53 protein-coding genes and 1 tRNA gene (1 of these 54 cut by a window edge) are annotated in these 56,301 nt (G+C 69.9%); 10 read left to right on the top strand and 44 right to left on the bottom strand.

Annotated features, from left to right (window positions below):
* Window positions 1-196 precede the first annotated feature (196 nt).
* From thrB to ACHBTE_RS24950, 6 genes are all read right to left on the bottom strand, one after another.
* Window positions 197-1,114: a homoserine kinase gene (gene thrB / locus ACHBTE_RS24975; protein ID WP_394726306.1), complete on the bottom strand. Its 918-nt coding sequence runs from the start codon at window positions 1,112-1,114 to the stop codon at window positions 197-199.
* A gap of 336 nt (window positions 1,115-1,450) precedes the next feature.
* The gene (gene thrC, locus ACHBTE_RS24970; protein WP_394726305.1) at window positions 1,451-2,509 is read right to left on the bottom strand and encodes a threonine synthase; all 1,059 of its coding nucleotides are present in this window, start codon (window positions 2,507-2,509) and stop codon (window positions 1,451-1,453) included.
* A gap of 6 nt (window positions 2,510-2,515) precedes the next feature.
* Window positions 2,516-3,808 (bottom strand): homoserine dehydrogenase, encoded by a 1,293-nt coding sequence (locus ACHBTE_RS24965; RefSeq protein ID WP_394726304.1) that lies wholly within the window; start codon window positions 3,806-3,808, stop codon window positions 2,516-2,518.
* Window positions 3,809-4,042: 234 nt separating this feature from the next.
* Window positions 4,043-5,434, bottom strand: a complete 1,392-nt coding sequence (lysA, locus tag ACHBTE_RS24960; RefSeq protein ID WP_394726303.1) for a diaminopimelate decarboxylase — start codon at window positions 5,432-5,434, stop codon at window positions 4,043-4,045.
* 18 nt (window positions 5,435-5,452) lie between these two features.
* A complete protein-coding gene (nrtL, locus tag ACHBTE_RS24955) occupies window positions 5,453-6,841 on the bottom strand; it encodes an ArgS-related anticodon-binding protein NrtL (RefSeq protein ID WP_394726302.1) in 1,389 nt (462 codons plus the stop codon).
* Between the two features lie 547 nt (window positions 6,842-7,388).
* Entirely contained in the window at window positions 7,389-7,856 is a 468-nt protein-coding gene (locus ACHBTE_RS24950) for a response regulator (protein WP_394726339.1), read from the bottom strand.
* A gap of 201 nt (window positions 7,857-8,057) precedes the next feature.
* On the opposite strand from ACHBTE_RS24950, the gene ACHBTE_RS24945 reads away from it, so the two are divergent.
* A tRNA-Arg gene (locus ACHBTE_RS24945) sits at window positions 8,058-8,129 on the top strand.
* A 151-nt stretch (window positions 8,130-8,280) separates the two neighbouring features.
* Here the strand turns inward: ACHBTE_RS24945 and ACHBTE_RS24940 are convergent.
* Entirely contained in the window at window positions 8,281-9,021 is a 741-nt protein-coding gene (locus tag ACHBTE_RS24940) for a hypothetical protein (RefSeq protein ID WP_394726301.1), read from the bottom strand.
* Window positions 9,022-9,211: 190 nt separating this feature from the next.
* Here ACHBTE_RS24940 and ACHBTE_RS24935 point away from each other — a divergent pair, with 190 nt between their 5' ends.
* A complete protein-coding gene (locus tag ACHBTE_RS24935) occupies window positions 9,212-9,505 on the top strand; it encodes a hypothetical protein (protein ID WP_394726300.1) in 294 nt (97 codons plus the stop codon).
* Between the two features lie 100 nt (window positions 9,506-9,605).
* On the opposite strand, the gene ACHBTE_RS24930 is transcribed toward ACHBTE_RS24935, so the two are convergent.
* The 14 genes from ACHBTE_RS24930 to ACHBTE_RS24865 all read right to left on the bottom strand — a co-directional run bounded on the left by ACHBTE_RS24930 (window position 9,606) and on the right by ACHBTE_RS24865 (window position 20,040).
* Window positions 9,606-11,060, bottom strand: a complete 1,455-nt coding sequence (locus tag ACHBTE_RS24930) for a tyrosine-type recombinase/integrase (protein WP_394726299.1) — start codon at window positions 11,058-11,060, stop codon at window positions 9,606-9,608.
* On the bottom strand, window positions 11,057-11,269 hold the full coding sequence (locus ACHBTE_RS24925; protein WP_394726338.1) for a helix-turn-helix transcriptional regulator: 213 nt from the start codon (window positions 11,267-11,269) through the stop codon (window positions 11,057-11,059). The genes ACHBTE_RS24930 and ACHBTE_RS24925 overlap by 4 nt, the downstream gene beginning before the upstream one ends.
* Before the next feature lie 182 nt (window positions 11,270-11,451).
* Window positions 11,452-12,654, bottom strand: coding sequence for a DUF3631 domain-containing protein (locus ACHBTE_RS24920; protein WP_394726298.1), 1,203 nt, complete (start codon window positions 12,652-12,654; stop codon window positions 11,452-11,454).
* Entirely contained in the window at window positions 12,651-13,025 is a 375-nt protein-coding gene (locus ACHBTE_RS24915) for a hypothetical protein (protein WP_394726297.1), read from the bottom strand. The genes ACHBTE_RS24920 and ACHBTE_RS24915 overlap by 4 nt, the downstream gene beginning before the upstream one ends.
* Window positions 13,022-13,933 (bottom strand): bifunctional DNA primase/polymerase, encoded by a 912-nt coding sequence (locus tag ACHBTE_RS24910; RefSeq protein ID WP_394726296.1) that lies wholly within the window; start codon window positions 13,931-13,933, stop codon window positions 13,022-13,024. The genes ACHBTE_RS24915 and ACHBTE_RS24910 overlap by 4 nt, the downstream gene beginning before the upstream one ends.
* 86 nt (window positions 13,934-14,019) lie before the next feature.
* Window positions 14,020-14,454 (bottom strand): single-stranded DNA-binding protein, encoded by a 435-nt coding sequence (gene ssb / locus ACHBTE_RS24905; RefSeq protein ID WP_394726295.1) that lies wholly within the window; start codon window positions 14,452-14,454, stop codon window positions 14,020-14,022.
* Window positions 14,455-14,468: 14 nt separating this feature from the next.
* Window positions 14,469-14,777 carry a hypothetical protein gene (locus tag ACHBTE_RS24900; protein WP_394726294.1) on the bottom strand — a complete coding sequence of 103 codons (309 nt, stop codon included), beginning with the start codon at window positions 14,775-14,777 and terminating at the stop codon, window positions 14,469-14,471.
* Window positions 14,778-14,946: 169 nt separating this feature from the next.
* Window positions 14,947-16,965 carry a plasmid transfer protein TraB gene (traB, locus tag ACHBTE_RS24895; RefSeq protein ID WP_394726337.1) on the bottom strand — a complete coding sequence of 673 codons (2,019 nt, stop codon included), beginning with the start codon at window positions 16,963-16,965 and terminating at the stop codon, window positions 14,947-14,949.
* 57 nt (window positions 16,966-17,022) lie between these two features.
* Window positions 17,023-17,589, bottom strand: coding sequence for a plasmid transfer protein TraA (gene traA / locus ACHBTE_RS24890; RefSeq protein ID WP_394726293.1), 567 nt, complete (start codon window positions 17,587-17,589; stop codon window positions 17,023-17,025).
* A gap of 19 nt (window positions 17,590-17,608) precedes the next feature.
* On the bottom strand, window positions 17,609-18,106 hold the full coding sequence (locus ACHBTE_RS24885) for a hypothetical protein (protein ID WP_394726292.1): 498 nt from the start codon (window positions 18,104-18,106) through the stop codon (window positions 17,609-17,611).
* A 27-nt stretch (window positions 18,107-18,133) separates the two neighbouring features.
* On the bottom strand, window positions 18,134-18,517 hold the full coding sequence (locus ACHBTE_RS24880; RefSeq protein WP_394726291.1) for an RRQRL motif-containing zinc-binding protein: 384 nt from the start codon (window positions 18,515-18,517) through the stop codon (window positions 18,134-18,136).
* A gap of 16 nt (window positions 18,518-18,533) precedes the next feature.
* Window positions 18,534-19,424, bottom strand: a complete 891-nt coding sequence (locus tag ACHBTE_RS24875; RefSeq protein WP_394726290.1) for a DUF2637 domain-containing protein — start codon at window positions 19,422-19,424, stop codon at window positions 18,534-18,536.
* Window positions 19,421-19,753: a hypothetical protein gene (locus ACHBTE_RS24870; RefSeq protein WP_394726289.1), complete on the bottom strand. Its 333-nt coding sequence runs from the start codon at window positions 19,751-19,753 to the stop codon at window positions 19,421-19,423. Before ACHBTE_RS24870 ends, ACHBTE_RS24875 begins: the two co-directional genes overlap by 4 nt.
* A complete protein-coding gene (locus ACHBTE_RS24865) occupies window positions 19,750-20,040 on the bottom strand; it encodes a hypothetical protein (RefSeq protein WP_394726288.1) in 291 nt (96 codons plus the stop codon). Before ACHBTE_RS24865 ends, ACHBTE_RS24870 begins: the two co-directional genes overlap by 4 nt.
* A gap of 675 nt (window positions 20,041-20,715) precedes the next feature.
* Here ACHBTE_RS24865 and ACHBTE_RS24860 point away from each other — a divergent pair.
* The gene (locus tag ACHBTE_RS24860) at window positions 20,716-21,474 is read left to right on the top strand and encodes an XRE family transcriptional regulator (RefSeq protein ID WP_394726287.1); all 759 of its coding nucleotides are present in this window, start codon (window positions 20,716-20,718) and stop codon (window positions 21,472-21,474) included.
* A 4-nt stretch (window positions 21,475-21,478) separates the two neighbouring features.
* Window positions 21,479-21,952, top strand: coding sequence for an NUDIX domain-containing protein (locus ACHBTE_RS24855; protein WP_271665835.1), 474 nt, complete (start codon window positions 21,479-21,481; stop codon window positions 21,950-21,952).
* Here ACHBTE_RS24855 and ACHBTE_RS24850 read toward each other — a convergent pair.
* Window positions 21,940-22,506: an HD domain-containing protein gene (locus ACHBTE_RS24850; RefSeq protein WP_394726286.1), complete on the bottom strand. Its 567-nt coding sequence runs from the start codon at window positions 22,504-22,506 to the stop codon at window positions 21,940-21,942. The genes ACHBTE_RS24855 and ACHBTE_RS24850 overlap by 13 nt on opposite strands.
* 1 nt (window position 22,507) lies before the next feature.
* The gene (locus ACHBTE_RS24845) at window positions 22,508-22,969 is read right to left on the bottom strand and encodes a GntR family transcriptional regulator (RefSeq protein ID WP_394726285.1); all 462 of its coding nucleotides are present in this window, start codon (window positions 22,967-22,969) and stop codon (window positions 22,508-22,510) included.
* A gap of 409 nt (window positions 22,970-23,378) precedes the next feature.
* Here ACHBTE_RS24845 and ACHBTE_RS24840 point away from each other — a divergent pair, with 409 nt between their 5' ends.
* Window positions 23,379-24,626 (top strand): SLATT domain-containing protein, encoded by a 1,248-nt coding sequence (locus tag ACHBTE_RS24840; RefSeq protein ID WP_394726284.1) that lies wholly within the window; start codon window positions 23,379-23,381, stop codon window positions 24,624-24,626.
* 658 nt (window positions 24,627-25,284) lie between these two features.
* On the opposite strand, the gene ACHBTE_RS24835 is transcribed toward ACHBTE_RS24840, so the two are convergent.
* The gene (locus tag ACHBTE_RS24835; protein ID WP_394726283.1) at window positions 25,285-25,668 is read right to left on the bottom strand and encodes a DUF6083 domain-containing protein; all 384 of its coding nucleotides are present in this window, start codon (window positions 25,666-25,668) and stop codon (window positions 25,285-25,287) included.
* 511 nt (window positions 25,669-26,179) lie between these two features.
* Between ACHBTE_RS24835 and ACHBTE_RS24830 the strand changes: the two genes are divergently transcribed.
* Window positions 26,180-27,163, top strand: coding sequence for a hypothetical protein (locus ACHBTE_RS24830; protein ID WP_394726282.1), 984 nt, complete (start codon window positions 26,180-26,182; stop codon window positions 27,161-27,163).
* A gap of 91 nt (window positions 27,164-27,254) precedes the next feature.
* Here ACHBTE_RS24830 and ACHBTE_RS24825 read toward each other — a convergent pair whose 3' ends face one another.
* A complete protein-coding gene (locus ACHBTE_RS24825) occupies window positions 27,255-29,327 on the bottom strand; it encodes a BTAD domain-containing putative transcriptional regulator (protein WP_394726281.1) in 2,073 nt (690 codons plus the stop codon).
* Window positions 29,328-30,215: 888 nt separating this feature from the next.
* Here ACHBTE_RS24825 and ACHBTE_RS24820 point away from each other — a divergent pair.
* Window positions 30,216-31,730 carry an NDP-hexose 2,3-dehydratase family protein gene (locus tag ACHBTE_RS24820; protein WP_394726280.1) on the top strand — a complete coding sequence of 505 codons (1,515 nt, stop codon included), beginning with the start codon at window positions 30,216-30,218 and terminating at the stop codon, window positions 31,728-31,730.
* 104 nt (window positions 31,731-31,834) lie between these two features.
* Here ACHBTE_RS24820 and ACHBTE_RS24815 read toward each other — a convergent pair whose 3' ends face one another.
* Window positions 31,835-32,440 carry a dTDP-4-dehydrorhamnose 3,5-epimerase family protein gene (locus ACHBTE_RS24815; RefSeq protein WP_394726279.1) on the bottom strand — a complete coding sequence of 202 codons (606 nt, stop codon included), beginning with the start codon at window positions 32,438-32,440 and terminating at the stop codon, window positions 31,835-31,837.
* A gap of 237 nt (window positions 32,441-32,677) precedes the next feature.
* The gene (locus tag ACHBTE_RS24810; protein ID WP_394726278.1) at window positions 32,678-34,990 is read right to left on the bottom strand and encodes an ATP-binding cassette domain-containing protein; all 2,313 of its coding nucleotides are present in this window, start codon (window positions 34,988-34,990) and stop codon (window positions 32,678-32,680) included.
* A gap of 176 nt (window positions 34,991-35,166) precedes the next feature.
* Here ACHBTE_RS24810 and ACHBTE_RS24805 point away from each other — a divergent pair, with 176 nt between their 5' ends.
* Complete coding sequence (locus ACHBTE_RS24805) at window positions 35,167-36,027, top strand: class I SAM-dependent methyltransferase (protein ID WP_394726277.1); 861 nt, start codon at window positions 35,167-35,169, stop codon at window positions 36,025-36,027.
* 109 nt (window positions 36,028-36,136) lie between these two features.
* The gene (gene rfbB, locus ACHBTE_RS24800) at window positions 36,137-37,147 is read left to right on the top strand and encodes a dTDP-glucose 4,6-dehydratase (protein WP_394726276.1); all 1,011 of its coding nucleotides are present in this window, start codon (window positions 36,137-36,139) and stop codon (window positions 37,145-37,147) included.
* Window positions 37,148-37,213: 66 nt separating this feature from the next.
* Here rfbB and ACHBTE_RS24795 read toward each other — a convergent pair whose 3' ends face one another.
* The 6 genes from ACHBTE_RS24795 to rdmE form a co-directional block, all read right to left on the bottom strand.
* Window positions 37,214-38,488 carry a DUF418 domain-containing protein gene (locus ACHBTE_RS24795; protein WP_394726275.1) on the bottom strand — a complete coding sequence of 425 codons (1,275 nt, stop codon included), beginning with the start codon at window positions 38,486-38,488 and terminating at the stop codon, window positions 37,214-37,216.
* A gap of 61 nt (window positions 38,489-38,549) precedes the next feature.
* Complete coding sequence (locus ACHBTE_RS24790) at window positions 38,550-39,359, bottom strand: FkbM family methyltransferase (protein ID WP_394726274.1); 810 nt, start codon at window positions 39,357-39,359, stop codon at window positions 38,550-38,552.
* 76 nt (window positions 39,360-39,435) lie between these two features.
* On the bottom strand, window positions 39,436-40,719 hold the full coding sequence (locus tag ACHBTE_RS24785; RefSeq protein ID WP_394726273.1) for an activator-dependent family glycosyltransferase: 1,284 nt from the start codon (window positions 40,717-40,719) through the stop codon (window positions 39,436-39,438).
* Between the two features lie 27 nt (window positions 40,720-40,746).
* A complete protein-coding gene (locus ACHBTE_RS24780) occupies window positions 40,747-41,898 on the bottom strand; it encodes a P450-derived glycosyltransferase activator (protein WP_394726272.1) in 1,152 nt (383 codons plus the stop codon).
* 29 nt (window positions 41,899-41,927) lie between these two features.
* Window positions 41,928-42,734, bottom strand: a complete 807-nt coding sequence (locus ACHBTE_RS24775) for a phytanoyl-CoA dioxygenase family protein (protein WP_394726271.1) — start codon at window positions 42,732-42,734, stop codon at window positions 41,928-41,930.
* 22 nt (window positions 42,735-42,756) lie between these two features.
* On the bottom strand, window positions 42,757-44,364 hold the full coding sequence (gene rdmE, locus ACHBTE_RS24770) for an aklavinone 12-hydroxylase RdmE (RefSeq protein ID WP_394726270.1): 1,608 nt from the start codon (window positions 44,362-44,364) through the stop codon (window positions 42,757-42,759).
* A gap of 167 nt (window positions 44,365-44,531) precedes the next feature.
* Between rdmE and ACHBTE_RS24765 the strand changes: the two genes are divergently transcribed.
* The gene (locus ACHBTE_RS24765) at window positions 44,532-45,839 is read left to right on the top strand and encodes an activator-dependent family glycosyltransferase (RefSeq protein ID WP_394726269.1); all 1,308 of its coding nucleotides are present in this window, start codon (window positions 44,532-44,534) and stop codon (window positions 45,837-45,839) included.
* Window positions 45,840-46,014: 175 nt separating this feature from the next.
* On the opposite strand, the gene ACHBTE_RS24760 is transcribed toward ACHBTE_RS24765, so the two are convergent.
* The 11 genes from ACHBTE_RS24760 to ACHBTE_RS24710 form a co-directional block, all read right to left on the bottom strand.
* Complete coding sequence (locus ACHBTE_RS24760; RefSeq protein WP_394726336.1) at window positions 46,015-46,248, bottom strand: helix-turn-helix transcriptional regulator; 234 nt, start codon at window positions 46,246-46,248, stop codon at window positions 46,015-46,017.
* Window positions 46,249-46,438: 190 nt separating this feature from the next.
* Complete coding sequence (locus ACHBTE_RS24755) at window positions 46,439-47,293, bottom strand: ABC transporter permease (RefSeq protein WP_394726268.1); 855 nt, start codon at window positions 47,291-47,293, stop codon at window positions 46,439-46,441.
* A complete protein-coding gene (locus ACHBTE_RS24750; protein ID WP_394726335.1) occupies window positions 47,290-48,174 on the bottom strand; it encodes an ABC transporter ATP-binding protein in 885 nt (294 codons plus the stop codon). Before ACHBTE_RS24750 ends, ACHBTE_RS24755 begins: the two co-directional genes overlap by 4 nt.
* A gap of 217 nt (window positions 48,175-48,391) precedes the next feature.
* Window positions 48,392-49,672 carry a P450-derived glycosyltransferase activator gene (locus ACHBTE_RS24745; RefSeq protein ID WP_394726267.1) on the bottom strand — a complete coding sequence of 427 codons (1,281 nt, stop codon included), beginning with the start codon at window positions 49,670-49,672 and terminating at the stop codon, window positions 48,392-48,394.
* Between the two features lie 72 nt (window positions 49,673-49,744).
* Complete coding sequence (locus ACHBTE_RS24740) at window positions 49,745-50,518, bottom strand: SDR family NAD(P)-dependent oxidoreductase (RefSeq protein ID WP_394726266.1); 774 nt, start codon at window positions 50,516-50,518, stop codon at window positions 49,745-49,747.
* Window positions 50,511-51,848, bottom strand: a complete 1,338-nt coding sequence (locus ACHBTE_RS24735; protein ID WP_394726265.1) for an activator-dependent family glycosyltransferase — start codon at window positions 51,846-51,848, stop codon at window positions 50,511-50,513. Before ACHBTE_RS24735 ends, ACHBTE_RS24740 begins: the two co-directional genes overlap by 8 nt.
* Complete coding sequence (locus ACHBTE_RS24730) at window positions 51,848-52,801, bottom strand: aromatase/cyclase (protein WP_394726264.1); 954 nt, start codon at window positions 52,799-52,801, stop codon at window positions 51,848-51,850. Before ACHBTE_RS24730 ends, ACHBTE_RS24735 begins: the two co-directional genes overlap by 1 nt.
* 32 nt (window positions 52,802-52,833) lie before the next feature.
* On the bottom strand, window positions 52,834-53,619 hold the full coding sequence (locus ACHBTE_RS24725; RefSeq protein ID WP_394726263.1) for an SDR family NAD(P)-dependent oxidoreductase: 786 nt from the start codon (window positions 53,617-53,619) through the stop codon (window positions 52,834-52,836).
* A gap of 8 nt (window positions 53,620-53,627) precedes the next feature.
* Window positions 53,628-54,851: a ketosynthase chain-length factor gene (locus tag ACHBTE_RS24720; protein ID WP_394726262.1), complete on the bottom strand. Its 1,224-nt coding sequence runs from the start codon at window positions 54,849-54,851 to the stop codon at window positions 53,628-53,630.
* Window positions 54,848-56,128, bottom strand: coding sequence for a beta-ketoacyl-[acyl-carrier-protein] synthase family protein (locus tag ACHBTE_RS24715; protein ID WP_394726261.1), 1,281 nt, complete (start codon window positions 56,126-56,128; stop codon window positions 54,848-54,850). The genes ACHBTE_RS24720 and ACHBTE_RS24715 overlap by 4 nt, the downstream gene beginning before the upstream one ends.
* Window positions 56,128-56,301, bottom strand: partial view of an antibiotic biosynthesis monooxygenase family protein gene (locus tag ACHBTE_RS24710; protein ID WP_394726260.1) — the 3' portion only. The gene runs 177 nt beyond the window's last position; 174 of the gene's 351 nt are visible here — the last part of the coding sequence; its start codon lies beyond the right edge, outside the window — the gene reads right to left on this strand; it ends in the stop codon at window positions 56,128-56,130. The genes ACHBTE_RS24715 and ACHBTE_RS24710 overlap by 1 nt, the downstream gene beginning before the upstream one ends.

The raw sequence follows: 56,301 nt of genomic DNA, 5'->3' as shown, positions 1-56,301 counted from the left end.
TCGCTCAGTGCTCGCGTACGAGGTACTGCCCGCGTACGTCGTACGGAACACAGTGCGGCTTGGGAGGCTCCCGGAAGAAGGTCTGTCCCGGACGGGGACACGAAGCACCTCGCCATGGTGGGGTCGGGTGCAGACTTGAGGTTAACACTACCGGATCCAACAAACATTCCCCCTCTCGAAATCCGGCAACCGTGTCTCAGGTCGCAAGCGGCAGCACGCTCGCTCCCTGAGCATCCAGCTCGAGCCGGTTCGCGGCCCAGCCGTCGCCCGCCAGATGGGCCACCTTGTCGGCGCTCTCGGTGTCGGCCAGCGCCAGCACGGTGGGACCCGCGCCGGAGATGACCGCCGGGACTCCATCGGCCCGCAGCCGCTCCACCAGCGCCGCGCTCTCCGGCATCGCGGGGGCGCGGTACTCCTGGTGGAGCCGGTCCTCGGTGGCGGGCAGCAGCAGCTCGGGGCGCCTGGTCAGGGCCTCGACGAGCAGGGCGGCACGGCCCGCGTTGGTGGCGGCGTCGACGTGCGGCACGGTGCGCGGGAGCAGTCCGCGCGCGGTCTCGGTGAGGACCGGCTTTCCGGGCACGAAAACCACCGGAACGATGGAATCGGCCGGATCCATCCTGATGGCCCGCGCGGCGCCGCCCTCCATCCAGGAGAGAGTGAAGCCACCGAGCAGACAGGCCGCCACGTTGTCGGGGTGGCCCTCGATCTCGGTGGCGAGCTCCAGCAGCGCCGGATCGTCGAGCTTGGCCTCACCGCCTATCGTCACGGCTCGTGCGGCGACGATGCCGGCGCAGATGGCGGCCGAGGAGGAGCCGAGGCCACGGCCGTGCGGGATGCGGTTGGCGCAGACGATCTCCAGGCCGCGCGGCTGTCCGCCCAGCAGGTCGAAGGCGGTGCGCAGGGAACGTACGAGAAGGTGGTTCTCGTCGCGCGGCAGCGTCTCGCTGCCCTCACCCGCGATGTCGATGTGCAGCCCGGTGTCGGCCACCCGGACGACGACGTCGTCGTAGAGCCCCAGCGACAGGCCGAGGGCGTCGAAGCCCGGGCCGAGGTTGGCGCTGGTGGCGGGGACGCGCACCCGGACGGCGGCGGCGCGGAACGCTGGACCGGCCATCGCTCGATGACTCTCCTTGAGCTGCGTGATTGTCGAAGACATTCGATGACTTACGAGAACCCCTGGGGCCGCTGTACGGGCCACGGAGACGGCGCGGCACCGAGCCCCATGCGGAGGCATATGCGGCGGGCGGGTTCAGTACAGCCTATCGAAGACAGGTTCTGTGGCGACATAGGGCGCACAGGAGGCGCACGATGCGTGTCGTAAGCCCCCTATGCACCCCCCGTAGAGAACTTCCCCAGGTGGGCGCCCTCTTACTCGCCGACGCGAGCCCCGTACGACGGGGCGTGGCCCCGCTGCTGCGGCTGGGGCGTCGCTGCGACGGTTCGGTGCCGTTTACGCCAGACCGAGCCGCTCGGCCGCCGTCGGCGCGTCGACCGGGACGGTGACGGGCTGCGGGGCGCCGGCGACGGCCCAGTCGGGGTCCTTGAGGCCGTTGCCGGTGACGGTGCAGACGATGCGCTGGCCCGGGTCGACCAGGCCCAGCTCGGCGGCCTTCAGCAGACCGGCGACGGACGCGGCGGACGCGGGCTCGACGAAGACGCCCTCCTGCGCGGCCAACAGGCGGTAGGCGCGCAGGATTTCACGGTCCGTCACCTCGTCGATGAACCCGCCGGACTCGTCCCGCGCGGCGAGCGCGAACTGCCAGGACGCCGGGTTGCCGATGCGGATCGCGGTGGCGATGGTCGACGGGTCCTTGACGACCTCGCCGCGCACGATGGGCGCGGAGCCGGAGGCCTGGAAGCCCCACATGCGCGGGGTCCGCTGCGACACACCGTCGGCGGCGTACTCCTTGTACCCCTTCCAGTACGCGGTGATGTTGCCCGCGTTGCCCACCGGCAGGACGTGGATGTCGGGGGCGTCACCCAGCATGTCCACGATCTCGAAGGCCGCCGTCTTCTGCCCCTCGATACGCACCGGATTGACCGAATTGACCAGCGCCACGGGGTAGTTGTCGCTCAGGTCGCGGGCGAGCGTGAGGCAGTCGTCGAAGTTGCCGTCGACCTGGAGGATCTTCGCACCGTGCACGAGGGCCTGGCCCATCTTGCCGAGCGCGATCTTGCCCTGCGGGACGAGTACGGCCGACACCATGCCCGCGCGCACCGCGTAGGCGGCGGCGGAGGCGGAGGTGTTGCCGGTGGAGGCACAGATGACAGCCTTGGCCCCCTCCTCCTTCGCCCGGGTGATGGCCATCGTCATGCCGCGGTCCTTGAAGGACCCGGTCGGGTTGGCGCCCTCCACCTTGAGGTGGACCTCGCAGCCCGTGCGCTCGGAGAGCACCTGCGCGGGCACGAGCGGCGTGCCGCCCTCGCGGAGCGTCACGACCGGCGTGGTGTCGGAGACGGGCAGCCGGTCCCGGTACTCCTCGATGATTCCGCGCCACTGGTGGGTCATTGCTGGTTACTCTCCTTCAACCCGCATGATGCTGGCGACACCCCGCACGGTGTCGAGCTTGCGCAGCGCCTCGACGGTGCCGTTCAGGGCCGCGTCGGACGCACGGTGGGTGACGACGACAAGGGATGCCTCGCCGTCCTTGCCCTGCTGGCGAACCGTATCGATGGACACTCCGTGCTCCGAGAACACGGTCGCCACCTGAGCGAGAACACCCGGTTTGTCCGCCACGTCAAGGCTGATGTGGTAGCGGGTGACAACCTCACCCATCCCCGACACCGGCAGGGCGGCATACGCCGACTCGCCGGGCCCCGTTGCCCCGCTGAGCCGGTTGCGGCAGACGGCGACGAGGTCGCCGAGCACGGCGGACGCGGTGGGAGCACCGCCCGCGCCGGGGCCGTAGAACATGAGCTGACCGGAGGCGTCCGACTCCACGAACACGGCGTTGTACGCGCCGCGCACGGAGGCCAGCGGATGGGTCAGCGGGATCATCGCGGGGTGCACGCGCGCGGTGACGGACTCACCGTCCTGGGCCCGCTCACAGATGGCGAGCAGCTTGATGGTGCAGCCCATCTCCTTGGCGGAGGCGAAGTCGGCCGCGGTCACCTCGGTCATGCCCTCGCGGTAGACGTCGTCGAGGCGCACCCGCGTGTGGAAGGCGATACCGGCGAGGATGGCGGCCTTGGCGGCGGCGTCGAAGCCCTCGACATCGGCGGTGGGATCGGCCTCCGCGTACCCCAGGGCGGTGGCCTCGTCGAGGGCCTCCTGATAGCCGGCGCCCGTCGAGTCCATCTTGTCGAGGATGAAGTTGGTCGTCCCGTTGACGATGCCGAGCACGCGATTGACCTTGTCCCCCGCGAGGGACTCACGCAGCGGCCGGATCAGCGGGATGGCGCCGGCGACGGCGGCCTCGTAGTAGAGGTCACGGCCGTGCTGCTCGGCGGCGGCGTGCAGGGCGGCGCCGTCCTGGGCGAGGAGCGCCTTGTTGGCGGAGACGACGGAGGCGCCGTGCTCGAAGGCCGTGGTGATGAGGGTACGAGCAGGCTCGATCCCCCCGATGACCTCGACCACCACGTCGATGTCGCCGCGCTTGACGAGCGCGGTGGCGTCGCTGGTGACCAGCGCCGGGTCGATGCCCTCACGGACCTTGGAGGGCCGCCGTACGGCCACGCCCGCGAGCTCCACGGGAGCGCCGATCCGGGCGGCGAGGTCGTCGGCGTGCGTCGTCATGATGCGCGCCACCTCTGAGCCGACCACTCCACAGCCCAGCAGCGCCACCTTCAGCGGACGCGTACGCATCATCCGACCTCGTTTCCTCATACCGTCTACGGTTGCACCAGTCTCACTCACCGGACGGGAGTTTCTGCCCTTCGTCCGGATCGTGAGACATCTATTTCATTTGTACCGGGGTGGCAGACAGGAGATCTTGCACCCCGGACCTTCTAGGGTCTTCCAGGGTCCCCCGAGCCATGAGTCACCCAAAACCCGAGTCACCCGGCACTCGCTCCCGGAGTCACCCGACGCTCGCTCCCGGAGTCACCCCACGTCGAGACGCAGGAGGTCCTCCTCCGTCTCCCGCCGGACGATGACCCGGGACTCGCCCTCGTGGACGGCGACGACCGGCGGGCGCAGCACGTGGTTGTAGTTGCTGGCCATGGACCGGCAGTACGCACCCGTCGCCGGTACGGCGATGAGGTCACCCGGCGCCAGGTCGGCGGGCAGGAACGCGTCCTTCACGACGATGTCGCCACTCTCACAGTGCTTGCCGACGACACGCGCGAGCATCGGCGCCGCGTCGCTCGTCCGGGACACCAGGGCGACGCTGTACTCGGCGTCGTACAGCGCCGTACGGATGTTGTCGGACATGCCGCCGTCGACGGAGACGTACGTCCGCAGCCCGTCGAGCGGCTTGACGGTGCCGACCTCGTAGAGCGTGAAGGCGGTGGGGCCCACGATGGCCCGCCCCGGCTCGACGGAGATGCGAGGGGTGCGCAGGCGGGCCGCCTCGCACTCCCGCGTGACGATCTCGGTGAGCGCCTTGGCGATCTCGTGCGGCTCACGGGGATCGTCGTCGCTCGTGTAAGCGATGCCGAGGCCACCGCCGAGGTCGATCTCGGGCAGCTCGACCCCGTGCTCGTCACGGATGTCCTTGAGCAGCCCGACGACACGGTGCGCGGCGACCTCGAAGCCCGACATGTCGAAGATCTGCGAACCGATGTGGCTGTGGATCCCGATGAGCTCCAGCCCGTCGAGCCGCAGGGCCCGCCGCACGGCCTCGGCGGCCTGCCCCCCGGCGAGCGGGATACCGAACTTCTGGTCCTCGTGGGCGGTGGCGATGAACTCGTGCGTATGGGCCTCGACCCCGACGGTGATCCGGATCTGCACCCGCTGCCGCTTGCCGAGTTCCTGCGCGATGTGGGCGACGCGGACGATCTCCTGGAAGGAGTCGAGGACGATCCGCCCGACCCCGGCCTCGATGGCCCGGCGGATCTCCACCTCGGACTTGTTGTTGCCGTGGAAGGCGATGCGGTCGGCGGGCATGCCGGCGGAGAGGGCGGTGGCCAGCTCGCCCCCGGAGCACACGTCCAGGTTGAGCCCCTCCTCGTGCAGCCACCGCACGACGGCGCGGGAGAGGAACGCCTTCCCGGCGTAGAAGACGTCGGCGTCGGCCCCGAAGGCACCGCGCCAGGCACGGGCCCGGGCCCGGAAGTCGGCCTCGTCCAAAAAGTAGGCCGGGGTGCCGTGCTGTTCGGCGAGGGTCTTCACGTCGACACCGCCGACGGTGACCACGCCGTCGGCCCCGCGGGCCACGGTCTGGGCCCACACCTTGGGGTCGAGGGCGTTGAGGTCGGCGGGCGGCGCCGAGTAGTGCCCCTCGGGAAGGACGTCGGCGTGACGGGGCCCGGCGGGGTGTGCGGAACGGCTCATTGCTTCTCTTCGGCTCTCTCAGAGATGGTCGGGTGCGTCGATGCCGAGCAGGGACAGGCCACCGGCCAGCACCGTCCCGACGGCTTCGGCAAGAGCGAGCCGGGCACGGTGGGCGGCCGAGGGTTTCTCCCCACCTGACGGGAGGACACCGGACAACACGGGCAGAACGGCATCGGCGACGCTGACGAGGTGCCGGGCGAGACGGTCAGGAGCACGGTGCGCTGCCGCTTGGGCCAGCACACGGGGGTGATCCGCCAGCAGGGTTACTACTTCTTGCCATGGGGGGGTGGGGGATCCGTGGGGTGGGGTGGGGGATCCGTGGGGTGGGACCCTGGGTAGCGGGGTGACGGCTTCGGGCCGCACGTCCCCGGGGCCGGCGTCGAAGCCCAGGTCGGCGGGGCCGTGCGCTGCCGCCGGGGCCGGTGCCGCCGCATCGAGAGGGTGATCCGGGAGCGGGGTGCGGGCTTCGGGCCGAGGGTTCTTGGGTGGCGGGGTGACAGCTCCGGGCCGAGGCTCCTTGGGTGGCGGGGTGACGGCTTCGGGCCGGAGGCCCCCGGGTAGCGGGGTGACGGCTTCGGGCCCGAGGCCCCCAGGTAGCGCGGTGACAGCTTCGGGCCGCATGTCCCCGGGTTCGGCGCTGAACCCCAGGTCGGCGGCATTGCGGCTGAGGGCTCGGGTGCGGGCGTAGGCGTAACGGACGCGGAAGAGAGGGTTGCTCTCGCGCTGTACGAGGTGGTCGTCGCTGATGCGGGGCCGGTCGTGGGCGGCGGGGTGCAGCAGGGCCCAGCGGGCGGCGTCGCGGCCGAGCGGAACGGGGTCGGCGGGCGCCGGGACGGGACGCACGTTGACGTCGAGGGGCGCGGCGCCGCCGGAGACGCCGGGCTGCCCGGACGCATCGACGTGTACGCCGAGCGCGGCCTCCCACTCCGCCTCGGGCCGGGCCTCGCAGCTCGTACGGACGAGGGCGCCCTGTGCGCGCAGCAGCCGGGCGACGGCTTCCATGACGACGACGGCACGGATCTCGTGCGGACAGTGCAGCTGCACCAGCTGACCGGTGGGCCCGTCCGCGAACCCATAACGCGGCCCGCGCCGCAGGATCTCTGCGACAAGGGCGGTGGGCGCGGTCTCGCTGAGGCTGATGTTGAGGAACCCGGGCCCGGTGACGACGACGTCACGGACCCCGTCGCTGCCGGCGAGCCGCGCCTTGAGGATCTCGGCGACCTGCCGTGGCGGCTGTCCCGCCGGGCGGGCCAGCTGAAGCGCGATGTTGGTGGCGTAGTCGCCACAGCCACCTGGCCCGGGGGCGGTAACCACAGCCCGCTCCGGCACGGTGACCCGCAGCTCCCCGTCATCGACAGCACGACGCACCGCGCACAGCACGGTACGGGACAGCTCGACGGGGGTCACGGGACAAGCGTATGGGAGGAAGGGGGTGGGGATGCGAATGGGTTTGGGCGGGGTCCCGGGATGTGGACTGGGTGGTTGGGGGCGTGCCGGGGTGGGCTCGGCGCGGCGGGAGTGCCGGGCGCGCTTGGGCTGAGGGGCGGGGTTGGGGGCTGGTCCCTGGGGGCTGGGGCTACGGCGAGGACGGCAGCCGGCGGTCGGGGGTCTGGGCGTCGGGCCGGAGGCGGGGCTCGGAGGCGCGAAGCCGGGAGACTGATGACTGGGAGGCCGAGGGCTGGGCGGGCTGCCGACTGAGGGGCGGGCTTCGAGTGGCGGAGAGGTGTAGGAGGCGGCGCAGGCCGGGACGGCCGTCAGCCGCGGGGGACCGGGCCGGAGCTGACGCGACGAACAGGCACCAGATGTCGCCCGACGAGGACGACCGCCACCAGGGAGCAGCTACCCACACGGGCGGACCGACCCGGCGGCGGCCGAGCAACCAATGCCGTGCAGCCGACTCGCCTCGCCGCCGAGCCATGGCGTGGCCACCCGAACGATCAGCCGACCTGAACGGTCAACCGCCGTTACGACCGGTACGCCCGGCGATCTCCCCGGCTCCCCCGAGGCCACCTCCGCAGACGGCCTCATCCACCTCCCGGCCCTCCGCCCCCTCGCCCTCTTCCTGCACTTCCCTCCCCTTCCGCTCGATCAACTCCCGTACGAGGTTAATGAGTTCGGCGGGCTCGAAGGGCTTGGCGAGGAAGGCGTCGACACCGACGTCGAGGCCACTGTCGACCTCGTGCTGGGTACAGGCGCTGATGATGGCGAGGGGGAGATCACGAGTACGGGGATCGGAGCGCAGCCTGGCGGCCGTCCGGAGCCCGTCCAGTCGCGGCATGACCACATCCAGGGTGATCACATCGGGCCGCACCTGATGCACGACATCCAGACACTCGGCACCATCGGCCGCGGTCACCACCTCGAGCCCCTCGAGCTCGAGATTGACCCTGATCAGCTGCCGGATGACCTTGTTGTCGTCCACAACAAGAACCCGGCCGAACGCGCCTGGCACAACTCGAGAGTAGGTCGACACCCGCCACCGCGTCCGGGTTTTCCCCACTTCCACCCCTGCGAGCGAGCCACCCCAGCTCGCACCGGGTGCCGCGACCCGGAAACCGTTCATGAACACCCCACCAGAGCTGGTAGGGTTCTACCCGTCGCCGCCAAGCAAGGCGCCCGACACGCCCCCGTAGCTCAGGGGATAGAGCAACGGCCTCCGGAGCCGTGTGCGCAGGTTCGAATCCTGCCGGGGGCACTCGCCGAGGATCAGCAGGAATCAAGCGCTGACCAGGGCGGATGCCGACAGAAGAGAGCGGGAGCCAGTCTCACTGGGTCCCGCTCTTTCTCGTTGTTTCGCACTGATCGCGATAGACCTGCGATAGAGGGCGCAGCTTCCTGCTGGGCCTCTAGGGCTGCTCCTTCAAGCGCTCAACCTCGACCCAGTACGTGTTCCTCCTCCTCTCGTACTCGTAAAAGCTGCCTTGCGTCTCTTGCCCCACCCTCAGCAACTGGTGCTGCACCAGCTCCTTGGTGGCCTTCGTCCACGTGTCGGAGGACAGTCCGTAGCGATGACGCTTCTCCGCTGTGACGTACCGAGGCTTGTCCTTGCCGCCTAGCTCATTGAGAAGTACCAGGAGCAGCGCCACCGCCGTTGGCGATAGATCCAGGAGCCAGCCCTGGGTCCAGAACTCGATGGGCACACCGATATACCGACCTTGCTCTATGGGGCGGACGTACTCGCCGCCACTCCCAGCAGGACTCAAGAGCGTGATCGCGGGCGCACCGCCCCAACGCGGCTCCAGCTTGATGAACCCGTTGTCAGCAAGCCACTTGAGATTGCGCGACACGCGCCGTGCGCCAGTCCCTGGGTCGAGTGCCAGCATGCGAGCCCAAGACTTGGGAATGGGCGGAGCCTTGAGGTCGTAGGGCTTGCTCGTCGCCATCATGGTGATGCAGAGGTACAGAGCCAAGCGGACAGCGCCACCCTGACCCCCTTGGATCATCCGCGCAAGCGGCGGCGGAGTGTCTTGCCCGGCCGCCGCAATGACGAATGCCGGCGGGAACGGCACATTCCCCGATCGCTGCGACTTAGCCGCCGCCCCCCGCAGATGCGTGAGCGCTTCTTCGCGCCGGTCTCGCGTTTCCATGATCTTTTGCCTTCCTGCAGGAGAGACCGGGGTGTGGGGGTATCGGGGTCCCGGGGGTCCTGGTCGTTCTTCCTTATAAAAGCCCCGTCACCAGGGACAGGGCACGACAGCACAACGACCTTTTGACTACAGCAAGGCTGCCCAACAGAGCAAGCACTACGACTGAAGCACTCCAGCACAACGGCATCGTATGGCCTTTGACCTGCGGTTTTACTTCCTGGCAGAGTCACCATTGCAGCGTCCCAAGACTCCGCATCAATCGCCCTGCTGGGAGAGGACCGAACCCATGCCGAATCAAGACCCGTCGCTCCGTGGCGTCTGGGCAGCGATCATCATGATCGCTGCCCTGACGCTCGCCATCGCCACTACTGGCCTCTTCTGGACCACCGGAACTCAGCTGTCGGGTGCACTCGGAGCCGGCGGTGCCGTGTTCCTTGGCACCGCCACTCTAGGGCTGACAGTCCGAAAGTTCCTGACCGGCTGACAATGGTGCTCGTCTCGCACCCAAGCCCGTTCCACCGTCCAGCAGCCGCGGCGGGTGCTTGGTCACAAGGCATCAGGCACCCGTCCCCAGGTAGTGAGTCTCAACGGGAGAGTTCATCGTCTGGCCAGTCCAGTTCCTTTTCAATCTTCTTGTTCATGGCCTCCTCCTGGCCGTAGATGCACCCCTCGTAGACGCGGTGGATCACCTCGGGCGAGTTGCCGACCCGACGGGCGACCTCGGCCACGGGCACGCCGGCGTTCAGCCACGTCGTGATGCAGGTGTGCCGCAGGTCGTACGGCCGACCCCCGAGGATGGAAGCCTGAAGGTCCGGCGAGAGTGCGTACCCCCGAGCGTCCCGCCACACGCGCCAATAGGTGCTGCTGCCCACGAGACCGCCCCGCTCGTTCGTGAAGAGCCGCCCGTCCTTGGCCGTGCCGAACTCCTTCAGGTGGGCGCGGAGTATGGCCACGAGCGGCGGCGGAATCGGGACCGGCCGGTCTTCCTTGGCCTCCCTCGACTTCAGGCCGCGCTTGTCGTGGCGCTCTCCGCTGTCTGTCCACTGCTTGCCAGATACGGGGTGCGTGTCGTGGAGCGTCAGAACGCCCCACCCCTTCTCTGGGAGGAAGCAATCAGCCTTCCTGAGGCCCACAGCCTCACTCGGGCGGAGCCCCGCGAAGTACATGACCGCGTAGAAGCCCACCAGGCGCCGGCCCTTCTTGCGGTCCCATGTCCCGACGTACGAGACCGACGCGAGGAGTTGAGCAGCCTGCATCTTGTTCACGAGAACACGGGGGTCCACACGGTCCGATGAGGAACTCTTCACCTTCTTGATGGCGGTGAGTGGATTCTCCGTCAGCAGCTTGCGCTCGATGGCGTATTCAACCGCCGTGTTAAGCGCGCGCCGACGACGACGGGAGGTCTCCCCCGCCGCGGGTGTGCCGTCCAGTTTGAAGGAGATCCGATACTGAACATCACGGAGAATCTTCGGGTCTTCCAGCGAGGAAACGAGAAGCGATTTCTTGGAGATCCACCCGTAGGCGTCTTCAAGTTCCTCCGGCGGGTCAAGTTCAACGTTCTTGGGAATGACCGCCCACCGGAAGGCTAGGCGTAGCTCTTCCGGTGACGGCATCTTCTGTTCCTGCTCCACCAGGGCCAGCGTCACCGCGGCGAGCCCGTCGGCGATGCCCTCACGGGTCTTGGCCGCAGCGGTCGGCCAGCGCATCGCCATGTACTCGCGGCAGAACGCGAACCAGGGCAGTTCCGTACGGGCTTGCTCCGCACTGGCCTCGGCCCGTACCTCGGATTCAGGCAGACCGTCCGCGATGCGGAATGCCTCGCCACGGCGCATTGCCTGCCACAGTTCCGATCTACGGCTCTCCGCGAGCGCGACCGTGGCAAAGGTGGAGCTGCTTACCTTGCCACCGACTTTCCAACGGAGTTGGTGGGGGCGGGCCTTGCTCTGCGCCTTGGTCACCTTCCAAAGACGCACGTCGAAGGAAAACCCCTCTGGGGCCGGGCTGCTGTTCTGCCCGACCCCTTGGTTGTTGCGTGTCACGCGGCTTCCTCCAACGAGGTCAACCAACGGTCGAGTTCCGAACGACGAATCCGTACAGCGCCGTTCGGGAGCTTGATGGACTTCGGGCCCTTCTTGCATGCGCGCCAGCGGTAGAAGGTCGCTCGCGGGATCCCGACTTCTTCGATCACCTGCGAGATCGTGAGCATTTCGTCGCGCGGCCTGGCCACGGCGTCTCTCCTGTCCCGGATAGTTACGCCGTCCTTCCCGCAGGTCCGCTACATCCGCTACATCCGCTACATCGCAGGTCAGGGGCCTGTTTTCTGTAGCGGATGCGTGGCGTGTAGCGGATAGAACCGCCACACCGCCCCCAGGGTGTAGCGGATGTAGCGGCCCGGGAGGGCGGTGTAGCGGCTGGTAGGTGGTCGGTCTGCTACGCGTTGACGCTGGTCAGAAGCGGTTCAGCGTCCGGCGCGGCCGATGTAGCGGATGTAGCGGATTCCGGAAGGGGCGGAAGCGGCGGCGGGCAGTAGCGCATCCATGCGTCCCGCAGGTCAGCCGCGTAGTAGCCCTTGAGCAGTCCGGACGCGGTCCGCATGTTGCGAGCCTGAATCGGCTTGTTGTCCGCCCGCATGTACTCCTTGAGCATCCGCGAGAGCCGCCGGGAGTCCAGGGGCCTGCCGTTGAGGTCCCCCCAGGGGGCGTCTTCCAGGCTGTTGAGCCTGTCCAGGATGACGGCCGTGGGGGCGCGGTCGGCGCCGTTGAAGACGTGGTCACGCAGGTCGGTCAACAGGCGTACCCCGAGCGAGGTTTCGCTGTTGTCCTGCGCTGCGCGGACCAGCTCCACGCAGGCCAGGCGGGCGCGCTCCGGCCAGGCGCCCCCGGCGGCGTCGGCGACCGCGAGCAGGGGTTCCCACACGTCTGCCGGGCGGTCGGTGACTCCCTCCGGCATGGTGGGCCAGGCGCCGGCGATGCGGTCGCGGACGGTGTCGGCCCATGCGGCAAGCCGATCGCGCAAGGCATGGCCTTCGTGCTCGTTGAGGCGTTCGCGGTAGGGCTCAACTGTCTCGTTGGGCGCGCGCTTGCGCATGCGGATGATGACCGAGCGGGTCAGGATTGTGTCGGGCAGCGAGCCGAGTCCGGCCATGGCCACCGCGGCGTACGAGGGAAAGCCCTGCACAGTCTGGTTGGCGCCGTCTCCCACGCACCGGTACATGAGCCGCCCGCGCCGATGTCCGGCGTTCAGGAACCCGCGGAGCTGTTCGTTCTCTCCGGCCTTGGGCCCGAACACGGTGTCGATCTCGTCGAAGACGATCGTTGGGCGCTCACCGTCGATGCCGGAGACCGAGCGGAAGAGCGCCGATGCCGACGCAGCCACAGCAGCCATACTGTTGGGCACCAGGGTTTCCACGATCTCCAGCGCGCGGGACTTGCCGGATCCCGGCTCCGGCGAGAGGAACGCGATGCGCGGAGTGGAATCGAAGGAATCGAGCAGGTGAGCGTGGGCGTCCCAGAGGGTCACAGCCACATACGCGGCTTCGCTGGGGAAGATGTTGAAACGGCGGTGGAACGCTTCGACCTCATCGAGCAGGGCCGCGCCGTCGATGGGCGGCGTGGGCGTGTTGGTGCTGGTCATGCGGCGTTCCTCCTTTCCTGGGTGGTGCGGAGCGGGCAGGCGTCTCTGTGGGCTGTGTGATCGGCGATCAGGGCCAGCACCTTGCGGTGGCCGACGGCGCTGCGGTCACGGCCGCACAGGCACTTGGAGGTGGCGGTTGGGGTGGCACCGTACGGGGCGCGGATGTGGAGCCAGGCCACGGGGAAGCGTCCGTCACCGCGCGGCGGGGTGCTCGGGGGCTGCTCGGGGGGAAGGGCTGAAAGGACGCCCTGACGGGCGACCTTCTTTCGGCCGCAATCAGGAGCCACGGGCACCGCGGTGTTGGCGGAGTCCGGCCGATCGGCGGTGTCGGGACGGCTTTTCAGGCCCGCGCGGGCCGGGGCGGTGGTCATGCCGTCTCTCGCGGCCGGCAGGTGCGAATCGACCAGTCCAGGGCGCTGTGGATTGTGGTCCGGCACTCGCCCGAGGACAGTCCGGCCGCCTCGCCGGCCGCCTGAAAAGCCGTCTCGACCGCGTCCTGGGTGATCTCGCCCCAGGCCACGAAGCGCCCCAGGGCGCGGGCGCCCGCCAACAGCCGGTTGTTGCGCCCGCCCTCCGCCGTGCCCCTGACGGCGGCCGTCTCGCGCGCCAGGGCCACCTCAGCGCGGCGGGTGGCCTGGCCCGGGATGAGCAGTGGAGCGGGTGCCCGGTCGGGTGTGGCCGGGGTTTGGAGCAGGCTCAGAAGCCAGGCGGGCAGCGTGGCCACCGGGGCGCCATTGATGACCTCGTAGGCGCCCTGAGGCGTGCTGCCCGCGGCGACGATGTTCCCGCCCCACGCCCGGGTGTCCACGTTCGGCGCAACGGTGCGGGCGGTGTTGAACAGCCGGACGTCCGGCGGCACGTCGTAGTACAGGTGCAGTCCGCCGCTGGGCGTCCGCACCGTGTACGTGAGGGGGACTGGCTGTCCGGCGCGCTCGCAGAGCGCCGCAAAGGACGTCGCGCCGTCAGGCGCGTCCGAACTGCCCTTCCCGCTCTTCTCCTTGGGCACGTCCAGGTCGACGACGACCAGGCCGGACGGCCCGGTGGCGATGCCGACGTTGAACGCGCCCGCGGCCCACGCGGCGCGGATTCGGTCGGGGTCGGTGGTGGCGCGCTGTTCCCACTTCAGGTGTCCGCCGGTGCACTCGCCGGTCTGGGGGCAGGTGCGTTCGCCGTGCAGCGCAGAGCCCTTGGCGCCGGGGCGGAGCGGGTGGACGTACCACCCGCGGGCGGCTGCTTGCAGCGCTGCGGACAGCAGCGCGGGTCGTGCGTCATGCGTCATGCTGGAGGTCTCCGGTTCTGTCGAAGGGACGGGAGAGCCGGGGCGGTCGCGATTCTTTGGCGAGAGGGCGACCGCCCCGGGCGTATCTAGAACGGGGGCTTGGCGGTGTTGCCGTCGGTGTTCCACGGGTCGCCGGAGGCGTCCGGCTTGTCCACCGTCTTGCCGTTGATGGCGACGGTGGTGAAGCGCAGCGAGGCGCCGATGTCGTCGACTTCCACGGCGAGCATGGAGCGGTTCTCGCCCTGCTCGGTCTGCCAGTTGTGCTGCCGGATCCGGCCGGACAGCACCACGCGCGAGCCCTTCGTGAGGGACTCGGCGACGTGCTCGGCGAGCGAGCGCCAGGCGGCGCAACGGAAGAACGTGGACGTGCCGTCCTTCCACTGGCCGGAGTCCTTGTCGAAGGTGCGCGGGGTGGATGCGACGGTGAACTTGGCGAGCGCCTGGCCGGAGTCGGTGAACTTCAGCTCCGGATCGGCGGTCAGGTTGCCGATGATCGTGACCGAGGTCTCTCCGAGCGACATGCTGTCTCCCTGGTTCAATGCTTGGAGCGGGTGAGTTTGAGGGTGATTCCGCCGACGCCGATCGGTCCGGCGGCGCCGGCGATGACGGTGGCGGTGTGAGCGACGGCGTCCAGCAGCGCGCACAGAGCGACGACCAGTCCCCAAGTGCCGAGTGCGGCGGCGCCGACAACGGCGAAGGGGATCAGGGCGCGCTGCCACGGAATGCCGTGGTGGGTGCTGCCCTGGACAACGATGACGACCGGGGCGCCGGTGGCTTCGGCGCGGCGGTAGGCGTCGGCGGGTATGTGCGGGGCGAGGATCCCCGGCGGGTCACGGTGGGGCATCGGGCTCCCTTCGGAAGGTCCGCGGGCCCGCCCCACAGACGCGGGCGGGCCCGTGCGAGTGGGTGTTACGAGCAGGTGTTAGGCAGCGTGAACGGCCGCTGTTAGGGCGGGTAACACGCGTGCCTGCCTAGGGGTTTGGGTGTTAGACCGCCGTAACGCGTTACGGCGGTCAGGCGGCCGTTAGGGCGGGGACGATGCGCCACCGACCGGTGGTGCTGGTGGCGTCCAACCGGCCCTCGTGAGCAGCCTCCTTCAGCCGCAGGGACACCCAGGAGCGGGACAGGTTGTGCTGGTCGCACCAGTCGGTGAAGTCCTTCGGACCGACGATCATGCGGCCCTCATCCTCGAACTCCTCCAGCGCGGCGGCGAACAGCCGGCGTGCCTCCTCCGGAGACGGCTTACGGCCCGCCTCCTCACCGAAGATCGGGGCGTCGTCGCCCTCCTCCGGCTCGGGAAGCTCCGCCTCGGGGTCGATGTCCGCGTCCTCCGGGTCGACCAGCAGACCGCCATGCTCCATGTCGTCCTCCTCGTCGACAACCCGCAGCGCCACCGGCTCACCGGTGCTGTCTGGTGCGATGCGGCCGGTGTACGCGCCCCCGGCGACGCCGGAGGCCGCACCGGCGGTGACCGGATCGGCAACCGCGCCGTTGGCTTGCGCCCACGAAGCGAGCCGTTCCATGACCGGCACCGTGCGCAGGGTGAAGCGCCGGGTGCGCCCCGGAGAGGGGTAGCGGGCCTCGTCGATGCCCGGCGAGACGACGTAGCAGTAGCCAGGGCGCCGGTTGCCCCACGCCCCGGGGTGCGCCCCCGCGTCGATGACCGTCTCCGGCAGCGAGAACCCCTCATCCCGCGGGTCGCAGCCGAGCGCGATCACGGACGGGAGGGAGGCGCGGGTACTGGTCGACATCTGGTCGTACGACGGCCGCTGCAACGACACGATCAGCGAAATACCGGCGGACCGGGCCTCCTGCGCGATGCCGGTGAACGCGTCGTCACCCATCGCCCGGAGGGTGTTGGCGGCCTCCTCGAACCAGGCCACCAGGAACGGCATCCCCGCACAGCTGCAGGCCCGGCCGTCCGTGCGGCAGGAGTGCTCCGGGTCGCTCTGCACCTGCGCCGCGGCGGGAACCCACTGCCGGTAGCCGTGCGAGCCGAGCCAGCGCGTGCGTGCCGGGATGGCCGCCTCGACGGCCGCCACCATGACTTCCGTCTGCGAGCCGCCCTCCGCAGCCCAGTCCAGACCGGAGCGCAGGGGTGCGAAGTCCTGGAACGCCTTGGGGTCGGAGAACCACACGATCACGTCGGTGCGGGACTGGATCTCCGTGAGCAGGTTCAGGGCGGCGTCGCCCTTGCCGGAGCCGGTGCCGCCCGCGACCAGCACGTGTGTGGAGTTGCGACCCGCGTCCGGATCACCCGGAAGCCAGATCAGCAGCGGGGCACCGTCGTCGTAGCGGCCGATGACCAGCGGCTCCGCGATCGAGCCCCCCAGGCTGGAGGGCCCCTCCCACTCCACGACCTCCGCGAGCATGTCTTCCGGCACGATCACCAGATCGCCCCGGCGCTCGGAGTCCGGGTCGGGGCTGTAGCGGACGGCTGACTTCGGCAGGTCCAGCGCGGACGCGATCCGGGCCAGCGCCTTGGCGACGTCGTCATTGGTCTGCTCGCCAGGCTGCAGCGCGAGCGGCGCGGTGACCCGGTTGGGCTCCACCTTCGCCGCACCGATCTGCGCCCGCGCCAACCCCACCTTCTCCAACAGGCCCCCGTCCGAACTGCCCGCGGCCCCTTCGGCGTTGTGGCGCAGGACCATGCGCACGTTCCACGACAGGGCCACCGCGGGCCCGCCCATCAGGTACAGGTCGTCGACCGGCCCGGCGGTGGGTCCGGCCAGGCAGGCGGCGGTCACCCATGCCGAGCCGCACGCCACCGTGACGGCGGAGTGCATGCGGCGCTGTTTGGTGGTCGACTTGCCCGCGGCCCAGGTGACGCCGGTCAGCGCCACCGAGGCCAGGGTCAGGCCCACGGCGGCCGCCGTGTTGTCCGGCCACCGCCAGTGCCCCACCGCGCCGACCAGACCGGCGGCGCCCCACCCGAGCCACGGCGGGATGTGCGGCTTGGCCTTGTGCAGCAGGTACGCGCGGACGGTGCCGTTCTCGGGCCCTCCCTGCGGGTCCATGACGTAGCCGGGCATGCCGTCGGGGTAGTAGGTCGTCATGCTGTTTCGATCACGGGCCATAACCCGACCTCCTTACTGCTGAGCCCAGTTCATGACCGGCTGAGCGGGACGCCGGGCACGGTGCCGCACCCGGTTGATCTCTTCTTCAAACTCCTGTTGGAAAGCCGAGTAGCAGGCGGCGGCGTTCTTGGCCGCGTCCCGCATGCCGTCGGCGGCCTTGCGCATCTTGCGGGACACCTTCCGGGCCCGGATCCGGGAGCCGAACGCGCGGCCCTCCGGGTCCGGCACGGCCGCCAGGACGCTTTCCAGGATCTCGGCAGCCATGGCCACCTCAATGGACAGCGTCACGCTGGCCGCGCGGAGGGTGTTGCAGTAGTTCCGCACTTGCGCCGGGGAGGTGAACTCCGGCGCAGGCAGCAGGGATTGGTTGCCCGACCGGCCGCCGCCAGCCTGGCTCCGGCTGCGGTTGTTGTTGACGGTGACGTTGATCGGCGGGACGAACGAGCCGCCCATCGCACCGACGAACCCGCCAGCGGCGGCGCCCACGTTGGCGAACTTGTTGCCCTTGCCGTTGTTGCTGTTCGTGCTGTTCGCGGCGCCACCATTGCGGCCGGTGCCGTTGCGCGTCGGGGTTGCCATCAGACGTGATCTCCTCAGGTCAGTGCGTGCGGCGGACGATGAGCCACGTGGTCTGCGCCACGATCAGCGTCAGCAGCCAGACCAGGGACAGCGGACCCGCCCACGGTCCGAACCCCGCCGCCAGCGCCGCCCACGCGAACGCGAGCGTGGCGAACACGGCCAGCGCGATACGCCAGGCCAGCGTGGAGCCCTGCGCCGGGCGCGAGCGCTGCACGACGGCGAACCACACCGCCGGCGCGACGGCCGCGGGGGCGAGCACGAGAGCGGACCACCAGGCGATGACGTGCAGCAGGCCGGTGATGACAAGGGCCAGCAGGGCAAGGCCGGTCGGCGCGAGCGCGTGACGGGCCATCCACAGCCCGCGGCCCACGAAGCTGAGTGCCTCGCGGGTCAGGGAGGGCCGCTCCGGGACGACGACCACGAACGGCTGCGAGCGGCGCCCGCGCTGTCGCGGGAGCTGGACGGTGTGGACACCCGCGGCGGTCCTCACCTTGCGGGTACGGGTACGACTGGACATAGCGGAGCTCCTTGGGAGTTGAAGGACTCAGGCAGCGCGCTGTTCCTCGGCGGCCAGGCACACCCCGCAGATGCCGTAGGAGCGCGGGATGCAGTAGCCGACATCGAGCAGGCAGCGGGGGCAGGTGCGGCGGGCCAACATGGCCAGCGCGAGCGCACCCCACTTGCGGGACGTCATCGGACGGACCGGCTTGGCCAGGTCGATCCGGTAGAGGTAGGCCACCTGCACGCCCCCGGCCCGCCGGTTGGCCCGCATCACCTGAGCGGCGATCGGCTGACCCCCCGGACGCAGCCCCTTCGCGCGGAGCTGTCGCCGGGTGGCCAGACCGTCGGGGGCCAGGCGGAACGGGTAGGTCGGGATGCCGTAGCGGGCGCCGGTCGGATCGAAGCAGCGGCCATAGGCGCGTGACATGACGCGGGCCTCCCGCTCAACCGGCGATCGCGGCGGGGAAGTTGGCCAGGTACTGCTCACGCGCCTTGACCCGGCCGCGCGCTGTGCGGGCCGTCGACTCCGACGCCCCGAGCCCCGCACCGGCCATCGCCATCGTCATGCGCGTGGTGCTCGGCTGCGTGAAGTCGGTGCCGTACAGCGCCCGCACCAACTGATCGACCCGGTTCGAGTAGATCACCGGTGGGCACAGGTCGACGACCGTCGACGACTTGACGACGGGTACCGGATCCGAGGTGACGGGCGTCAACGCGGTCTCGGTTGCCACCGGCTCCGCCGGAGCCACGGGCACCGGATCCAGCATGAGGTTCGCGGATGCGGTCGGCGCGGGCTGCGGGCCGTCGACGGGCACTGTGACGGGCGTCGACGGAGCTTCGACGCCCGTCGGCGGGGTGGTGACGCCCGTCATCGCCCGTCGGGCGAGATAGGTGTGCACCTGCCGCATCAGCGCCCCGAACGCGAGCAGGGCAGCGACGGGCGGAACCGCGGCGACCACGTAGTTGAGGGCGTTGGCGTCCTGCCCGACCCCGGCCACGTTCAGCGCGATGGAGGCGCCGTCTCCTGCGGTGACCAGGGCGATTGCCCACCAGTCGACCCGATGGGCAAGCGAGGCACGCAGGATCAGCAGTTCCCCGATCACGATGAACAGATCCACCGTGGCGGGCCAGGCCCACGACCGGGCCACCGCCTCCGCCATGCCGTGCCGGGCGGCCACCTCCTGCAAGTGCTCGTAGGAGAGCCAGAACGCCACCGCGGTCAGCACTACGGTGAGCACCGCGGCCAGCGCGGTGATGGCGTGGTCCACGGTGGCGGACGTCGACGGCGTCTCGACGGGCGTCAACGGGGCGTCGACCCGCGCCGGGGCGTTCATGCCGCACCCGCTTCCGCGAGCACGGGGGCGGCGATGTCGCCGTAGCCGACCAACTCCAGCTCGGCACCCGCGTACGCGACAGTCGTGCGCAGGACCCGCGTCCGGCCGTCGCCCTGGACGCGGTACTCGACGTCGCCGGGGACGGCATCGAGCGCCTCGCGCCACGCTTCGAAGTCGGGCAGTCCGGAGTGGAGCGCCAGCTCCAACCGGTTCGGGTAGATGGGCGAGAGGCCGAAGGTGGGAGCCGGCAGGTGCCCGAAGTCGACGGCCAGCAGGCGCAGCGCGCGCATCGGCGCGGACAGGTCGTCCAGCGTCAGGTTCTGGCTCACGCGGCCACCCCCGTCCGCAGGTTGCGGCGCCGGGCGGCGTTGGGCGTGGGCAGCGGCGCCAGGCGCAGCAGGCCCGCCTCGTCCAGCGTGCGCGCGGCCACCTGCACCGCGCGGTCGGGAAGCTCGGGGTAGTCGGCGAGGATGTCGCGCGCCGCGTCCAGCCGGGCGGCGCGCTCCTCCTCGGTCTCCCCCTGGACTCCGAGCCACAGGTCAACCGGGGTACCGAGGGCGAGTTCGAGGAAATCTTCCGTCGTGTCGGCCTGGTGGCCGGAGACGAAGTTCTGCATGGCTTGCTCCTGAGTCGAAGGGACGGAGAGAGCCGGGGGCCGCGAAACGTTGGCGAGAGGGCGGCCAGCCCGAGAAGCGGCCACGGCCGCGAACGCGGCGGGCCCAAGTGCCCCGGTCGGGAGTCGAACCCGGACGTGCAACCAGTGGGGCGAGGAAGGGAACCGGCTTCACCGGCCCGCCGCTTGCGGCAGCGGACCGGTCCCGAGCCGGAAGGCCGGGTGCGTCATCGTCACTGCTCTGACGCCAGCAGGGCGGCGCACACCGGGTGGCATCCAACGGGTTGACCTCCCGTGAGGGAGGGATGATCCCGAGAGCTGTTCTCCAGAGCCGGTGCGCGGGGAAGTGGCTGCCGGCGGCCGTCACCCGGGCCGCCGCGGGGACGGGGACTCACACCCCGTCGACTTGTCACGCTGTTGAGTTCTCAAGGCACAGACGTTTCCTTCGAACCCGTTTCACGGGGCTCTCCGGACGTTCGGTCTTGCGGTACCTGTTTTACAGGTACCGTATGGGGCTCCGTCAAGTAGAGCGGCGGAACCTCCTGGTTTTGCGCCGGGATTTCTTGGCGCACCATCAGGATCGCGCCAGTTCAGGGGAGTTGGTCACCCCGTACATGGACAGCTCTGGTCGATCTCGCTACCGTCAAGAGCTCCCTAGATGTCCCACGGAGGGCTCAGATGTCCAACGAGCGTCTACGGACAGCCCTGTTGGCACGAGGCATGACCATTCAGAGCCTCGCTGACGAGATCAAGGTCAACCCAAAGACCGTTGAGCGGTGGATCACTCAGGGCAAGGTGCCGTACCGGCGGCACCAGTACGCAACGGCGGCGGCGCTCCAGGTCGACGTGCTGACCCTCTGGGACGACGACCGCAATGCCGAGAGCTCATCCGACTTGGCGAAAGCCGAGATCGTGACCGTCTACCAGCATCGCCACACGGTGCCGTCGGGCCTCTGGCGCGAGATGTGCGAGCGGGCCACGGAACGCATCGACATCCTCGTGTACGCCGGGATCTACCTGGCAGAGGACCCTCTCTTCTTCTCAACGCTGAAGGAGAAGGCCGAGAGCGGCGTCCGCATCCGAGTACTGATGGGTGATCCAGAGTGCGAAGCCGTCATCCGGCGCGGCATCGACGAAGGGCACCGCATCATGGACGGCAAGATCCGAAATGCGCTGGTCAACTACCGCCCGCTGTTCACCAGCCATCCCGAGATCACCTTCCGTCTACACGACACGGTGCTCTACAACTCGATCTATCGCGCCGATGACGAGATGTTGGCCAACACGCACGTGTATGGCATCGGCGCCTACATGGCACCCGTGTTCCACCTGCGCCGTCTTCCCGGAAGTGGTCTGTTCGACACGTTTGCCAATAGCGTTCAGCAGACCTGGGAAGGCGCCAGGCCAGTAACCGAACGCGACATCACGGGAGCTTGAGAGCATGGGACGCATCGACTACTTGCACGACCCGGACGCCCCGCCAGCCAACTCGGTCGTGCCCTCGGTCGTGGCGTTCGTCCAGAACGACGCCGGGCAGGTGCTCATGATCCAGCGGTCCGACAACGGACGTTGGGCGCTGCCCGGCGGCGGCCACGACGTGGGCGAGTCCATCAGTGACACGGTGGTCCGCGAAGTCTGGGAAGAGACGGGCATCAAGGCCGAGGTCGTCGACATGTCCGGGATCTACACGGACCCCGGCCACGTCATGCAGTACGACGACGGCGAGATCCGTCAGCAGTTCAGCATCTGCTTCCGTGCGCGCCCGGTCGGCGGCGAGCTGCGTACGAGCAACGAGACGACACAGGTCCGTTGGGTTGCCCCAACGGACCTGCGGGAGTTGGACGTTCACCCCACCATGCGACTCCGCATCGAGCACGCCATGGACCGGGCCCGGACGGCTCCCTACATCGGCTGACGCTTGGCGTCGGCGACCCTCTCAAGTACGCGCGCGGTGCTCGCCAGAATCTCGGGTTCGGCGCGACGAATGAACGTGCCGATCAGGCTGTCGGGCCCGTAGCGGCCGGCAATCTCGTTGATCCGATCCACAGGATTCGTGGGCGTGCCGTCGGGCGTGGTGTTCATGTCGCAGAAGCAGAGGGCATCGTTCAGGTGCGCGGTCTCGCGGGGGAACTCCCCCTCCAGCTCCTCGCGCAAGCCTCGCGCATCGGCCTCCATCCACGCACAGGAGTGGTGGGCCACCAGGTGCACGACCCTCTCGTCGGCATTCGCGACGTCCCGGAGGTAGCGAGCACCGTCAAGGGGGTGAAAGCCGGTCTTGGCGAGGTCGGGCGCGTAGCCGATGTCGTGCAGGACTGCCGCGGCTTCCAGCAGTTCGGCGTCCTCTCCGAGGATGAGCGCGATGGCGCGCGCCCTCTCGGCGACGCCCAAGCAGTGCCGCCACCGTCGCGGCAGCGGCTCAGCTAGCAGGGATTCCGCGAGGGGATAGGCCCACTCCGTCAACGTCGGCAAGCTACGAACGCTCCTCTCGGTTCGGCACCGTGCGGACTGTCCGCACCTTGCCCTGACCTTCACTCGCCAGCACGCCGGCGGCTTCGAGCTTGTCGAGAGCCTTGGTCACGGTCGGCCGGGACACCTTGAACCTGCCCATCAGATTCGACGCGCTGAGGAACTTGGTCCCCACCTTGAACCCTTCGGCCGCGATGATGTCGGCGATGCGCTCTTCCAGCGGTCGCCGGTCAACCTCCTCACCGTGGCGTACGACCCTCCAACGGCCGCCTCGCACCGGTTCGGCGACCCCATCCGCCTGTAGCTCCTTGAAGGCGCGGAGCACCACCCCGCGCGAGACACCGTGATCACGCATGAGGTCTCCGGCGGCCGGAAGCTGTGCCATCTGCGGGTCCGCCTGGATCTGGGCCTTCACCACCTCCGCAATCTGCAAGAAGGTCCCCCGAGGGCTGGCCTGCTGCGACACTCGTTCTCCCCTCAGTTAGCCAAACGTCCTACTCCAGCTTCCCATGCCTCGCGCCCTCGAAGATGCTGGTCAGACTTCGCCGGTTTGCCAGCCAGACGGATCCTTCTCTCCCTCATCAAGGCCCGCGCACGGCGCGGGCGCGCACCGCCTCTGCGGCGCGAACGGCCTCCTTGTCTTCGCCACCGGCCGGCCGCGCCCGGCGGCTCGCGTGCGATGCCAGCGAAGGAGGGGAAACCCTTGGCTGGGGCGGTCGGCAGAACCGTGTTTCGTCGAGGTCTGAGATTCTTTCTTAGGACCGGATGTGGTCAACTCCACTTCCTAACAGGCGGGTTACCGACGGGTAGAAGGCGGGGCGGCGGTAGCGTGCCGTCGACCACACACCACCATCTTGACCGGGAGCCACTCCGCGATGTCCGGCCTTACCGACGTGCCGCGCGAACCTGAACCCGAGACCGCCCACAATTACAAACCGTGGGTGGGTGATGTCCTACATCACCTCGCATACGAAGATCAGCGACTGTCCGAGGCCGACATACACACCCCCCTCCCTGAGGAATTCGTGTTGACCTGGGAGGGCGTAGCCGCGATCCTCTCCGCCGCATGGAAGACCGACAGGAAAGAACTCAAGTGGACCCTATATGTCCAAATAGCTCGACAGGTCAGATACGCTAGTGACGGCGCATATATCTTCCACCAGAGGTACGAGTTACCTGACCGATACAAGCAGTACGTACGTCTTGAGAATTTGTTTACCGAGGAATCTGATTCCACCTGGGGCGACCTCGTTGAAGATGTCATTGAATTCCTCAATGACCCAAAACAAGAGTATGGATGGAGCCTAGAACCCGCTCAACAGCACGAGTACGCGAACAGCGTTATCACCTACCGGCGGGACGTCGCGACGGCGGAGCGCCGTATACGCAGGGCTCTTCTGTCGCGGTGGCTCCGGCTGGTGCCGCTTGTGATGATGCCGCTGGTTCTCGCAGCGCTCGGATGGGGAAACCTGTGGCCCGAAGACGTGCCGGACCTGCGCACGTTCAACATCGTGACCATCATGGTGGTGCTGGTCCTGGTGGCGGTGTTCCTGGTCGGCTTCTTCCTGCGGGTGAAGGACGAGAAACACGGTGTCAGGTCGGTGTTCCTGCTCCGCAGAGATCTGGAGATCATCCATGACCGGTGGATCCTCAACGCCTCAAAGACACGCCCAACGACGGAACGGCGAGACGGCTACCGGGAGCACATACCGCGGGTCATAGATCGTCTACGGCGGGATACACGGTTCTACCGGCGTATTCACAACTGGTTTCAGTGGGGGGTGTTCTTCGCGTCGGTGGGGACCACGGCGACTACGGCTTTCTGGGAGACCCCGCAGCCGGGTAAGACGATCCTGATCATGCTGGGGTCGTTCCTGGCATTCGCCACCGCGGTGACGGGCTATTTCAAATTCCGTGAGCGGGCGTACAACCTTCAGCAGACCGCGGATCAAGTAGAGCAGCACGCCACGGCCTTCGATCTGGGGATTGCGCCGTACGCGGATGCGGACGCTGCGGTGAACCTGGAGCGGTTCGCGGAGAACGTGGAGACGCTTCGGATTGAGCAGCGCAAGCGGGAACAACAGTTGGAACAGCCGCATCAGGGGCAGGCCGACGTCATCTGACCGGCAGCAGTGCGGCCGTCAGTACCGCCAACCCGAACGACGCGGCACCTCGTGCGAGGCGGACCTGGGAGGCGTTGGCAGTGCCAAGTGAACACGCACCTGTCTCCCTGGTGAGTGTCTAACTGCGTGACAACCACAGCGCGCACCCGCGAACAACCGTGGACGTCAGCAGACCATCCATACAGGTGACAGGCACAGCAGCACTCGGACAGTGGGCACCCCAAATCGCTTCGGGACGAAGCGGTCACCGGACCGTCTGTGGCCCGGCGCAGGGCACAGAGGCACATCGGCCGGCTCGTCCCCGGACGGCGACGACTGTTCGAAGCTCACCCGCGCACGGTATGCGATAGAGATCGACTCCGCCCGCATGCCCCCAGCCAAAGAGTGCTGGTCAGGGTGGGGTTCAACCCTTGGGTACACATGCTCTCCGGAGCCGTGTGCGCAGGTTCGAATCCTGCCGGGGGCACCCTGTATGAGGTGCCCAAAGACCCCGTCACCAGCGGAAACGCTGCGGTCGGGGTCTTCGCGTATGTGCAGCCATATGCAGCGCTGAGCGGCCCGGGGGCTGTGGACTATTCGTGGACAGGATCTTGGGACATCGGCCCAGGTCAATCTGGAGAATCGCGGTCGGGAGCCGGCACGCGCTCCCGAGTCGTCATCACCCCGCGTCGGGCCACAACTCCGGGGGCCTCGGTGGTTCCGGGTCCTGCTCTCGATCCACTCGTCGCTCGTTCTCGGCGCGCAGCGTCGTCAACCACGGCCAGAGATCGGGCAGCTGTTGCGCCGAACAGGCAAGCCGGTGCTCGATACGGCACCGCTGGAACGGATCCGGTGGGCACACGCCGTACACGGTCACCCGTCCGTCGGACAGCTCTATCCACCGGTGCTCCGCCGGCACTGTGTGAGCCAACGGGGCCATGTCGGGTTCAAGCAGCACCCAGTCCTGCTCCAGCGTCAGCACTCGATCTGCCGGCAGCCCGCAGTACATACAGCGTGACTGGCCGCCTCCCAGCTTGCTCGGCCTTTCTCGTAAAACCCCCATACCGCGAGAGTCGACATCTCGCGGCGCGATGCAAAGAGGGTGAATCAGACGAGACGCATGATGCACTCAGCCATCGTTGAAACCACACGCAACGCGGAAGGTGCAAACCGCAACTAGCGACCGCCTACACGAGGCCGAGACACCACCAAGCCCCCCAGCCTTTTCGGACTGAGGGGCTAGTGACCGAAGCTCGTACCTACTCGTACTCGCGCAAGAGCTCTTCAATTTCCAGCCCGGCGCTGGTCGTTTGAATCCCTGTCGGATCCCAGTTGATGCCTGACGTTTCTGTCCCGGGTGATGCTTGACAGGGCTCAGTCTGTATGCGGGCTGGTTGACGGTCGATGACGTTCGTGACCGTGCTTCCAGCGAGCGTGCGATCAGTGCCGCCTGCGGTCGGCTGGTGTCGCCGGCCGAGGTGATGGACCTGCGCGGTGGGATGGTCCGGGCTGAGCCTGATGATGACGACAGGTTCGATGCGCGTGCGCTGCCCAGCTCTTGCACGGTTTATGAGGTGCCCGGCCCCGGCGAGGCGACGGGATTGTTCACGCTGGTGGTGCAGGGCGGCAGCGCCTCGAAGCCGTTGCACTGGATCGGTGATGACGGCCGACTGGAGCCGTTCTACGGGTCCATCGGCAAGGACGGTGACGGCAGCGAGGAGTCCGACTTCACCGCTGTCGCCGATCGCCGCCCCGAATCTCAGCCCTTGGGGGATGGGATCCTGGGCTGGTACGGGAACTGGTACACCACTGTGCGCGCCGAGTGTGGGCCTGGCAGTAGTTCGGGGGCACCGCCTCTGCTGCATGTCACCGCCCGCGCCGACTACGACGAAGTCTCCGCAGCCGACCGTCAGCGCCTTGCCCGGATCGCCCGCTCCGCCGCCGACCGGCTCAGAGACCGGATCGGTTGCCGCACGGGGCTGCCCGAACTGCCCGACCAGCCGCTGCCCGAGGCGCCGTCCGCTCTTCGCCCGGCACGGTCGGCGGACGGTTCGTGTCGCTGGTTCGGCCGGCACATCGAGAAGCAGGGGCAAGGCAAACTGCCTGACCGTTTCCTCGCCACACCCGCCGGGGACGCGAACCCGGTCGCGAGTTGCCTACTGGCGGTCAGCCCCGACCAGATCGGGCCCATCGCCCGGGGCTTGCCCGATGACATGCTCCAGTTCGCCCGCAGCGCACGCACCCACTCGCCCCTGTGGCTGCGCACCGTCTCGTACTTCGGTGCCGAGGCGGCCACGGTGGGATACGACCGCCTCAGCATTGAGGACGAGATCATCGCGGCGGGAAGGGGCGGGCAGGGCGGTGGCGCCTGGTGGGCCTCCTCGGTCTGTGACGGCAAGCCCGCGCTGCGCACTCTCGGTTCCAGCTACCTCTACGACGACACGCTCAGCCCCCAGACCCTGTCCGCCCTGTTGCGCGCGTACGTCTCGGACATCACCAGGCAGGGCGGCTGCACCCATGTGACGTATCCGAGTGCGAAGGACTTCCGCGTCCGCTGAGAACGGACAACGGACTCCCTTCGCCACAGCTCACCAAGGGAAGTGCGCGGGCCTTCGGGGAAGTCCACCAGCCATGCCCACTCCCAGGAGTTCACCAGCGGTTGCGGTCCGGGCGGACGCCTGCTGGGAGGGCTGTTCGGGTGGGGCCGGGTGGGGTTCTCTGGGGGCGGCGGGGGCGGTGTTCGGGGGTCGGGTCCTCCGGTGTGGTCGGGGGCTCCGCGATCTGTTGGCGGCCTCGCTCGTGGTCCGGGCCGTCGTGCCAGAGGGTGTCCAGCAGTCGTTCGCGGGCATAGGCGCGGGTGACCGCGGGGATCACGTACTGGGCGGTGTCGTTCTCCCAGCGGATGCTGATGAGGTGGCTGTCGACGAAGCGTTCGAGCTGGCGTTCCACGGTGCGGCTGTCGCTGCCGAGGAGTTCGACGACGGAGTCGGCGGTGAACTGCCTGGAGGGGAGGATGCTCAGGAGCCGGAAGACGCTGCGTTCCACGCGGCCGAGTCCCTCGTAGCTGCCGTCGTAGCGAGACCGTACGTCGAGTTCGCCCAGGCGCAGCTCGTCCAGCAGCTTGTCGGAACAGAACAGTTGCAGGGCCAGGCCGGACAGGGTGAGGCCCGGGCTGCCGTTGAGGCGGCCTCCGATGCACCGGACCGCCAGGGGCAGGCCACCGACGGTCTCCACGAGTTGGTCGGCCGCCTGCTGTTCCCGGCCCACCCGCGCGTAGCCGATGATGCGGGAGAGCAGTTCGCGTGCCTCCGCCTTGTCCATGGCATCCAGGTCGATGTTCCAGGCGCCGTCCAGGCCGTGCAGGCGCCTGCGGCTGGTGATGACGACGGCGCACTGCGGGTCGCCGGGGAGCAGCGGGCGTACCTCCGCCAGGGAGGACACGTCGTCCAGCAGGATCAGCAGGCGTCGGCCGACCGTGGTGGACCTGAACAGCTTGGACCGTTCCTCGAGGTCGGCCGGGATGTCGCCGGCCGCCGTCCCCAGGGCCCGGAGGAAGCCGTGGAGGACGTCCGCGGGGCCGGGCCCGGTGCCGGTGGAGCCGCGCAGGTCGGCGTAGAGCTGCCCGTCCTGGAAGAGCGGTCGCACGGTGTGGGACATGTGCACCGCGAGCGCGGTCTTTCCCACACCCGGCATCCCGCTGACGACCGCGACGGGGGTGGCCGTGCGGGGGCGGGTGTGCTCCTCGTCCCCGGCCAGGACCGCAGCCGCCTGCCCGACGATGGACTGGCGGCCGGTGAAGTCGGTCAGGTCGGCCGGGAGTTGGGCAGGTACGGGGACGCCTTGAGCGGCGGAGCGGGGTGCCTGGGGCGCTGTGCCGGCCACGGGCACCGTCGGCTTCTCGGGCTCGGGACGCGGGGCGGTGGTGCGATGGTGCTGCTCGACGGGGGCGGGCCGGCGGCGCGGCTGGCGGGGCACACCGACGGTGCCCTCCGACAGGAGCGCCTGGTGCAGGGAGCGCAGTTCCTGGCCCGGTTCGAGCCCCAGGTTGTCGATCATGCTGCGGCGCAGGGCCTGGTAGACCTCGAGCGCCTCGTGGCGCCGTCCTGAGCGGTGGAGTGCGATCATCAGCGAGGCGTGCACGTTCTCGTGCAGCGGCCTGCTGAGCACGAGCGACTTCAGCTCGCTGATCAGCTCTTGGTGGCGGCCGAGCTGAAGATCGGCCTCGATGCGCAGGTCGAGGGTCCGCTCGCGGAGCTCCTCCAGCCGTGTGACGTAGGAGGAGAGCAGGGCGCCCGGTACGACGTCGACCAGTGCGGAGCCCCGCCAGCGTCCGAGGGCCCGCTTGAGGGCGTCGGCCGCCGCGGCCGGCTCGCCCTTCTTCAGCAGTGTTTTTCCGTGGTCGGCTTCCACCTCGAATTGGTGGAGATCGGTGCAGGCATCGGGGACGGCGAGCGTATATCCCCCGGGCCGGGTGAGCAGAATTTCCTCCGAATTTCCTGCGACAAGGATTTTCCGGAGCTTGTAGATATACGTCTGGAGGGTGGTCATCGCGCTCGCGGGCGGGTCGTTCTCCCAGAGTTCGTCGATCAGCTCCGACGTCTGTACCAAGGTGTTTCTCCGCATCAGCAGGAGGGCGATGACCTGACGCGGCTTGGGTGCGGTGGGCACGACATTGCGGGTGCCGTCGAGAATTTCTAACGGCCCGAGCAACCGAAAATCCATCTCGTCCCCCGTTCGATGACATACGCTCTTTGCATGGTCTTTGCAAGAGACTGTCTGTATCTTTAACGCAGATTAGCCCTTGTCAAACAACTGGACAAGGTGATTCCCTAGGCGCTGGGCGCACATTTCAGGCCACAGCACACTTCTACGTCTGCTCGGCGCGCCACGCGCTCCCCCGGGGATCTCACTCCGGGGGAACACCCGATGACTTCGCGCCATGCGCCAGGCCGTTCGAGCGGGCAGTTGATTGCGTTTCAAATTGAAATGCGGACTATTTCCGGTACCGACCCGGGCGGATCCAGCCGTCAGGGTGCGGGATCTTCAGCGGTTGAGCTCTCCACGACCCCGGCTCGACTGCGCGACGGACGTTCTGTCTCCCGGCCGTTCACCCGGGCCGCCCGAAACCGTATGGTCCCGTCGTTCGCCTGACTCCGCTGCTGCCGCATGACGGCGACTGGGTCCGACGGGACACCATCGCGTGGGGTCGTCATGCACGTACCTTCGGATCTCATCCTCGAAGAACGGTCGAACCGAACGCCAGGCTCCAACTGGACGCTGGTATTCCGCCGGTCGGGCCTCAGGACCGGCCCAGCACCGCCCCAACGGTGCCTGTCCCCAGTGACCGGAACCCGCCGCCGGCCGGTGCGCGGACGTCCGAACTCCCGGAAAGGTTCAGGGGGATTCGAGGTTCCTGCTGTCCGTCCGCACTCTACTGAGTCGTGCGCGCCGCCGACGGCCCCGCCTCCACCGGAGCGTACGAGGACACCGGAGCGTACGAGGACACCGGTGCGTACGAGGACGCCGTGCGCCCGCGCTCACCGCGACCGCGGACCCGGAAGACCGCTGCGTGCCCCCGACACCCCGTCCTTCCAGCGCAAAGGAACCCTGGTGAACCGAATCGTCCCGCCGTCCTCGCCCTCGTCCTCGCCATCGCCGTCACCCCCGGCCCTCTCCCGTACACCCCATCCGTCCCGGACGCTCCAGGAACGGCTCGCCAGGTCGGTTCTCGCCGAGGAGTGCCGGGTCGATCAGCCGGCCGCGTTCGCCCCGTGGTTCGCCGCCGCGCGTGAACGCTCCGGCTTGCGGGTCGACCGGGTGGAGCTGGACAGCCTGACGGGCTGGGACCGGGACCCGCGCACGGGGACGCTACGGCACCGCAGCGGCGGGTTCTTCGCCATCGACGGCCTCGAAGTCCGGTTCCCGTCCGGACCGGTGCCCCAGTGGCAGCAACCCATCATCCATCAGCCGGAGATCGGCGTACTGGGCCTGCTGGCCAAGGAGTTCGGCGGGGTGCTGCACTTCCTGATGCAGGCCAAGGTCGAGCCCGGCAACAAGAACCACCTCCAGCTCTCCCCCACCGTGCAGGCCACCCGCAGCAACTTCCTGCGGCTGCACAAGGGCCGCGCGGTGCCTTATCTGACGTACTTCCAGGACCGGGCCCGGCACCATGTCGTCGCCGACGTCCTCCAGTCGGAACAGGGGGCCTGGTTCTTCCGCAAGCGGAACCGGAACATCGTCGTGGAGGTCACCGAGGACGTCGTCGTCGAGGAGGACTTCCGCTGGATGACGCTCGGCGAGATCTACCGGCTGCTGGCGGTCGAGGACATCGTCAACATGGACACCCGCACGACGCTGTCCTGCCTGCCCCTGGCCGGCGGCGGTATCGACGGCGTGCTGGACACCGGCGAGGGCTTCCGGGAGGCGCTGGTGCGCTCCTGTGCGGGTGAACCGGACGGTGCGCACAGCATGGAGGCGATCCTGAGCTGGATCACCGAGCACCGCGCCCAGGGGGATCTCACCACCCGCCCGGTGCCGTTGAGCGAACTGCGGGACTGGCACACCTCGCAGGACCGGATCTCCCATGAGAGCGGGCGCTTCTTCTCCGTGATCGGCGTGTCCGTCTCGGCCGGCACCCGGGAGGTCGGCGGCTGGTCCCAGCCGATGGTCGAGCCGCACGGGATCGGTGTGATCGCCGTGCTGGTGAAGGAGATCGGCGGGGTCCTCCATGCCTTGATGCGGGCCAGCGTGCAGCCCGGCTATGTGGACGGCATCGAACTCTCCCCCACCGTCCAGTGCGTCCCCGAGAGCTACGAGGTGCTGCCCGGTGAGGCGCGGCCACGCTTCCTGGACGAGGTGCTGTCGGCGCCGCCGGAGCGGATCAGGTTCTCCTGTCTGCTGTCCGAGGAGGGCGGCCGTTTCCACCACGCCCTGAACCGCTACCTGGTCGTCGAGGCCGACGGCGCGGCCGAGGCGCTGGAGGACGGGGAGTACCGCTGGCTGACGCTGCATCAGCTCAGTGCGCTGCTGCGGCACAGCCACTACCTCAACGTCCAGGCCCGCAGCCTGGTCGCCTGCCTGCACAGTCTGCTGACCCCGCGGGGCGGGGCGACACCACAGCCGTGAGGCTGCCGGCGAGCCGGCCGGACACGGTCGAGCGGTGGCGGCCCGCTCCGGGAGGGATCCGGGGGGCCGCCACCGCTCGCGCTGTCGCGTCGTACCGCCGTGGCTCAGGCGGACCGCAGGGCGCGGTCGATCGCCAGACACTCGGTGTAGTCGGGCAGCAGACCGTCCGACGCGGCCTTCTCCAGGGTGGGTGCGGCGAGGTCGCGCTCGGACAGGACGGGGTCGATGTCGGCGGGGATGGGCAGGGCCAGTTCGGGGTCGAGGATCGACAGCGCCAGCTCGTGCTCCGGGACGTACTCACCGGAGAGCAGATAGGAGACGACGGTGTCGTCCTCGAGCGCGACGAAGCCATGGGCCACGCCGACCGGGAAATACACGGCACGAAAAGCCTCGGTGTCCAGCAGTACGGCGTCCCACCGGCCGAAAGTCGGCGATCCGACCCGGATGTCCAGTGCGATGTCGAGCGTCTTCCCGCGCGCGCAGTACACGTACTTGCCGCATCCCGGTGGTGTCAGGGTGTAGTGCAGCCCGCGCACCACACCCTTGCGGGACCTGCTGTGATTGGTCTGGGCCACGCGGAACAGCGAATGGCCGGTGGCGCCCGAGAACGCCGATTCCTGGTAGGGCGATACGAAGATGCCGCGCTTGTCGTCGAACACCCGTGGGGTGAATTCAATGGCGCCGTCGACGAGGAGTTCCCGCGACTGCATGCTGGAAACCATAACGGACTCCGATTCAAAGCCGTATTGCTCGGTCTGCATTCCGTGTGAGCCTGGGTCCCGTGTCCGGCGTATCAGGATTCGGTGCTCTCCAGTGGGCCCGCGTGCTGCCGATGATGTCCGCGGCGTCTCGCACGCGCCTCAACGACGGCTGGACGCGGGGGACGTGGGGCGGAGTGAGCGGGGTGGCGGCCCCGGCCTGCTCTCCCCCGGCGCCCGGTGTCGCGGTCAGCGGCCCTGGGTCTCCGGTGCGGTGACGTACTCGCGCAGATGGCGGGCGGTGAGGGTGTCGCCGCCGGCGATCAGGTCGGACGGGGTGCCGGTGAACACGATCCGGCCGCCGTCGTGGCCCGCGCCCGGTCCCAGGTCGATGATCCAGTCGGCGCGGGCCATCACGGCCTGGTGGTGCTCGATGGCGATCACCGTGTTGCCGTCGTCCACGAGCCGGTCGAGCAGGTTCAGCAGTTGGTCCACATCGGCGAGGTGCAGTCCGCTCGTCGGTTCGTCCAGGATGTACACGGCGGCCTTCTCGGCCATGTGGATGGCCAGTTTCAGGCGCTGCCGCTCACCGCCGGACAGGGTGGTGAGGGGCTGGCCCAGACCGATGTATCCGAGGCCGACCGCGGCGAGCCGGTCGAGGAGGACCCGGGCCTGGCCGGTGGTGAAGAAGTCGCGGGCCTCGTCCACCGTCAGGGCGAGCACCTCGCTGATGTCCTTGCCGCGCAGCTTGTAGGTGAGGACCTTGGGGATGAACCGCTTGCCCTCGCACTCCTCGCAGAGGGTCGCGACGCCCGCCATCATCGCGAGGTCCGTGTAGACCAGTCCGATGCCGCGGCAGTTGCGGCAGGCCCCTTCGGAGTTGGGGCTGAACAACGCCGCCCTGACGCCGTTGGCCTTGGCGAAGGCGGTGCGGATCGGGTCCAGCAGACCGGTGTAGGTCGCCGTGTTGCTGCGCCGGGAACCGCGGATCGCGGACTGGTCCACGACGATCACACCGTCCCGCCCGGACAGCGAACCGTGGATGAGCGAGCTCTTGCCCGATCCGGCGACGCCGGTCACGGCGGTCAGCACGCCGAGCGGCACGTCGACATGGACGTCCTTGAGGTTGTGCGTGGTGGCGCCGGTGATCGACAGGTGCCCGGTGGGGCGCCGCACCCGCTCCTTGGTCCGCACATGGTGGTCCAGATACCGGCCGGTCAGCGTCCCGGACCCGCGCAGCGCGTCGACATCGCCGGTGAAGCAGACCCTGCCGCCGTCCGGTCCCGCGCCCGGGCCCAGGTCGACCACGTGGTCGGCGATCCGGATCAGCTCCGGTTTGTGCTCGACGACGAGGACAGTGTTCCCCTTGTCGCGCAGCCGGAGCAGCACGGAGTTCACGCGCTGGATGTCGTGCGGATGCAGCCCGACGGTGGGCTCGTCGAAGACGTACGTCGCGTCGGTGAGGCTCGATCCCAGGTGCCGAACCATCCTGACCCGCTGGGCCTCGCCGCCGGACAGGGTGCCCGATTCGCGGTCCAGGCTCAGATAGCCGAGGCCGATCTCCACGAGCGAGTCGAGCAGTTCGCCGAGGCTGGTCAGCAGCGGTGCCACCGAGGGGGCGTCGATGTTCCGGACGAACCCGGCCAGTTCGCTGATCTGGAGCGCGCAGCACTCGGCGATGTTGAGTCCGTCGATGCGGCAGGACAGGGCCGCGGGTTTGAGCCGGCCGCCTCGGCAGGCGGCGCAGCGGGCGAAGGTGACGGCCCGGTCCACGAAGGTGCGGATGTGGGGCTGCATGGCGTCCCGGTCCTTGCCGAGGTAGAGGCGGCGCACCTTGACCATCAGGCCCTCGTAGGTGGTGCCGGTGCCGCCGTGCAGCAGTTTGATCTTGGTGGCGGTCCTGTGCATCAGGTCGTGCCACTGGGCGGGGGTGTAGTCCTTGAGTTTGACGGCGGGGTCGAAGTAGCCGGAGTGGGCGATCGACTTCCAGTACCAGGAGCCGACATTGAAATTGGGGACCGTGATCGCCCCCTCGTCGAGGGAGAGTTCGGCGTCCACCAGCTGGTCGGCGTCCAGCGTGGAGACCCGGCCGATCCCCTGGCACTCGGGGCACATGCCCTCGGGGAGATTGAAGCTGAACGCTCCGGACGTACCGATGTGCGGTGTGCCTAAACGGCTGAAAATGATCCGCAGCATGGTGTGCGCGTCCGTCGCGGTGCCCACGGTCGAGCGGGAGTTGACGCCCATCCGTTCCTGGTCGAGGACGATCGCCGCACTCAGATTGCGCAGCGCGTCGACATCGGGTCGGCCGAAATTGGGCATGAAGGACTGGATGAACGCCGTGTACGTCTCGTTGATCAAGCGTCGGGACTCGGCGGCGACGGTGCCGAAGACCAGCGAGGACTTGCCGGATCCGGAAACACCGGTGAAGACGGTGAGGCGGCGTTTGGGGATATCGAGGGAAACGTCCGCCAGATTGTTCTCCCGGGCGCCGCGCACCTCGATGAAGTCATGACTGTCGGCTTCGAGCCGTCGGCTTCCGGCCTGGTCTGAGAGAGTCATCGAAGTACCCTATTTTGCCGCTCAGTACGTGTAAACAAGTGGCCGACGACGAACTGCTGACCGGGTTTTCATCCGGCCACACAGGACCGCTCCACCTGTTTTCGAGTGCTTTCGAAGGTGACCGCCGGACGATGGTGGGCCGTACGCCAATTCCGTGGGATTTCCTGGGAGCGCACGTGGACGACACAACGTACAAGGCCCGTGTCACAGCGGCCTTCGACCGAGCCGCGGGGTCCTACGACCGGCTCGGGGTCACCTTCTTCACACCCATGGGTCGACGCCTGGTCGAACGCGCGGCCCCGCAACCCGGCGAGCGGGTGCTGGACGTGGGCTGCGGCCGGGGGGCCTGCCTCTTCCATGCCGCTTCGCTGGTCGGGGAGTCGGGCCGGGTGCTCGGCATCGACATCGCTCCGGCGATGATCGAGGAGGCGCGCAAGGAGGCCGAGTCCGGTGGGGTCGGCAATGTGGAACTGCGGGTGATGGACGGGGAGTTCCCCGAGCTGCCGCCGCACTCCTTCGATGTCGTGACCGGCAGCTACAGCCTCATCTTCTTCCCGGACGCGCGGGCCGCCCTGCCGCGCTATGCGCGACTGCTCGCCGACGGCGGGCGCATCGCCTTCACGAGCCCGGTGTTCACCGACGACACCTTCCCCTTCCTCCCTCCGGTCTTCACGGAGCTCATCCCGCGCTCGCTGCTGGAGAACCTGCCGCCCCAGTGGCGGCCGGAGGAGCTCCAGCGGCGCTTCAACAGCTGGCTTGCGAAGGAGGACGATCTGCGCCGGACCCTGGAGTCCGCGGGTTTCGGCAAGGTGGAGATCACCGACGAGCCGGTCGACCTGGTGGCCCCGTCCGGCGCGGCGTGGGTGAAGTGGTCCCACACCCAGGGCATGCGCCTGCTGTGGGAGCACCTGCCCGACGACGACCGGGAGCGGCTGCGGGTCCGGCTCACCGAGGCGCTGGACGACATGCGCACGGACGGCGGGCCGGTGTCGATCGAGACTCCGGTGCGCTACGTCACGGCGAGCGTGGCCCGTTGAGCTGCCGCAGGGCCGCCGGGCACCGGGGCGCCGCATCCGGCACGTTTCCGTCCGCAGGGGGGCGTCGTCGTCCCGGCCTCCCCCGCCCGCTCGCGAAGGACCGCACGTCATGAGGCTGCTGATCACCGGCGGCGCCGGCTTCATCGGTTCGCACTACGTCAGAAGTCTGCTCGCCGGCCGCTACCCCGGTTACGAGGACGCGCAGGTGACCGTCCTGGACAAGCTCACCTACGCCGGCACGCTCACCAATCTGCCCCCCGCCCATCCGAGACTGACCTTCGTCCGGGGCGACATCTGCGATCACGGGCTGCTGATGGAGCTGCTGCCCGGCCATGACGCCGTGGTGCACTTCGCTGCGGAGTCCCACGTGGACCGCTCCATCGCCGGCTCGGCGCCCTTCGTCACCACCAACGTCACGGGCACCCATACGCTGCTCGACTGCTGTGTCCGCACCGGGGTGAGCCGGTTCGTGCATGTCTCGACGGACGAGGTGTACGGGTCGGTGGCGGAGGGGTCCTGCTCGGAGGAGTCGCCGCTGGAGCCCAACTCCCCCTATGCGGCCTCCAAGGCGGCCAGCGATCTGATCGTCAGGGCCTTCCACCGCACCCATGGGCTGTCGACCACGATCACCCGCTGCGCCAACAACTACGGGCCCCACCAGTTTCCCGAGAAGGTCATTCCCCTGTTCGTCACGAACCTGCTGGAGGGCAGGAACGTTCCGCTGTACGGCGACGGGCTGCACGTACGCGAATGGCTGCACGTCGACGACCACTGCCGGGCGGTCCAGCTGGTGCTGGAGTCGGGCCGGGCTGGTGCCACGTACAACATCGCCGGTGGGACGGAGCTGACCAACCGGGCGCTGACCCGGCTGGTGCTCGGGGAGTTCGGGGCCGGCTGGGACCGGGTGGACCATGTCACCGACCGCTTGGGACACGACCGCCGGTACTCCTTGAACGCGGAGAAGATCAGGGCGGAGCTGGGCTTCGAGCCCAGGATCTCCTTCGAGCGCGGATTCGCCGAGACCGTCCAGTGGTACCGCGACAACCGTGCCTGGTGGGAGCCGCTGCTGCGCGGTGCTGCCGGTCCGGCGTCGGAGCGGCCGGTGTCGCACGCCGGTTGAGCCCCGCGACCAACGCCCCGAGCCCCGCCCCGTGCGCCACGGGGCGGGGCTCTTCCGGGGCCGCGGTCAGGCCCGGGGCGGCAGGGTGGACCGCGTCGCGCTGCCGAGCCCGCCCCGGTGCGGGCCGGACGGTTCTACGGGCCGGCGGGTCGCCTTGTGCAGCAGTGCCTCGGCGGGACCGCTCCGGTCCAGGCGGCGCAGCAGCTCGGCGATCAGTACCCCGACGCCCCAGGTGCCGCACGCGACGAGTGCCGAGCCGAAGACACTCACCCGGTCTCCGAGCGCGAAGGCGTACGGAGCGAACAGCACCAGCCAGACGACCGACTGCCACACATAGCAGCTCATGGACCGCCGGCCGCACGCGGCGACCGCGGTCACCACGCGACTGTGCCGCCCCTCCAGGCGCAGTGCCAGCAGAGCGACCGCCGCGGCCAGTGCGCAGCCGCCCGCGTACCCCGTCAGGACGTGCAGCACGCCGAGCGCCAGGGTCGTCCCCGCGGGGGCGGTGGCCCACAGCCCCGAGGTGATCGTCGCCAGGGGCAGGCCCCCGGCGACACCGATGACCGTGCCGGTCACCGCGACCCGCCGCAGCAGGCCGCGGAATCGGCCCGGCTCCTCCAGAATCCGCTGCCGGGCCGCCCAGGCGCCGATCAGGAACGGGCCGAGCGAGACGACGGCGAACAGCGGTGTGGTGAACACCCAGGTGCCGACCCGGTAGGCGGCGTCGGACGCCGGGTCGGCGGCCAGGAACAGTGCCGCGGCGCTCTCGCCGGGCTCGTCGGAGACGTTGGCGGCCAAGGTGCCCCCGTACAGCACCGAGCCCAGGACGAAGCCGGCGCCCGCCACCTTGAACAGGGTGCGGTCGTTGACGCCGGTCAGGCCGACCGCGGCCAGCCCCAGCAGCCCGTAGGCACCCAGCACGTCCCCGGAGAACAGCAGCAGCCCGTGGCAGAACCCGAACAGCAGCAGCCATCGGGAGCGCCGCCGCAGTACGGCACGTGCGCCGCGCTCGTCCTGTCCGCGCTGCCGCTCACGGTCGAGGATGCGGCCCACGCCGTAGCCGAACAGCAGGGCGAACATCGGGAAGCTGCGGCTGTCGGCCAGCACGGTCAGCAGGCCCGCCGTCAGCGCGTCCAGCGGTGAGCCGGCGACCCGTGGATAGCCGCGGATCACCGCGGCGCTCCCGCTGACGAACATATGGGCGTGCACCAGGGCGACGATCAGCAGCATCAGGCCGCGGGCGAGGTCGGGGGCCAGGGCCCGGGACCGGGTGGTCCGGGACGGCGTCGTCCGGGACGGGGTGGCCCGAGCGCCGGACGGACGCACGACGCCGTCGCTCATCGTCTGCTTCTCCTCTCCTTCTCGTCTGCTCCTCGTCGCTCCGCGTGGCCCGTTCGAGGCGTCAGTCCCGGTCGGCGAGTACGAGGTGGACGCTGCCGCCGACGTAGACCCCCCACTGGGAGACCGTGGCCCGGAATCCGAGCCCGGCCAGGCGCGAGACGATGCGGCCGAGCCTGCCGTCGATGTCGTGGACCTCCAGCAGGACCCGGCGGATGCGGGGCCAGAAGGCGGTGTCGATGCCGTCGAGGACGTCGAGTTCACCGCGTTCGACGTCGATCTTCAGCAGGCCGACGCGGTCCACGCCGTGCTCGGCCAGCGCGGCGGTCAGCGTGGTCACCTCGACCTGCACCCGCTGGGTCACGTCGAAGGTCCGCCGTACGACCTCTCGGGTCTGCTCGTCCGCGCCGATGTTGTCCAGGTGTGCTTCGAGGTTGAGGGTGTCGTCCTCGGCGTCGTCGTACAGCGTGGAGGCGGACGCGACGTAGGGCCGGTAGATCAGTTCGGACTTTCCGGGCGCCGCCCCGAGTGCCTGTCGGAAGGCGAGCGCGCCGGGCAGGTGGCGGGAGAGGTTCTCCTCGAGGCAGGCGAAGGCCTTGGGGGCGGGTTCGAAGGCCAGCAGGCGGCTGTCGGGCGCCAGTCGGCCGAACAGCAGGGACGCCAGCCCGATGTGCGCCCCGACGTCGATGACGGCTTCGTCGGGGCGCAGGTCCTCGGCGGCGCTGCGGTAGGGGGCGGCGCTGCTGATCTCCTCCCAGAGCGTGTGCGCTTCTGCTTCCTGCACCGCCGACACCACGCGGCCGTCGGGCAGTTCACAGCGGGTGACCGGGAGGTCGGTCGGCAGTTCGTCGGGGAGATCCCACGGATTAGGCATGCCTACGACGCTGCCGGAGGGGTCTCGAGGAGCGCACGAGGAGCACTGGTTCAGTCCGCCCGGCAGGCGGGCCCGGTCATCGGCCGGCCCGGTGTTCCCTGGTCATCTTCTCGAGGACCGGCACGATCTCGTTGGGGGTCGGCATGGCGCGGATCTCCGAGCGGAGGTCCCGGGCACGTTCGGCGTACGAGGGCTCGTCGAGCAGGCGCAGGATCTTCTCCCGCAGCACTTCCGCGGTCAGGTCACGGGCGGATACGGCCAGGGTGGCGCCGGATTTCTCGTACTCCTCCCCCATGTCCTCGCTCACCCATTCGTAGCCGACGATGACGACCTGTGGCACTCCGTGCAGATCCGCGGTGGCCTTGGTCTGGTAGCCGGCGTGGTGCACGATCACCGAACACGACGGGGCGAGTTCGTTCAGCGGGACGAAGTCGGTGGCGCGGATGTTGGCGGGCAGTTCCGGCAGGGCGTCGCGCTGCGCGGGGTCGAGCGCGGCGATGATCTCGACGTCGAGTCCGGCCAGGCTCTGGAAGAGGGCGGCGAGGGTGTCGTTGAGCCGGAACCGCTCGGAGTCCTCGCTCGTGATGGAGGTGCCGAGGGTGACGCACACCCGGCGGCGCCCGGCCGGTTCGTGCAGCCATGCCGGCACCGCGCAGCGTCCGTTGTACGGGACGTAGCGCATCGGCACCGTGGGCAGGTCGAGTTCCTGACGCAGGCTGCCGGGCCGGGTGTCGACGACCCACTGGCCGGTCAGCATCGTCTCCTCGAACCGCCGGTCGCTGCCGAGCCGTTCGAGTGTCCAGTCGAGCCATTCGGCGGTCGGGTCCTCGCGCAGCGGCTCGGGCTGCTGGTCGCGGTGGCGTACGAAGTGTCCGCGGGTGACCATCTGAAGGGCCAGCTCGGGCCCGGACACCAGGCGTGCGTGAGCCGCGCCGGTGGCGACGGCGACGATGGCCCCGGCGATGGAGAAGCTCTCCCAGATCACCAGGTCCGGCTGCCAGCTGCGGGCCACCTCGACCAGCTGGTCGAGCTGGGCGTCGTTGTTGAGCGGCTGGTAGAGGGCGGGGACCACCATGTTCTCGTAGGAGAGATGGTCCTCCCAGGCCACCTTGGAGGGGTCCTGCTTGCTGGTGCCGATCTCGTTGAAGAGGGAGATCGCCTCCTTCTGGAAGTCGTCCAGCTGCTCCCACAGGGTCGGCGACTTGATCGGCACCGCGGTCAGGCCGGTCTGGGTGACGGTGTCGACGAGTTGTTCGTTGCACGCCGCCAGCACCTCATGGCCCGCGGTGCGCAGGGCCCAGGCCAGCGGGACCATCTGATGGAAGTGATTGCCCTCGATGGAGGTGAACAGGACTCGCATCGCCGGATTCCTTTCTTCTCGGCGCGGTCAGCCGGTGGCCAGCGGGCAGCTGAGCAGATGCCTGGTCACCGGCGACCGGCGGCTGCGCAGGGGCGGGCCGGACCGGCGCGGGGGCGGACCGGCGGCCACCAGGGCACGGAGCACGGCTTCGGCCTGGGCGCGGGCGAAGGGCAGCGTCACTCGGTGGTGGAGGCCGGGGAGGAGGGCGTCGGCCGGGCGTCCGGGCTCGAACCGGTCGGGGTCGGCGAAGACTTCGGGATCGCGGTTGGCGGCCCCGACGAGCACCACCACCCGTTCGCCCGCGGCCACCCGCTGCCCGGCGAACTCGCCAGCGGCCCGCGCGGTCACCGCGTGGAGCTGCACGGGCGAGTCGTGACGCAGGACTTCGGCGACGACGGGAGCAGCGTACGCGGGGTCGTCGGCCACCCGGGACCATTCCTCGGGGCGGTCGACCAGGGCCTCGACGGCGCTCGTGACGAGCCGCGCCGTGGTACGCACCCCGGCGGCGGCCAGGAGCACCGCGGCCTCCGTGGCCTGCTCGTCGTCCGTCGACGCGAGGAGCGCAGGCAGCCGGTCCACCGCGGTCACCGCGCGCCGGGTGACGTCCAGTCGCTGCGGGCAGAGCAGTCCGTCGAGGACGACGCCGGCGGCGGCGCAGGCGTCCGCGAGGTCCCGCCGGCCCTCCGGGGGCAGCCCGAACCGGTCCGCGAGGAGGTCCACGGGGACGCGTTCGGCGAGGTCGGTGACGAGATCGAAGGTGCTGCCCAGCTCCGCGACCGCACGCCGGCACACCTCCGTCACGGCGGCGGGCGTGAACAGCGGCTGCGCCGCCCGGCGCAGCCGCTCGTAGTGCGCCGTGTCGCCGCCGAGCCCCGCCCCGTCCACCGGTACGTGCACGTCGTCGCCCGTCACCGGGCCGTACGGCCACGGTTCGCCGAGCAGCGTGGCGGCCAGGCCGTGGTCCGCCGTCACCCAGGCGCCCATGGAGCTGCGCCACAGCGGGCCGAGGGCACGGATGCGCTCGTGGCAGGGACGCGGGTCCTCGGCGTGGCCGCGGAGCAGATCGGCGTACGGATCGCCCTGGACCCGGCGCAGCCACACCTCCCCCTGCGCCCGCTGGAGCCGCCTGCCCAGCTCGCCGATTCCGATGGGGTTCCCTGTGTCCTGGCTGACGCTCACCTTCGGCGGTCTCCTCCGGATCCGGGTGTCTAAATGAGGGGGAACTTCTCGTTGTTCAGCGGCTCGCCGGGTGTCATGTGGGCGATGTGGGCGTCCTCGGTGCCCGGCCGGTAGGTGCTCTCGGCGTCCATGTAGACGATGCCGTGGCCCATGCGGGGGCTGTCGGTCAGGTTCGGACCGGCCATGTGCACGGTGCGGCAGTGGTGGAAGGCGACGTCACCGGCCTTCAGCGGGACGGTGATCCTGGGCTGCCAGTCGTAGTCGGGCCAGATGTCGGAGATGGCCCGGTGTTCCGCGAAGCTCGTCATGTGCGTCTGCCGGTGGGCGGCGTCGCGCAGATGGGACCCGGGCACGTAGCTGAGGCTGCCGCGCTCGACGGGTACGTCGACCAGGGCGATCCACGCGGTGAGTGTCCGCTCCAGGCCGTCGAGCGGGAGGCCGGTCTCGTCGTCGTGCACCAGTGTGGGCAGCGTGGCCAGTTCCTTCTGGGCCGGTTTCAGCAGGACGTCGGTGCTGTAGAGGCGCAGGGGGCCGCCGGCCAGCCGCTTGGCGATGGCGGTGATCGCCGGGTGCAGCGCCAGGTCGCGCAGTGCCTCGTGCTTGAGCCAGGCCTGCGCGACGAAGTGCACCTGGACCGAGCTCTCGTCGGCCCCCCAGATCTCCGGGCCGTGCTGGGCGACGAGTTCCTCGGAGGCCGCCCGGAACCGCTCCACCTCGTCGGCGGACAGGACCTGTGGGATCCGGACGAAGCCGTTCTCCTGGTAGTACCGGTGGGCCTCGTCGGTGAGGGCGCCGGCTGTTGTCGGGTCGGTCGGGGAGTCGGTCGGGGCGGTCATGGCGGTTCGCTCCTTCGTCGCGTCAGCGGGACAGCACCTGGGTCAGTACGGCCCGCAGGGTGGCGGTGGGGTCGTCCGGGCGGGCCGCGGTGCGCCAGGCGACGACGCCGTCGGGCCGGATCAGGGAGGCGCCGGACGTGCCGATGCCGAACCGCTCGGCCATCTCGCCGCCGGGGTCGCTGAGATCGGTGGCCGTCCCGTGGACCTCCAGCACCACGCCGAGCTGCGTACTCACGGCGCGGGCCGCCTCCGTCCAGCCGGCGCCGTCCGTGCCGGTCAGCAGCAGCCAGCCGGAGCCGAACAGGTCCACGGTGGAGATCCGCTTCCCCGCCTGCTCCACCCACACGTGCGGCATCCGGAACCCGGGCCGTCCGGTGGGCCGGGCGGGGGACTCGACGCGGGCGCTGTCCTCGTCGTCGATGAGGACGGCGGGCGAGCGGTAGCGGAACCCGAGGATCACCTCGGCGTAGCCGACGGGGTCCGCCATCCGGTCCATCAGATGGGGGGCGAGCCGGGAGGCGTACAGATGCATGGACTCGTCCATCACGAGCTGTGCCACGATCCGGCGCTCGGGTTCGTAGCTGTCCAGCAGTCCTGGTCCGGCCTGGCCGGTCAGCACGGCGGACAGTTTCCAGGCCAGGTCGTATCCGTCGCCGATGGCCGTGTTGCCGCCGAGCCCTCCGGTGGGCGGTACGACCTTGGCCGAGTCGCCGACCAGGAACACCCGCCCCGACCGCCACCGTTCGGCGATGCGGGCCGCCATCTCCCAGCGCTGGATGTCCAGCACCTTGGGTTCCAGATCGAGGGCGTCCAGGCCGATGCGGATCAGCTCGACACAGCGGTCGTGGGTGAAGTCCTCGGCGGATTCGCCGCGTTCTGGGTCGTACTCGACCAGGAAGGTGTGCCTCTCGGGCCGGTCGCTGCCGATGAAGATGCCGCTGAAGTGCGGGTTGCGCAGGTAGTAGAGCCCGGAGGCGTCCGGCGGGAGCACCGTGGACAGATCGGCTTCGAAGATGGTGCCGACCACATGGGACAGCGAACCGTGGCCGTGGCGGGCGATGCCGAGCCCTTCCCTTACCGGGCTGCGGTCGCCGTCGGCGGCGACGAGGTAACGGGCCCGTACGGTGGTCTCGGCGCCGCTGCTGCGGTCGTGCAGCACCGCTTTGACGCCGTCCGCGTCCTGTTCGTAGGAGACCAGTGCGGTGCCGAACCGGATCTGGGCGCCGTCCTGCTGGGCCCGGGCCCGCATCAGGGGCTCCAGCTGGTCCTGCCAGGCCAGCGCCCACGGCAGGGGGGAGCAGGGCGCGGTGGTGGCGACCAGGTGCTCGAAGCCCTCCTCGAAGGTGCCGAGCACCTCGCCCCGTACGGTCTCGGCGACCCGGGTGGTGAAGTGGCCCTTGGCGCCGCGGTGGTCGGTGACCTGCTGCACCTGTTCGGCGATGCCGGCGAGCCGCAGCAGTTCCATGGTGCGCGGGTTCTGGCCGATCGCCCTGGGATGGATCGAGGTCGTCGGATGCTTCTCGGCCATGAGCACCCGGGTGCCGAGCCGGGCGAGGAACATCGTCGTGGAGAGGCCGCCCAGGCCCGCGCCCACGACCAGGACGTCGACTTCCGTTTCGGCTGTGGCCATCGTGGTCCTCCCGCTTCGGTGCGGCGCCGGTCGGGTCGCCTGGTTACGAGGGCCGAGACTCGCCGGTGGGCTTCGAAATCCGCTCGAGAGAGGCCGACGGGGCCTCGTGCGGCGCTGGCGGGATTCCTCGAGCGCCCTGCGACGGGGCACCGGCAGGGTGACGTGCCATGCGAGTGCTCTTCACGCCGTTCCCGGCGAGCACCCACGTCCACACCCAGGTACCGCTGGCGTGGGCGATGCGGGCCGCGGGACACGAGGTCCGTGTCGCCACCCAGCCGGACGTGGTCGAGGACATCAACAACGCCGGCCTGACCGCGGTCGCGGTGGGCGAGGTGCTGGATGTTCCGGCCACGATGAACCCGGAGTACACCGACGAGCCCGAGGAGATCCGTGACGAAGCCTGGTTGGACGTCCTCGACATCAGTGAGACCCGTCCGGAGCGGCTGACCTACCCCTATGTGCACGGGGTGCTCACCGCGTGGACGTCGTTCGTCTACCAGAACACGCTGCCGGACGACACCACCGAGGAACTGATCGACTTCGCCCGTGCCTGGCGGCCCGATCTGGTCGTGTGGGACACCATGTACTACCCCGGCGCGCTCGCGGCGCGGGTCAGCGGCGCCGCCCATGCGCGGCTGATGTTCGGGCTGGACCTGGTCGGGCTGATGCGCCAGCACTATCTGAGGGGCATGGCGGCCGTGCCGCCCGCGCTGCGGGACGATCCGCTGGAGGAGTGGATGAGCCGCATCCTGCGGCGGCACGGGCACGAGTTCGGCGAGGACCTCGTGGTCGGGCAGTGGACCATCGATCCCGTTCCGCCCTCGCTGCGGCTGCCCGTCGACCTGCCGTCCGTTCCGGTGCGTTATGTGCCGTACAACGGAGAGGCGACGGTCCCCGACTGGCTGCGCGAGCCGCCCCGGCTGCCCCGTGTCTGTCTGACCCTCGGCAGGTCGTTCCGTGAGGTGGTCGGCGCGGACCGGACGTCCGTCGCCGATCTGCTGGCCGCGGTGGCGGAACTGGACGTGGAGGTCGTCGCGACGTTCACCCCGGATCAGCTCGAACCGGGCGTGCGGGTGCCGGAGAACGTGCGGCTCGTCGACTTCGCCCCGCTGGACGCCCTGCTGCCCACCAGTGCGGCGATCGTGCACCACGGTGGGTCGGGGACGCTCCAGACCGCGTTGGCGCACGGTGTGCCGCAGGTGATGGTGCCGGCCAAGATGTGGTGCAACGTGCCCAAGGCGCACCGGGTGCGGGACGCCGGGGCCGGGCTGTGCATCGATCCCGATGAGCTGACCCCGCAGGGGCTGCGCGCAGCTCTGGTACGGGTGCTGCGGGAGCCGTCGTTCCGTGCGCGGGCGGAGCGGCTGCGCCGGGAGGTCGTGAGTACACCGGCGCCCGCCGACATCGTCCCCGTGCTGGAACGGCTCACCGCCGAACACCGGGCGGGTCGGGCCATGTCGGCGCTCCCCGCCTGACGGTCCGCGCGGCCCGACCGGCAGTGGCTTGACCGTCCGTGGCTTGACCGGCCGCGGCCTGACCGTCCGGGCCCGACCAGCCGTGGCCTGACCAGATGTGGCGGCGGACGGGACCGCCGGTGTGCCGAAAAAACGCGGCCGTGGGGACAGTGCTGTCCCCACGGCCGCGGTGGCCTCATGCGGACGCGGGCGGTGAGCTCCCGATCCGGGGGAACGGGGTGATCGAGAAGATCACCTCGATCGGGACCTCGAAGTACTCCGCGATCCGCAGGGCCAGGTACAGGCTGGGGCTGTACTCGCCGCGCTCCAGATAGCCCACCGTCTGGTAGTGCACCCCGAGGGCCTCGGCGAGTTGTCGGCGCGTGATGGAGCGTTCCGCCCGCAGTACGGCGATGCGGTTGTGCACCACGTCGCCGCCGCCACCGCCGCCGCTCCGGGAACGGCCCTGTTCGCCGGTGGAGCGCCAGCCCGCGCCAGGGCTGTCGGCCGCGGCGGGCGGCTCGGCCGAGGCGGGCGGCCGGGCGTCGGACGCCTCGGTCTCCGGCTGTGGCGCCGTCGTGCCGCGCCGCGCCGCGCCGTCCTTTCTGCGGGATGCCCTGTCACCCAACGCGCTTCAATGCCTCCTGCTGCCGTGCCTCGACCTTCGACCCCGTCTCGCCCCGCGCCGTACGGCCCAGGACCCGCGGCGCGATCAGCAGCGCGAAGACGGCCCAGACGAACAGCACGACCGCGGTCATGGGCCTGCGCCAGGAGTCGCCGAGCTCGACCGCGACCGCCGCGTCGGGCAGCAGGGCGGCCCGCGTGCCCAGTCCCACCCAGTACACCGGGAAGATCTGCGCGATGCCCTGGAGCCAGCCGGCGAGCGAAGTGATCGGATAGAAAATACCCGAGATCGCCATCAGGCCCATCGTCGGGAAGATGCCCCAGGTGTTGGCGCCGCGCGGATTCTTCACCATCGCCCCGATGATCAGGCCGATCGGCAGGGTGGCGAGCAGACCGAGTGCCAGCACCCACAGCAGGTTCAGCCACTTGGTGAGCTCCCCGGTCACCAGGTCGTCGAAGAGGAACACGCTCGGCACCAGGATGATCGCCAGTGTGAGCAGCGTGCTCAGCGCGATGCCCAGCACCCGGCCCGCGATGTAGCCGATCAGCCCCTGGGGCACGGTCCTCGCCCGCAGCAGCGTGCCGTCCTCCCGCTCGGCGGCCAGCGCGAACGCCGCGCCGCCCAGCGCCTGGAAGGCCAGCAGTCCGCCGATCATGCTGGGCATGGTCAGTGTGGCGAGCGAGAGATCGGTGCCGTCCACGGTGGAGTTCCGCATGAAGAACAGCACTCCGAGGAAGATGCCGCCGAGGACGAGGTAGTAGATGATGTCGCCCGGCGTGGTCAGGCTCTGCCGGAACTCGGTCCAGCCACGGCGCATACCGAGCCGCACGGCGTACACGGTGGGACTCACTGACCTGCCTCCCGGAACGCGGCGATCGCCTCTTCGGACCGGCCGGCCTCGTGCTGCCGGACCATGGTCATGTACGTGTCCTCCAGGCTGGCCCGGCGCACCTCGAGGTCGCGGACCCGGTCCGCGTGCTGCTTGTACAGCTCGTGCACGAACGAGCTGGCGTCGGGAGTGGCGTGCACGAAGTGCTCGCCGTTCACGCTCCAGCGGACCTCGGCCTTGCCCGACGCCTGCCGGGCGAGCTGATCGGCGCTGCCGTCCGCCACGATCTGACCGCCGGCCAGGATCAGGATGCGGTCGGACAGCTTCTCCGCCTCGTCCAGGTCGTGCGTGGTGAGCAGGATGGTGGTGTCCTCCAGGTCGGACAGCCGGTGCACCACGTCGTGGAAGTCCCGGCGGGCCTTGGGGTCGAACCCGACGGTGGGCTCGTCCAGGAACAGCACCTCCGGCCGTCCGACGATGCCGATCGCGACATCGAGTCGACGGCGCTGCCCGCCGGACAGCGAACCGATCTTCTGGTCCGCCTGCTGTTCCAGACCGACCATGCCGAGCAGCTCGTCCACGTTCCGTGGGCGGGGGCGCTCCGCGGTGGAGTACGGCCGGTAGAAGTCGCCCAACTGCGCGAGCAGTTCGCGCACCTGCCACTTGCCGTGGTCGCGCCACGACTGCAGCACGATGCCCAGTCTGGCGCGCCACTGTTCGTCGGCCTTGGCCGGGTCGGCCCCGAGCACTCTCACCTCACCGGCCGAGCGCGTACGGAAGCCCTCCATGATCTCGATGGTGGTGGTCTTTCCCGCGCCGTTCGGCCCCAGCAGGGCGATGACCTCACCGCGGCGCACGCTGAAGTCGACCCCGTTCAGCACATCCTTGGAGCCGTACCGCATCCGCAGTCCCTGGATGTCGATCACTCGCTCGTCCGCCGGTACGTCCGGTAAGCCCGGCTGCTGACTCAGCTCGTGCAAATCGCTCGCCCCTGCCATAGGCCCTCTGCCTTTCGATCAGACCTGTTAGATCGAAGATAGTACACCTACTACGACCTATACAAGGGACATGGTGATAGTTCGTGACGGACAGTGAGGGTGATCAGTGCGGGTGGTGCGATCACCGGGCGAGGGGCAGCTCCAGTACGGCTCCGGTGACCCCGGACCGCAGCCGGCGCAGGACCGGCCCCGTGCGCCGCACCCCGGGTGCCTCGGCCGCCAGGACGCGCAGCGCGCACTCGGCCTGGAGCCTCACCAGTGGCGCGAGCAACGACACGGGCAGACCCGCGGAGAACACCAGGGGCTCGCCGTCGCGCTTCCTGGCCGGGTCGAAGACGGACGGCTCCGTGTGGGCCTCGGGGTCCCTGCCCGCCGCCTCGACCGCGACGACCACCTGACCGCCGGCCGGCACGGCCGTTCCGGCCAGTTCGAGGTCCTCGACGGCGTACAGCGCGACGAGCCGGACCGGCGGGGCGTGCCGCAGCGTCTCCTCGACGACCGCCGGTGCACCGGCCGGGTCGTCGCACAAGGACCGCCAGACACCGGGGTTCTCGAGCAGGGCGGCCACCGAGCCGCAGAACAGGGTCGAGGACAGCTCCGGCCCGACGAGGGCCAGCAGCATGCACACCGACCGCACCTCGTCCTCGTGCGTGGCGGCCAGCAGTGCGCTGACCAGATCGTCCCCGGGCGTCTGACGCCGCCGCGCGATCAGGTCGGTGAGCAGGGACCGCATGCCCTCGACGGAGGTGATCAGCTCGTGCGCCGTCCGCAGGTGCGGTGAGCACAGCATGGCGTCCAGAGCGGGTGCCGCGCCCCGGCACAGCGCGGCGAAGCGGTCGCGGTCCTCCTCCGGGACCCCGAGGAGCTCCCGTACGACCTCGGCGGCGAACCGGTCGGCGACATCCACCCGCAGGTCGAACTGAGCGCCCGCGTCGGCGAGGGCCTGGCGCTGGTCCCGCTCCACCACGGGCCGCCACCGCTCCAGTGCCTTGGCGCCCAGCAGCGGCTCCAGCAGTTCACGCACCCGCTCGCAGTCGGCCCGGCCGGCGGTCAGGAACATCTCGTCGAAGGGCAGGATCTCGCGCAGCGCGGGCACCTCCCACGGCATCGGTTCACGCTGCTCGCCCTCGCCGTCGTCGGCGGCGGACGCGTCCGCGTCGGGGTGCCGGACACTCAGCCGCGGGTCGCCGAGCGCCTGTACGGCGACCTCGTGACGGCCCGTCACCCAGGCTTCGGCGCTGCTCCGGTACAGCGGGCCGCGCTCCCGGATCAGTTCGCCGAGCAGATGCGGATCGTCGTCTGCGGCCCGCAGCAGCAGGGCGTACGGGTCCTCCTTCGTGCCGATGATCCACTGGACACCGCGGTGCGTGAGCAGCACCCGGCCCAGCTCGCTGTCGGTCATGCTCACCATGTCCTCAACTCCGCTTCTTTCGAGGTGCCGCCGCGGGCCGGTGCCACGGCCGCGGGGGCCGGGTCAGGTCAGGGAGAGGCCGCCGTCGACCGGCAGGACGGCGCCGGTCAGGTAGTGCGCGGCGGGCCGGGTCAGCCGCGTGATCCACCAGGCGATCTCCTCGGGCGTGCCGACCCGGCCCTGCGGGGTCAGGCCGCCGACGTGCCGGAGCATGCCGTCGTACTGCTCCGGCGACATCCCGGCCCGTTCCGCGAAGCCGGAGTCGACCAGGCCGGGGGCGACGCCGACGACCCGGATGCCGCGCGGGGCGAGTTCGACCGCCCAGGTGCGGGTGAGGAAGTCGAGTGCGGCCTTCGCGGCGCCGTACACGCCGTTGCCCGGCCAGGCCCGGGACCCGCGGGCGCCGGACGAGCCGATGTTCACCACCGTGCCGCCGCCGTCGGCGGCGAGGGCGTCGAGTGCGCACCGGGTGAGCAGGACGGGCGCCGCGAGGTTCGTGGCGAGCTGGGTGGTCACCTGTTCGTGGTCGGTGTCGGCGAGGGCGCGGTGCCCCAGGGCCGCCGCGTTGTTCACCAGGACGTCGATCCCGCCCAGTTCGCGCAGAGCGGCGTCCACGATCTGCCGGGGCGCGTCGGGAGCGGTGAGGTCGACGGCGAGCGTCGCGATGGCGTCGTGGCCCTTGGCGGTGGCGGCGAGATCGGCCGCCGTGCGGCCGACGACCAGGACGGCCGCGCCCTCCTCCGCGAAGGCGTGGGCGGTGGCCCTGCCGATTCCGGAGCCGCCGCCGGTGACCACGACGTACCGCGGGGCGGGGGGAAGTGCGGCTGTGTCAGGCATCGTTCCTCACAGGGACGAGGGGCTGCGGGACGCCGGGCAGGCGGTGCTCGGCGGTGAGCGACTCCAGTACCGGGACGATGTCCCGGGGCGAGGGGGTGGCCAGCGTCTCCCGGCGCAGCCGGTCGGCCCCGGCCGCGAACGACGGCTCCGTCAGGACGCGGTCGAGCGCGTCGCGCAGGGCGGCTGCGGTCAGGGTCCCCGCGTCCAGGCACAGGCCGGCGCCGGCCCGGGCCACGAGGTCGGCGCGGATGCCGTTGTCCCACATGCTGCCGGGCACCAGGATCTGCGGGACGCCGTACAGGAACGCGGTGTGGACCGTGCCGGAGCCGCCGTGGCTGATGATCGCCGAGCAGGTCGGCAGCAACGCGTCCATCGGCACGAAGTCGACGGTGCGGACGTTGTCGGGGAGGCTCGGGACCTCGCGCAGCTGAGCCGCGTTCAGGGTGGCGACGACCTCGACGTCCAGGCCGGCGACCGCGTCGATCAGCTCGCCGATGGACGCCTGGTCACCGCCCATCACCTCGCGGTGCGACACCCCGAGGGTGAGGCACACCCGGGGCCGCTTGGGTGCCTCGCGCAGCCAGGCCGGGATGCTGCCCCTGCCGTTGTAGGCGACGCACCGCAGCGGCACGTACGGCAGGTCGGCCGGGAGCCGCAGGGAGGGCGGCACCGGGTCGATGGTCCACTGACCGGTCACCAGGTCCTCGGTGAACGTGCCGCCGTAGCGCTCCATCACCCAGCCGAGCCACTCCCTCATGGGGTCCTCGCGCAGGGCGGCGGGCCGCTTGTCCAGCTCCGCCAGATAGCTCTCGCGCATCCGGCCGACCAGGTCCAGGCCGAACATCAGCCGGGCGTGCGCCGCGCCGGTGACCCGGGCGGCGACGGCGCCCGCGAAGGTCAGCGGGTCCCAGACGACCAGGTCGGGCCGCCAGCCGCGGGCGAAGTCCACCAGGTCGTCGATCATCTCGGTGGACGAGTAGTTCTGGAAGACCGCGGACGTCATGGCCGTGAACACGCCGTGCATGTGGTCGTACGTCAGCTTCTCGGGGCGCAGTTCGTCCATCGCGAGCAGCAGCTGCGCGTCCGGGGCGTCGTCCTGGAAGGTGTCCTGGGAGGCGTCCTCGCGTTCGCGCAGCTCCTCCATCACCTGGTCCTCGTTGAGCTCACGGCCCACCGGGACCGCGGTCAGACCGGTGCGGGCGATCACCTCGCCGAGGTCGGGGTGGCTGGCGAGCCGGACCTCGTGCCCGGCGACCCGCAGCGCCCAGGCCAGCGCCACCTGGGCGTGGACGTGGTTGCGGGCGCCGAAGGTGGTGAACAGGACCCGCATCAGCGCTCCCGGACCGAGCGCTCGGCGTGCTCCTTGGCGAGGTGCATCGTCGCGGTGCTGTTGCGGCCGAGCGCGTCCCGGACGAAGGTCCGCGCGTCCTCGACCGTGGCGCCCTCGCCGAGGACCGGGACGATCGCCTCGGGGTTGAGCACGACGGTGTGCGTCGAGGTGACGGTGCAGCCGGACGGGCTCTTCTCGATCTGCCAGCGGCCGTTGTGGACGGTCATCAGCGCCGGGGTCCTGAGCTGCTTGTAGACGATGGTGGTGGAAGGGAAGCAGACCCGCACCGACTTCGTCGTGTGGACGGCGCCGTTCGGGGTGAGCGTGTCCATCTCCAGCAGTTGCAGGCCGGGGGTGCTCTCCTCGAGCCCGACCCGGGTCACATGCGGTAGCCGCTCGTCCCACCGCCCCGCGTCATAGAGGAAGTCGTAGACCTCGGCCGGGTCGCCGGCCACCTCCACCACGTCGTCGAACTGCAACGCGAGGGCGTCGGCGGCGGAGCCGGCGGCGCCTTCCGCGGCCCGCTTGAGCGCGCCGAGTTCGGCGTCGCTGTTGCGGTCGATGGCCCGGGTGATCCACTCGACACCTTCGGGGTCGTCGTCGACGGCCCGGAAGTCGTGGAGGAGACGGACCAGTGTCCCGGAGTCCGGCAGCTGCTCGACGATCCATTCCCCGCCCATGGCGGCGACCGGCGGCTGGGACACCTCCTGGCGGAAGCTCACCCGCAGGCCCTCCGGGTCGAGGACACGGCGTGAGGTCCAGGTCTTGACGGAGTCGTTGGCGGTCGCCCAGATCCGGATGCGCTCGCCCGACGCGGTCCGTTCGAGTACCTCCACATGGACGGTCGGGGGGAAGACCCCCGGCCAGGCGTCGACGTCCGCGATCAGGCCGAAGACGGTCTGCGCGGGGGCCTGCACGGTGATTTGGTGCTCGGCTCGGTGGGTGTTCGTCATGCTGCCGGTCTCCTAGTCGTCGCGCGGGGCCGTCAGTAGTTGCCCAGTCCGCCGCAGACGTTGATCGCCTGTGCCGTGACGGGGGCGGCCTGGTCGGTGACGAGGTAGCCGACGAGACCGGCGACCTCCTCCGGGGTGGTGTACCTGCCGAGCGGGATCTTCGCCTCGAACCGTTCCAGTACGGCTTCCTCCGTGGTGTCCCAGACCGCGGCGTAGCCCTGCCGTACCCGCTGGGCCATGGGGGTCTCCACATAGCCGGGGCAGACCGCGTTCACGGTGATGCCGCTCTTCGCCAACTCCAGGCCCAGCGCCTTGGTGAAGCCGACGACCCCGTGCTTGGACGCGGAGTAGGGGGCGCCCAGCACCACGCCCTGCTTGCCGCCGGTCGAGGCGATGTTGACGACCCGGCCCCGGCCCCGCTCCAGCATGCCGCCGGTGGTGAGCGCCTCCCGGGTGACCCGGAGGACGCTGTTGAGGTTGGTGTCGATGACGTCGAGCCACAGCTCGTCGGTGATCTGCGCGGTGGGGCCTCCCCCGCTGCGGCCGGCGTTGTTCACCAGCACGTCCACCGGTCCGTACCGGTCGACGGCGGCCCGGACGAACGCGCCGACCTGTTCGGTGGAGCGGACGTCGCACACCTGGCCGGCGACCTCGTACCCCTTGTCGCGCAGCCGCTCCACGGTGAGTTCGAGGTTGTCGGTGTCACGGGCGCAGATGGACACCCGCTGCCCGAGCTGGCAGAGCAGGGTCGTGACGGCGAGTCCGATACCACTGGTGGCACCGGTGACGACGGCGTGCCGGTCGTCTGAAACGGACATGTCTCTCCTCATCGTTGTCGGGTCACGACCGCGGCGGCGTTGAAGCCGCCCTGCCCCCGGGCCAGCACCAGCGCGGCGGACACCGGTGTCTCGCGGGGGGTGCGGACGAGGTCGATCCCGTAGTCGGGCACGGGCAGCCGCACGTTCGCGGTCGGCGGGATCACTGAGTCACGGATGGACAGCACGGCTGTCGCCAGGTCCAGGGCCGCGCCGCCGGCGCTGAGCCGCCCGGTCATCGTCTTCGGCGCGGTCACCGGTACGCCGTGCGGGCCGAACACCGCGCCGATGGCCTCCGCCTCGGCCCGGTCGAGTTCGGGCACACCCGCGGCGTCGGCGAACACCACGTCGATGTCCGCGGGGTCCAAGTCGGCCTCGCCGAGGGCGAGTTCGGCGGCCCGTCGCAGATTGGCGGGCCGACCCGACCCCGGCGGCGGGTCGAAGGTGGCCGCGTATCCGGCGATCTCCCCGTACCAGGAGCGCACCCCGCGTGCGCGCGCCGCCTTTGCGGACTCCAGGACGAACATCGCGCCGCCCTCACCGGGTACATGGCCGCAGGCGGCCGGGTCGAAGGGCAGATAGGCCCGCTCGGGGTCGGCCACCGTGCTGATCCGGCCGCTCGCCAGTTGCGCCACCCAGCCCCAGGGCGACAGCGAGCCGTCGACGCCGCCCGCCACCACCATGCGGACGTCGTCGTCGCGCAGTTGCCGCCGGGCCTTGGCCAGCGCGTCCAGGCCGCCGGCCTGCTCGGTGACGACCACGCCGCCCGGGCCCCGCAATCCGTGCCGGATGGAGATCTGCCCGGTGTTGACGGCGTAGAACCAGGCGAAGGACTGGTAGGCGCTGACGTGTTCCGGTCCCTTGCTCCAGAGGTTGTGCAGTTCGCGGTGGCCGAAGGCGAAGCCGCCGGCCGAGCTGGCGGTGACGACGCCGATGCCGTACTCCGGCAGCGCGGCCGGATCCACGCCGGCGTCCTCGATCGCCCACTCCGCGGCCACCAGCGCCAGCCGGGTCATCGGGTCGGTCTGCGGGAGCAGCCGGCTCGGGATGCCCTGCTCCCGCGCGTCGAACCCGTCGATCTCACCGGCCAGCCGGCTGGGGTAGCGCCCGGCGTCGAAGCTCTTGACCGGGCCGATCGCGGCCTGTCCGGCCAGGGTGCTGCTCCAGTGGGAGGCCGCTCCCAGACCGGTCGGCGCGAGCACGCCCATGCCGGTGATCACCGCGGTGGCGCTCATGACCGCGCTCCTTGCGGGCCGCACAGCACCATCGCGCTCTGGAAGCCCCCGAAGCCGCTGCCCACGGTGAGCACCGTGTCCACCGGCAGCTCCCGTGCCGTCAACGGCACGTAGTCCAGGTCGCATTCGGGGTCGGCCTCGTGCAGATTGGCCGTGGGCGGGACGGTGTCGTGCTCGATGGCGAGCGCACAGGCCGCGATCTCCAGCGAGCCGATCGCGCCGAGGGAGTGCCCGATCATCGACTTGATGCCGCTGACGGGAACCCGGTAGGCGTCGTCGCCCAGGGTCCGCTTGAAGGCCGCCGTCTCGTGCCGGTCGTTCTGCTTGGTGCCCGAGCCATGGGCGTTGATGTAGTCGATGTCCCGCGGGGCGACCCCGGCCCGTCCCATCGCGACACGGATGGCCTCGGCCATCTCCCGGCCGTCGGGGCGCAGCCCGGTCATGTGGAAGGCGTTGGAGCGGGAGGCGAATCCGCTGATCTCGGCGTACACATGGGCGTCGCGGCGGCGGGCGTGGTCCAGCTCCTCCAGGACGAAGACGGCGGCGCCCTCGCCGAGGACGAAGCCGTTCCTGGTGCGGTCGAAGGGCCGCGAGGCGTGAGCGGGCTCGTCGTTGCGGGGGGTGGTCGCCTTGATCGCGTCGAAGCACGCCACGGTGATCGGTGAGATCGGGGCGTCGGTGGCGCCGGCCACCATCACGTCCGCCGAGCCCTCCCGGATCAGCTCCACCGCGTGCCCGACCGAGTCAAGCCCCGAGGTGCAGCCGGTGGAGATCAGCGACACGGGGCCCTCGGCGCCGACGTCACGGGCGACCTCGGCGGCGATCGAGCTCGGCACGAAGTAGTCGAAGAGGTGCCGCCCGGCGTAGGCGTCGTCCACCTGCCAGTGCCGCCCGCCGTCACTGACGACGGAGTACTCGTCCTCGAGGCTCATGGTGCAGCCGACGGCGCTGCCGATGGTGACGCCGGTACGCGCGGGGTCCAGCCCCGCGAACTCCAGCCCGCTGTCGGCGACGCCCTCGCGGGCGCTCACCACGGCGAACTGGGCGGCGCGGTCCATGCGCCGGGCCTGCTGCGGGGTCAGTCCCTCGCGCAGCGGGTCGAAGTCGACCTCGGCGGCGACCTGCGAGCGGTAGGGCGCCGGGTCGAAGAAGCTGATCCTCCTGGTCGCCGTCCGCCCTGCGGTCAGCGCGTCCCAGTAGGGTTTGCGCCCCACGGCGCCGGGCGCGACGACACCGATGCCGGTGATGACGACACGGCGGCCTCTGGGCGTGGCCATCACTGGCCCTCCGTCGCCGCCCGCTCCGCCGACACCTGCTGCCGGGGGACGTACAGGCCGGGCTCACTGGTGCTCAGTTCCCGTATGGCCGCGGCGTGCCGGGGGAACGAGGGGGCGCCCACCGCCGCGCGGAAGGCGTCCGCGTCGCGCCAGTGCGCGATGTTGATCCAGCG

This window comes from Streptomyces sp. M41, from assembly GCF_043673425.1.
In the GTDB taxonomy this organism is placed as follows: Bacteria; Actinomycetota; Actinomycetes; order Streptomycetales; family Streptomycetaceae; genus Streptomyces.
This window is presented reverse-complemented; position numbering and strand designations above follow the sequence as displayed.

Coding starts and splice junctions, on each gene's coding strand:
- thrB (WP_394726306.1), bottom strand. CDS start 1,114: ATGGCCGGTCCAGCGTTCCGCGCCGCCGCCGTCCGGGTGCGCGTCCCC.
- thrC (WP_394726305.1), bottom strand. CDS start 2,509: ATGACCCACCAGTGGCGCGGAATCATCGAGGAGTACCGGGACCGGCTG.
- ACHBTE_RS24965 (WP_394726304.1), bottom strand. CDS start 3,808: ATGATGCGTACGCGTCCGCTGAAGGTGGCGCTGCTGGGCTGTGGAGTG.
- lysA (WP_394726303.1), bottom strand. CDS start 5,434: ATGAGCCGTTCCGCACACCCCGCCGGGCCCCGTCACGCCGACGTCCTT.
- ACHBTE_RS24940 (WP_394726301.1), bottom strand. CDS start 9,021: ATGGAAACGCGAGACCGGCGCGAAGAAGCGCTCACGCATCTGCGGGGG.
- ACHBTE_RS24935 (WP_394726300.1), top strand. CDS start 9,212: ATGGCCTTTGACCTGCGGTTTTACTTCCTGGCAGAGTCACCATTGCAG.
- ACHBTE_RS24920 (WP_394726298.1), bottom strand. CDS start 12,654: ATGACCAGCACCAACACGCCCACGCCGCCCATCGACGGCGCGGCCCTG.
- ACHBTE_RS24915 (WP_394726297.1), bottom strand. CDS start 13,025: ATGACCACCGCCCCGGCCCGCGCGGGCCTGAAAAGCCGTCCCGACACC.
- ACHBTE_RS24910 (WP_394726296.1), bottom strand. CDS start 13,933: ATGACGCATGACGCACGACCCGCGCTGCTGTCCGCAGCGCTGCAAGCA.
- ssb (WP_394726295.1), bottom strand. CDS start 14,454: ATGTCGCTCGGAGAGACCTCGGTCACGATCATCGGCAACCTGACCGCC.
- ACHBTE_RS24900 (WP_394726294.1), bottom strand. CDS start 14,777: ATGCCCCACCGTGACCCGCCGGGGATCCTCGCCCCGCACATACCCGCC.
- traB (WP_394726337.1), bottom strand. CDS start 16,965: ATGCCCGGCTACGTCATGGACCCGCAGGGAGGGCCCGAGAACGGCACC.
- traA (WP_394726293.1), bottom strand. CDS start 17,589: ATGGCAACCCCGACGCGCAACGGCACCGGCCGCAATGGTGGCGCCGCG.
- ACHBTE_RS24885 (WP_394726292.1), bottom strand. CDS start 18,106: ATGTCCAGTCGTACCCGTACCCGCAAGGTGAGGACCGCCGCGGGTGTC.
- ACHBTE_RS24880 (WP_394726291.1), bottom strand. CDS start 18,517: ATGTCACGCGCCTATGGCCGCTGCTTCGATCCGACCGGCGCCCGCTAC.
- ACHBTE_RS24875 (WP_394726290.1), bottom strand. CDS start 19,424: ATGAACGCCCCGGCGCGGGTCGACGCCCCGTTGACGCCCGTCGAGACG.
- ACHBTE_RS24865 (WP_394726288.1), bottom strand. CDS start 20,040: ATGCAGAACTTCGTCTCCGGCCACCAGGCCGACACGACGGAAGATTTC.
- ACHBTE_RS24860 (WP_394726287.1), top strand. CDS start 20,716: ATGTCCAACGAGCGTCTACGGACAGCCCTGTTGGCACGAGGCATGACC.
- ACHBTE_RS24855 (WP_271665835.1), top strand. CDS start 21,479: ATGGGACGCATCGACTACTTGCACGACCCGGACGCCCCGCCAGCCAAC.
- ACHBTE_RS24840 (WP_394726284.1), top strand. CDS start 23,379: ATGTCCGGCCTTACCGACGTGCCGCGCGAACCTGAACCCGAGACCGCC.
- ACHBTE_RS24835 (WP_394726283.1), bottom strand. CDS start 25,668: ATGGGGGTTTTACGAGAAAGGCCGAGCAAGCTGGGAGGCGGCCAGTCA.
- ACHBTE_RS24825 (WP_394726281.1), bottom strand. CDS start 29,327: ATGGATTTTCGGTTGCTCGGGCCGTTAGAAATTCTCGACGGCACCCGC.
- ACHBTE_RS24815 (WP_394726279.1), bottom strand. CDS start 32,440: ATGCAGTCGCGGGAACTCCTCGTCGACGGCGCCATTGAATTCACCCCA.
- ACHBTE_RS24810 (WP_394726278.1), bottom strand. CDS start 34,990: ATGACTCTCTCAGACCAGGCCGGAAGCCGACGGCTCGAAGCCGACAGT.
- rfbB (WP_394726276.1), top strand. CDS start 36,137: ATGAGGCTGCTGATCACCGGCGGCGCCGGCTTCATCGGTTCGCACTAC.
- ACHBTE_RS24795 (WP_394726275.1), bottom strand. CDS start 38,488: ATGAGCGACGGCGTCGTGCGTCCGTCCGGCGCTCGGGCCACCCCGTCC.
- ACHBTE_RS24790 (WP_394726274.1), bottom strand. CDS start 39,359: ATGCCTAATCCGTGGGATCTCCCCGACGAACTGCCGACCGACCTCCCG.
- ACHBTE_RS24785 (WP_394726273.1), bottom strand. CDS start 40,719: ATGCGAGTCCTGTTCACCTCCATCGAGGGCAATCACTTCCATCAGATG.
- ACHBTE_RS24775 (WP_394726271.1), bottom strand. CDS start 42,734: ATGACCGCCCCGACCGACTCCCCGACCGACCCGACAACAGCCGGCGCC.
- rdmE (WP_394726270.1), bottom strand. CDS start 44,364: ATGGCCACAGCCGAAACGGAAGTCGACGTCCTGGTCGTGGGCGCGGGC.
- ACHBTE_RS24765 (WP_394726269.1), top strand. CDS start 44,532: ATGCGAGTGCTCTTCACGCCGTTCCCGGCGAGCACCCACGTCCACACC.
- ACHBTE_RS24750 (WP_394726335.1), bottom strand. CDS start 48,174: ATGCGGTACGGCTCCAAGGATGTGCTGAACGGGGTCGACTTCAGCGTG.
- ACHBTE_RS24745 (WP_394726267.1), bottom strand. CDS start 49,672: ATGACCGACAGCGAGCTGGGCCGGGTGCTGCTCACGCACCGCGGTGTC.
- ACHBTE_RS24740 (WP_394726266.1), bottom strand. CDS start 50,518: ATGCCTGACACAGCCGCACTTCCCCCCGCCCCGCGGTACGTCGTGGTC.
- ACHBTE_RS24735 (WP_394726265.1), bottom strand. CDS start 51,848: ATGCGGGTCCTGTTCACCACCTTCGGCGCCCGCAACCACGTCCACGCC.
- ACHBTE_RS24730 (WP_394726264.1), bottom strand. CDS start 52,801: ATGACGAACACCCACCGAGCCGAGCACCAAATCACCGTGCAGGCCCCC.
- ACHBTE_RS24725 (WP_394726263.1), bottom strand. CDS start 53,619: ATGTCCGTTTCAGACGACCGGCACGCCGTCGTCACCGGTGCCACCAGT.
- ACHBTE_RS24720 (WP_394726262.1), bottom strand. CDS start 54,851: ATGAGCGCCACCGCGGTGATCACCGGCATGGGCGTGCTCGCGCCGACC.
- ACHBTE_RS24715 (WP_394726261.1), bottom strand. CDS start 56,128: ATGGCCACGCCCAGAGGCCGCCGTGTCGTCATCACCGGCATCGGTGTC.